The organism is Parapedobacter sp. 2B3 (genome assembly GCF_041925275.1).
GTDB classification, from domain to species: domain Bacteria; phylum Bacteroidota; class Bacteroidia; order Sphingobacteriales; family Sphingobacteriaceae; genus Parapedobacter; species Parapedobacter pyrenivorans_A.
Window position 1 is genome coordinate 1 of sequence record NZ_JBHEUZ010000009.1, and the last position, 57,671, is coordinate 57,671.

At 47.0% G+C, this 57,671-nt stretch carries 56 protein-coding genes (1 of these 56 running past the window's edge); 10 read left to right on the plus strand and 46 right to left on the minus strand.

Features of this window, described 5'->3' with window-relative positions:
• Window positions 1-42 precede the first annotated feature (42 nt).
• From ACEVG1_RS11255 to ACEVG1_RS11295, 9 genes are all read right to left on the minus strand, one after another.
• Window positions 43-516 (minus strand): type II toxin-antitoxin system HigA family antitoxin, encoded by a 474-nt coding sequence (locus ACEVG1_RS11255; RefSeq protein ID WP_374743776.1) that lies wholly within the window; start codon window positions 514-516, stop codon window positions 43-45.
• Window positions 517-528: 12 nt separating this feature from the next.
• Complete coding sequence (locus tag ACEVG1_RS11260) at window positions 529-861, minus strand: type II toxin-antitoxin system HigB family toxin (RefSeq protein WP_374743777.1); 333 nt, start codon at window positions 859-861, stop codon at window positions 529-531.
• A 62-nt stretch (window positions 862-923) separates the two neighbouring features.
• On the minus strand, window positions 924-1,256 hold the full coding sequence (gene cas2, locus ACEVG1_RS11265) for a CRISPR-associated endonuclease Cas2 (protein WP_374743778.1): 333 nt from the start codon (window positions 1,254-1,256) through the stop codon (window positions 924-926).
• Window positions 1,257-1,272: 16 nt separating this feature from the next.
• Entirely contained in the window at window positions 1,273-2,175 is a 903-nt protein-coding gene (gene cas1, locus ACEVG1_RS11270) for a type II CRISPR-associated endonuclease Cas1 (protein WP_374743779.1), read from the minus strand.
• Between the two features lie 111 nt (window positions 2,176-2,286).
• Complete coding sequence (locus tag ACEVG1_RS11275; protein WP_374743780.1) at window positions 2,287-3,111, minus strand: hypothetical protein; 825 nt, start codon at window positions 3,109-3,111, stop codon at window positions 2,287-2,289.
• Window positions 3,112-3,139: 28 nt separating this feature from the next.
• Entirely contained in the window at window positions 3,140-4,132 is a 993-nt protein-coding gene (locus tag ACEVG1_RS11280) for a virulence RhuM family protein (protein WP_374743781.1), read from the minus strand.
• A 3-nt stretch (window positions 4,133-4,135) separates the two neighbouring features.
• Window positions 4,136-7,696, minus strand: coding sequence for a type II CRISPR RNA-guided endonuclease Cas9 (cas9, locus tag ACEVG1_RS11285; RefSeq protein ID WP_374743782.1), 3,561 nt, complete (start codon window positions 7,694-7,696; stop codon window positions 4,136-4,138).
• Between the two features lie 223 nt (window positions 7,697-7,919).
• Window positions 7,920-8,117, minus strand: a complete 198-nt coding sequence (locus ACEVG1_RS11290; protein WP_374743783.1) for a hypothetical protein — start codon at window positions 8,115-8,117, stop codon at window positions 7,920-7,922.
• A gap of 910 nt (window positions 8,118-9,027) precedes the next feature.
• On the minus strand, window positions 9,028-9,435 hold the full coding sequence (locus ACEVG1_RS11295) for a hypothetical protein (RefSeq protein ID WP_374743784.1): 408 nt from the start codon (window positions 9,433-9,435) through the stop codon (window positions 9,028-9,030).
• On the opposite strand from ACEVG1_RS11295, the gene ACEVG1_RS11300 reads away from it, so the two are divergent.
• The gene (locus ACEVG1_RS11300; protein ID WP_374743785.1) at window positions 9,436-9,561 is read left to right on the plus strand and encodes a hypothetical protein; all 126 of its coding nucleotides are present in this window, start codon (window positions 9,436-9,438) and stop codon (window positions 9,559-9,561) included.
• Window positions 9,562-9,906: 345 nt separating this feature from the next.
• Here the strand turns inward: ACEVG1_RS11300 and ACEVG1_RS11305 are convergent, their stop codons facing one another.
• From ACEVG1_RS11305 to ACEVG1_RS11385, 17 genes are all read right to left on the minus strand, one after another.
• On the minus strand, window positions 9,907-10,518 hold the full coding sequence (locus tag ACEVG1_RS11305) for a thermonuclease family protein (RefSeq protein WP_374743786.1): 612 nt from the start codon (window positions 10,516-10,518) through the stop codon (window positions 9,907-9,909).
• Between the two features lie 92 nt (window positions 10,519-10,610).
• Window positions 10,611-11,630 carry a TerC family protein gene (locus ACEVG1_RS11310; protein WP_374743787.1) on the minus strand — a complete coding sequence of 340 codons (1,020 nt, stop codon included), beginning with the start codon at window positions 11,628-11,630 and terminating at the stop codon, window positions 10,611-10,613.
• Between the two features lie 13 nt (window positions 11,631-11,643).
• Window positions 11,644-13,155 (minus strand): helix-hairpin-helix domain-containing protein, encoded by a 1,512-nt coding sequence (locus tag ACEVG1_RS11315; protein ID WP_374743788.1) that lies wholly within the window; start codon window positions 13,153-13,155, stop codon window positions 11,644-11,646.
• 3 nt (window positions 13,156-13,158) lie between these two features.
• The gene (locus ACEVG1_RS11320; RefSeq protein ID WP_374743789.1) at window positions 13,159-14,583 is read right to left on the minus strand and encodes a PP2C family serine/threonine-protein phosphatase; all 1,425 of its coding nucleotides are present in this window, start codon (window positions 14,581-14,583) and stop codon (window positions 13,159-13,161) included.
• Between the two features lie 3 nt (window positions 14,584-14,586).
• A complete protein-coding gene (locus ACEVG1_RS11325; RefSeq protein ID WP_374743790.1) occupies window positions 14,587-15,630 on the minus strand; it encodes a TerY-C metal binding domain-containing protein in 1,044 nt (347 codons plus the stop codon).
• Between the two features lie 18 nt (window positions 15,631-15,648).
• Entirely contained in the window at window positions 15,649-15,879 is a 231-nt protein-coding gene (locus tag ACEVG1_RS11330) for a hypothetical protein (protein ID WP_374743791.1), read from the minus strand.
• Window positions 15,880-15,910: 31 nt separating this feature from the next.
• Window positions 15,911-16,549: a VWA domain-containing protein gene (locus ACEVG1_RS11335; protein WP_374743792.1), complete on the minus strand. Its 639-nt coding sequence runs from the start codon at window positions 16,547-16,549 to the stop codon at window positions 15,911-15,913.
• 210 nt (window positions 16,550-16,759) lie between these two features.
• Entirely contained in the window at window positions 16,760-17,398 is a 639-nt protein-coding gene (locus ACEVG1_RS11340; protein ID WP_374743793.1) for a VWA domain-containing protein, read from the minus strand.
• 3 nt (window positions 17,399-17,401) lie between these two features.
• The gene (locus tag ACEVG1_RS11345) at window positions 17,402-17,569 is read right to left on the minus strand and encodes a hypothetical protein (RefSeq protein WP_374743794.1); all 168 of its coding nucleotides are present in this window, start codon (window positions 17,567-17,569) and stop codon (window positions 17,402-17,404) included.
• A gap of 22 nt (window positions 17,570-17,591) precedes the next feature.
• Window positions 17,592-18,203, minus strand: a complete 612-nt coding sequence (locus ACEVG1_RS11350) for a TerD family protein (RefSeq protein WP_374743795.1) — start codon at window positions 18,201-18,203, stop codon at window positions 17,592-17,594.
• Window positions 18,204-18,209: 6 nt separating this feature from the next.
• Entirely contained in the window at window positions 18,210-18,764 is a 555-nt protein-coding gene (locus tag ACEVG1_RS11355; protein WP_374743796.1) for a TerD family protein, read from the minus strand.
• Window positions 18,698-19,570, minus strand: coding sequence for a phosphoribosyltransferase family protein (locus ACEVG1_RS11360; protein WP_374743797.1), 873 nt, complete (start codon window positions 19,568-19,570; stop codon window positions 18,698-18,700). Before ACEVG1_RS11360 ends, ACEVG1_RS11355 begins: the two co-directional genes overlap by 67 nt.
• A 4-nt stretch (window positions 19,571-19,574) precedes the next feature.
• Window positions 19,575-20,240 carry an HAD family hydrolase gene (locus tag ACEVG1_RS11365; protein WP_374743798.1) on the minus strand — a complete coding sequence of 222 codons (666 nt, stop codon included), beginning with the start codon at window positions 20,238-20,240 and terminating at the stop codon, window positions 19,575-19,577.
• Between the two features lie 9 nt (window positions 20,241-20,249).
• On the minus strand, window positions 20,250-20,900 hold the full coding sequence (locus ACEVG1_RS11370) for a stress protein (protein ID WP_374743799.1): 651 nt from the start codon (window positions 20,898-20,900) through the stop codon (window positions 20,250-20,252).
• A gap of 6 nt (window positions 20,901-20,906) precedes the next feature.
• Entirely contained in the window at window positions 20,907-21,482 is a 576-nt protein-coding gene (locus tag ACEVG1_RS11375) for a TerD family protein (protein WP_374743800.1), read from the minus strand.
• 663 nt (window positions 21,483-22,145) lie between these two features.
• Window positions 22,146-22,811: a response regulator gene (locus ACEVG1_RS11380; RefSeq protein WP_374743801.1), complete on the minus strand. Its 666-nt coding sequence runs from the start codon at window positions 22,809-22,811 to the stop codon at window positions 22,146-22,148.
• A 15-nt stretch (window positions 22,812-22,826) separates the two neighbouring features.
• Window positions 22,827-24,518, minus strand: a complete 1,692-nt coding sequence (locus ACEVG1_RS11385) for an ATP-binding protein (protein ID WP_374743802.1) — start codon at window positions 24,516-24,518, stop codon at window positions 22,827-22,829.
• A 729-nt stretch (window positions 24,519-25,247) separates the two neighbouring features.
• Between ACEVG1_RS11385 and ACEVG1_RS11390 the strand changes: the two genes are divergently transcribed.
• The gene (locus ACEVG1_RS11390; protein WP_374743803.1) at window positions 25,248-26,144 is read left to right on the plus strand and encodes a hypothetical protein; all 897 of its coding nucleotides are present in this window, start codon (window positions 25,248-25,250) and stop codon (window positions 26,142-26,144) included.
• A gap of 39 nt (window positions 26,145-26,183) precedes the next feature.
• Here the strand turns inward: ACEVG1_RS11390 and ACEVG1_RS11395 are convergent, their stop codons facing one another.
• Genes ACEVG1_RS11395 through ACEVG1_RS11425 form a run of 7 tightly spaced genes read right to left on the minus strand, consistent with a single transcriptional unit; the run spans window position 26,184 to window position 31,976 of the window.
• On the minus strand, window positions 26,184-27,137 hold the full coding sequence (locus ACEVG1_RS11395) for a hypothetical protein (RefSeq protein ID WP_374743804.1): 954 nt from the start codon (window positions 27,135-27,137) through the stop codon (window positions 26,184-26,186).
• Between the two features lie 7 nt (window positions 27,138-27,144).
• Window positions 27,145-27,903: a hypothetical protein gene (locus tag ACEVG1_RS11400; protein ID WP_374743805.1), complete on the minus strand. Its 759-nt coding sequence runs from the start codon at window positions 27,901-27,903 to the stop codon at window positions 27,145-27,147.
• Window positions 27,885-28,235, minus strand: coding sequence for a DUF4870 domain-containing protein (locus tag ACEVG1_RS11405; RefSeq protein WP_374743806.1), 351 nt, complete (start codon window positions 28,233-28,235; stop codon window positions 27,885-27,887). The genes ACEVG1_RS11400 and ACEVG1_RS11405 overlap by 19 nt, the downstream gene beginning before the upstream one ends.
• Window positions 28,236-28,259: 24 nt before the next feature.
• A complete protein-coding gene (locus ACEVG1_RS11410; protein ID WP_374743807.1) occupies window positions 28,260-29,051 on the minus strand; it encodes a hypothetical protein in 792 nt (263 codons plus the stop codon).
• A gap of 13 nt (window positions 29,052-29,064) precedes the next feature.
• On the minus strand, window positions 29,065-29,943 hold the full coding sequence (locus tag ACEVG1_RS11415) for a hypothetical protein (protein ID WP_374743808.1): 879 nt from the start codon (window positions 29,941-29,943) through the stop codon (window positions 29,065-29,067).
• 4 nt (window positions 29,944-29,947) lie between these two features.
• Window positions 29,948-30,631: a hypothetical protein gene (locus ACEVG1_RS11420; RefSeq protein WP_374743809.1), complete on the minus strand. Its 684-nt coding sequence runs from the start codon at window positions 30,629-30,631 to the stop codon at window positions 29,948-29,950.
• A 13-nt stretch (window positions 30,632-30,644) separates the two neighbouring features.
• Window positions 30,645-31,976 (minus strand): OmpA family protein, encoded by a 1,332-nt coding sequence (locus ACEVG1_RS11425; protein ID WP_374743810.1) that lies wholly within the window; start codon window positions 31,974-31,976, stop codon window positions 30,645-30,647.
• 105 nt (window positions 31,977-32,081) lie between these two features.
• Between ACEVG1_RS11425 and ACEVG1_RS11430 the strand changes: the two genes are divergently transcribed.
• Both ACEVG1_RS11430 and ACEVG1_RS11435 read left to right on the plus strand, forming a co-directional pair.
• Window positions 32,082-32,618 (plus strand): RNA polymerase sigma factor, encoded by a 537-nt coding sequence (locus ACEVG1_RS11430; protein WP_374743811.1) that lies wholly within the window; start codon window positions 32,082-32,084, stop codon window positions 32,616-32,618.
• A gap of 1 nt (window position 32,619) precedes the next feature.
• Window positions 32,620-33,324, plus strand: a complete 705-nt coding sequence (locus ACEVG1_RS11435) for a hypothetical protein (protein ID WP_374743812.1) — start codon at window positions 32,620-32,622, stop codon at window positions 33,322-33,324.
• On the opposite strand, the gene ACEVG1_RS11440 is transcribed toward ACEVG1_RS11435, so the two are convergent.
• From ACEVG1_RS11440 to ACEVG1_RS11470, 7 genes are all read right to left on the minus strand, one after another.
• Window positions 33,307-35,826 (minus strand): CHAT domain-containing protein, encoded by a 2,520-nt coding sequence (locus tag ACEVG1_RS11440; RefSeq protein WP_374743813.1) that lies wholly within the window; start codon window positions 35,824-35,826, stop codon window positions 33,307-33,309. The two genes, ACEVG1_RS11435 and ACEVG1_RS11440, sit on opposite strands and share 18 nt — an antisense overlap.
• A 294-nt stretch (window positions 35,827-36,120) precedes the next feature.
• Entirely contained in the window at window positions 36,121-36,357 is a 237-nt protein-coding gene (locus ACEVG1_RS11445) for a hypothetical protein (protein ID WP_374743814.1), read from the minus strand.
• A gap of 198 nt (window positions 36,358-36,555) precedes the next feature.
• A complete protein-coding gene (locus tag ACEVG1_RS11450) occupies window positions 36,556-37,926 on the minus strand; it encodes a sugar porter family MFS transporter (RefSeq protein ID WP_374743815.1) in 1,371 nt (456 codons plus the stop codon).
• Window positions 37,927-37,953: 27 nt separating this feature from the next.
• Window positions 37,954-39,291, minus strand: coding sequence for a sedoheptulokinase (locus ACEVG1_RS11455; protein ID WP_374743816.1), 1,338 nt, complete (start codon window positions 39,289-39,291; stop codon window positions 37,954-37,956).
• Between the two features lie 34 nt (window positions 39,292-39,325).
• Window positions 39,326-41,044 (minus strand): RagB/SusD family nutrient uptake outer membrane protein, encoded by a 1,719-nt coding sequence (locus ACEVG1_RS11460; protein ID WP_374743817.1) that lies wholly within the window; start codon window positions 41,042-41,044, stop codon window positions 39,326-39,328.
• A 126-nt stretch (window positions 41,045-41,170) separates the two neighbouring features.
• Window positions 41,171-44,374 (minus strand): SusC/RagA family TonB-linked outer membrane protein, encoded by a 3,204-nt coding sequence (locus tag ACEVG1_RS11465; RefSeq protein WP_374743818.1) that lies wholly within the window; start codon window positions 44,372-44,374, stop codon window positions 41,171-41,173.
• A complete protein-coding gene (locus tag ACEVG1_RS11470; RefSeq protein WP_374743819.1) occupies window positions 44,371-45,906 on the minus strand; it encodes a family 43 glycosylhydrolase in 1,536 nt (511 codons plus the stop codon). Before ACEVG1_RS11470 ends, ACEVG1_RS11465 begins: the two co-directional genes overlap by 4 nt.
• A 437-nt stretch (window positions 45,907-46,343) precedes the next feature.
• On the opposite strand from ACEVG1_RS11470, the gene ACEVG1_RS11475 reads away from it, so the two are divergent.
• The 6 genes from ACEVG1_RS11475 (at window position 46,344) to ACEVG1_RS11500 (ending at window position 51,753) form a co-directional block, all read left to right on the plus strand.
• Window positions 46,344-47,435 carry a GntR family transcriptional regulator gene (locus ACEVG1_RS11475; RefSeq protein WP_374743820.1) on the plus strand — a complete coding sequence of 364 codons (1,092 nt, stop codon included), beginning with the start codon at window positions 46,344-46,346 and terminating at the stop codon, window positions 47,433-47,435.
• Between the two features lie 15 nt (window positions 47,436-47,450).
• Window positions 47,451-49,517, plus strand: coding sequence for a hypothetical protein (locus ACEVG1_RS11480; protein ID WP_374743821.1), 2,067 nt, complete (start codon window positions 47,451-47,453; stop codon window positions 49,515-49,517).
• A 74-nt stretch (window positions 49,518-49,591) separates the two neighbouring features.
• Window positions 49,592-49,690: a hypothetical protein gene (locus ACEVG1_RS11485; RefSeq protein ID WP_374743955.1), complete on the plus strand. Its 99-nt coding sequence runs from the start codon at window positions 49,592-49,594 to the stop codon at window positions 49,688-49,690.
• Between the two features lie 112 nt (window positions 49,691-49,802).
• Window positions 49,803-50,381, plus strand: a complete 579-nt coding sequence (locus ACEVG1_RS11490; RefSeq protein ID WP_374743822.1) for a DJ-1/PfpI family protein — start codon at window positions 49,803-49,805, stop codon at window positions 50,379-50,381.
• Between the two features lie 110 nt (window positions 50,382-50,491).
• Window positions 50,492-51,097, plus strand: coding sequence for a DUF6624 domain-containing protein (locus tag ACEVG1_RS11495; RefSeq protein WP_374743823.1), 606 nt, complete (start codon window positions 50,492-50,494; stop codon window positions 51,095-51,097).
• Between the two features lie 122 nt (window positions 51,098-51,219).
• Window positions 51,220-51,753, plus strand: coding sequence for a YceI family protein (locus ACEVG1_RS11500; RefSeq protein WP_374743824.1), 534 nt, complete (start codon window positions 51,220-51,222; stop codon window positions 51,751-51,753).
• A gap of 1 nt (window position 51,754) precedes the next feature.
• Here ACEVG1_RS11500 and ACEVG1_RS11505 read toward each other — a convergent pair whose 3' ends face one another.
• The 6 genes from ACEVG1_RS11505 to ACEVG1_RS11530 all read right to left on the minus strand — a co-directional run.
• The gene (locus ACEVG1_RS11505; RefSeq protein WP_374743825.1) at window positions 51,755-52,135 is read right to left on the minus strand and encodes a YkvA family protein; all 381 of its coding nucleotides are present in this window, start codon (window positions 52,133-52,135) and stop codon (window positions 51,755-51,757) included.
• Between the two features lie 98 nt (window positions 52,136-52,233).
• Window positions 52,234-52,677, minus strand: a complete 444-nt coding sequence (locus tag ACEVG1_RS11510) for a VOC family protein (RefSeq protein WP_374743826.1) — start codon at window positions 52,675-52,677, stop codon at window positions 52,234-52,236.
• Window positions 52,678-52,807: 130 nt separating this feature from the next.
• Complete coding sequence (locus ACEVG1_RS11515) at window positions 52,808-55,405, minus strand: gliding motility-associated C-terminal domain-containing protein (RefSeq protein WP_374743827.1); 2,598 nt, start codon at window positions 55,403-55,405, stop codon at window positions 52,808-52,810.
• 45 nt (window positions 55,406-55,450) lie between these two features.
• On the minus strand, window positions 55,451-56,455 hold the full coding sequence (locus tag ACEVG1_RS11520; RefSeq protein ID WP_374743828.1) for a type IX secretion system membrane protein PorP/SprF: 1,005 nt from the start codon (window positions 56,453-56,455) through the stop codon (window positions 55,451-55,453).
• Window positions 56,456-56,692: 237 nt separating this feature from the next.
• A complete protein-coding gene (locus ACEVG1_RS11525) occupies window positions 56,693-57,331 on the minus strand; it encodes a Pr6Pr family membrane protein (RefSeq protein WP_374743829.1) in 639 nt (212 codons plus the stop codon).
• A gap of 19 nt (window positions 57,332-57,350) precedes the next feature.
• Window positions 57,351-57,671 carry the 3' portion of a DoxX family protein gene (locus tag ACEVG1_RS11530; RefSeq protein WP_374743830.1) on the minus strand. It continues 975 nt past the right edge of the window, so 321 of the gene's 1,296 nt are visible here — the last part of the coding sequence; its start codon lies beyond the right edge, outside the window; its stop codon occupies window positions 57,351-57,353.

A 57,671-nucleotide genomic window follows, 5' to 3' on the forward strand; every position in this document is an offset into this window, starting at 1 on the left:
TTCATATCAATAATATTTGGGCGTAAAGCTACAGCGGATCAATTACTCAGAAAATATGCAGTTGGTCGGGCGGATACATACCACCGGCTGAATATCTCTTGGCACATTCATTACATTGGCATTCTTGAAGTGTTTGTTTTCCGGCACGTGAAGTTTATACGGCCTATTAAAAGCCTCTTGAGATACATGGAAACGGCTGGCCAACTTGCGTATCACTTCTTTGGAAAGCCCTTTTTTATAATTCAACATATCAGAAACGTAGCCCTTGCTAATACCTAAATAACCGACCAGATCTTTAGATTTTAATCCATGGTCCTTCATGAACGATTTCAATAGTTCGATGGGATCCATTTCCACAAAGCTATTGTTTGCCGTATCATAGTGCTCGATCAACAAGGTAAGCAATTCCACTTCTTCGGTATTTGCAGGGTCTTTATCGAGAAATGTCTCCAATGCTTTGCAATAGGCATCATATTGTGCCTTATCTTTTATAACACTATATTTCAATGTCGCCATGTTCTTATCTATTCAGTAATCGTTTGTCGTATACTGTGCACCTAACGCACATAATTTGTCATATTCAGCATGCGTACCTATCCAGCATATAAACAAATGTATCTGCTTTGCCCCAAATACATACTTGCAAATCATCCGATAGTTATTACCACCAATATCAAATACCACCCTATTACTGCCGTTGCCAAGCAAATCTGCACTATTGAATGTCTGCTTAATATCCGTAGGCGATTCCCAATCTGCATATTTAATCTTTGCCAACCAATCCTGCAACGAAGTTCTACTCCTAGCGTGCAAAGTCACAAAATGCTCAACAGTTTGCTGCTTTACTAAATGTATACGCATACGGTACAAATACAAAGTTATAAATAAAAGTTCACAAAAAGAGAACTTTCTAATTGGATTTCTCAAAACAACTCCAATTGTTGCGGCGTATCCGGTCGTTTCCCAATCTCTTTTCCGATAAATAATTCGATATCACCGAATTGCTTATCCGTAATCGTCAATATTCCCACGTGCCCTTTCTCCGGCAATAGCCGCTTCACCCGCTTAATATGTACATCCGCATTTTCGCGGCTATTGCAATGCCGTAAGTAGATGGAAAACTGGAACATCATAAAACCGTCCTGCATGATGTCCTTGCGAAATCGTGCATGAGCCGCCCGTTCCTTTCTGGTTTCTGTGGGCAAATCAAAAAAGACTAAAATCCACAAAACACGGTATTGGTTTAAACGATTCAACGCACACAGTGATTAACTATAATGATGGGTAATTGATCTTACGGGATACTCCTTCAAAACACCGTGCTAATGATGCGGTCGTCCGGGACATACCCACCATTAATGGACTAGTAGTTTTGTCATCAAAACGCACGTCCACCTGAGGCAACTGCAATAACCGTGTCTTAAGCGTCGTATCCAATTCCTCAACAACGGCACCTTCGGTCACGATATCGTAAACAATACGGTCTACGAATGGCCGATATGGCTCCATAATATCATCTGCAAGGCAATAGGCGTTGTACTTATTGCGGTGGAATATGCCCAATGTTGGCAGCAATCCCGAAGACACGAGGCTACGCGCCACTATCGCTCGTAATATCGCATACCCATAATTCAGTAAATTATTGGGAGCTTCCCCTCCCCTGTTCCGATTAAAATCCATGTATCCGCTAAAAATGTTTTGCCAATAGTAGGCCGCAGCCCGTCCCTCGTAGTTATCCGGATCACCGGATTTAACGGACTTCGACCAGCGATACATATTCACTGTCTCTATTCCGATATCTTCTAGTACCCGTGCCTGGTTATATATTTTCTGTTGGATGGTTTGCTGCCAAAGCTGCTTTTTCAACGGCAAAGACGCTTCAATCTGATAACGAAACCGTTCGGCCTGCGTATTACCGCCATCCAATGGCAGAATCAACCCCGTGGGCATATGGCTGGCATCGCAGGAGATTAACGCCACATTATTCTGCACAAGTGCGGCAATGCAGCCGTGCGAAATAGTAATCTGCTGGTTTTCCAACACCACAACGCCAATATCCTCAATCGGCACCGTCCGGTCATCCTCCCTTCCCTTATCCGGAAAGGAAATGACCAATTGGCTGTTCTTATGGCTTAAGTAAGCTGGATTGGAGAACATGAGGGTACGCTTAATCATAGTTGGTCAGGTTAGCTCGCTTTCAAATCATTGATATTTGCTGAAAATGATTGTTTTACACTCCCTTGGATAAGCCGGACGGTTTGTTGCGATTCGAGACATATTACCATCTCACTCATCTTCTTCTTTAATCCGTTTGATTTCTTTCCGGACGTTCTCTGCCCATTGATAGTTTTCTTCAGCAAGTGCTTCCTGCAATTCCTCCTCCAACCATTCTAACTGAATGTTGGAAAATGGTATAAATTTAGCTTCATCATTTCCATCGGCTTCTTCAGTCTCTTCAATACTTTTTTCCAATTTTTCAAATTCCTCTTTCGTATGTTTTGGGTCACCATAAAAAGTGATTTCGTTAAACAAACAAGCGATGAGTTCTCTCAACGTAATGCCGTCTTCAAATTCAAAGAGCGTGTCATGCTGTTTAGTTTCAGCATTCCAAACGCTGATTTCACAATGTTTATCAAACGCAACGGGAACATCTCTTAGATTCTGTATATCTACAAAAGAAGTTGCGTACCTCTCCTCTCCGTTTTCCCTTTCTGCCGACTTTGCTATCGCAGAAAAACCCAAATACTTGGTAAAGCTATTATCGTATTTGCTGGTTTTCCTGTCAAAATATGTATGAGCATCTATGTGCCAGCCAAAACGGATTTCAAAGAATTTAACATCCTCTTTTGTTTTGTCCTTTTCAATTTCTTCAAACCAATCTTTCATTTTCCAGCCTCTTGTTTCCGCTAAAAAATGCTCTTCTAATTTATCAAGGTACGGTGCTAAATTTGAAAAAACATCCCCATAGGTAATGCCCTCATCGAGTATAAGCTCATGATTATAGTAATACCAGAAAGGTCTGTCTATCTTGACTAGTTCGGCTTTTTTCAGATTCTCATTGTATTCAGAGGTGTAAAAACCATTCTTTTTTAATTGGATAATGTCTGACATAGTTCATCATACTTTTAGAAGATTTCACCTAATTTGCCTGTTTCCCTTTCTTTTTCACCTGCTGTTCTATCTGTTTCAAACTGTCTAAGTATGCCTTTTCCACTTCGCTCAACGTTTTGTTCTGATACTTGCGAAATTCCGTTTTGGCTCTTTCTTCTGCTTGATTGTGGCTAATTTTTCCTGCGTCCTGCAATAATTTTCTACCTGCGGAATTTAAAATACGGTCGAGTTCGTTGATATAATCCTGCATTTTCATCGGTTTTTCTTCGATGGCATTGATTTCAGCCAAATCAAAATAAGCCGACACCAAATTGTTCAACACTTTCAGTTCCTCTACCTGCAAATAATTCTTGGCTATCAGCGCTTCGGCTTGTGTCGGTTGAGTTCCTTTGAAATTGGTCAACCCGGCAAACGGTTTGTCAGAATTCACTCTGAAATAAATCACTTCAGCAGCAGTTTGTCCGTGTGCCGCAAAGTGCAGCTTGTTTTGTACGATTTTAAAAAACAAAATACTTTCCGCCGCTTTCGGATTATAATCAATTGCTGTGGCATACAAATCCAGCACCTGGCGGTACATCACTTTTTCGCTGCTGCGAATATCGCGAATGGCGTCTAATAATTCTTTCCAGTAATTTCCACCTCCGAGATTTTTCAGGCGATTGCTGTCGATGGTGAAACCTTTAATCAAATATTCTTTTAAGCGTTGGGTTGCCCAAATGCGGAAAGAAGTAGCTACACTTGATTTGATACGATAACCAAGCGAAATAATCATATCCAGATTATAGTGTTCTACATTGTAATTTTTACCGTCCGAAGCAGTTGTTCGGAAACTCCGAACAACTGCTTCTCTGTTCAATTCTCCTTCTTCAAATATATGTTTGATATGCTCGCTCACATTGGCTTTACTAGTCTGATAAAGTTCGACCAACTGGGCTTGACTAAGCCATACCGTTTCATTCTCAAATTTTACATCTATTTGAGTTTGGTTGTCGGAAGTTTGGTAGATGATGATTTCGTTCATTGCCTATTCTCCGATTTTTATAATTTCTCCGAGATGATTTACCCTTATTTTCGTTATTCTTTCCAATAATTTATTAGACCTAATATTAATCCAACTTACTTCTTTAATATTCCTATTCACGCTTGTTTCTAAATGATGACGAAAATGTATATCAAATTCCCCGCTACTTTTCTTACTCATCTTCTGCACTCTAAACAATTTATCGCTTATCCGTTTTCTATTTTTATCGTCAAAGAAATCAACTTCATTTTCTTCCTGGGGGTTTTCAGCATGTTTTAAATCAAAGACAAACAAATCATTTATCTGCATAGAGAATTGGAAAACTCCCAATTCATCATTGTCATTTCGATTGATAATCGGATATGGATTTCCGTGTTCTTCCACATTTTGCAGACCAATGGCAACGGCTTCCCAAAAGGAAACGACCTTGTCATTGTATTTTCCGTTTTCATCTTTGTAGATTAAAGCATGATGATTTTTGCCTGTAATTGCATAACCATTCCTTATTTTTTCTACCTTGCTTTCATCGGAAACCGTTACAGTCTTTAAAATCATTCCGTTTTTTAATCGGATTGGATTTTCGGCTAAGTTTTTAAACGCTTCTTTGATTTTTCCGCCATTCAATCTTTCTTCTACCGCTCGTTTACTTTCAGCATCAATAATTTTTCCTATTTGGGCTTCTGTTATATTTTCATTTACATTAACACGTTTAGTGTTGATCCATTCATAAATAGTTACTTCTTTTAGTTCTTTTTCTTTGTAAAGAATAGGTTCTTTTTTCAAAGTTTTTGCATCAAAAGCAATTTTGGGATTGTGATCAAATTTCGCAAGATGCTGATGAAGTATTTCTTTGATTTCGGGATTTACAACCATTTCGATTTCTTTTACAAAAACTTTATCGCTTAGCTTCATTTTCTTTTCGGCAATGCGTTTTACACGTCCCATAATGGTATCTTCGTGCAGTCTTGCACGCGGAACCCAAGTTGCTTTCGGTTCTACATTTTTAGGGGTATTTACATTTTTCGTTAATACTTTGCTGTTTTCCTTTTTGAAAGAAATCAGAATATTTTCCAGATGTTTTTGTGCTTCCTTGCGGATATTCGGTATCGCACATGCTATGATATTTCCCTGATGGTCCGAAAATTCTTTTAGCGAGAATTTCCCTTCCAATGCTTTTTCAATATTTTCAATCTCTTCTTTGCTTAAAGCATCTCTTTCAAATTGATAAATCTTGTTGAGATTATTGAGCTTAAAGATGATTTTTTGGTCGGTCAAAGCACAAATCAAAGCATCAACTGCGTGATGCCTATGGTCATCTCGTTTACTCCAATCCGAGATAACTTCAAAGGTCTTTGTTTGTCCGTTATTTGTTTTTATGGTCTTTTCTTCAACCTGCCCGATAGCTTTGTATTTATCAAAAGTCAATTCCTGCAACAGATTTTTCAATTCCCATTCATCACGCAGAAAATCCGTTACCTGCCCTGTTGTGGTATAAACATTCGGACAAACGGTTTTCAGCATTTTTACGGCTTCTTTGGCAATGTATTGGGAATCTTTTTTCATTCTTTCCACAAAATCCGAAGGAATATCTTCGCCTTTGCAAAGCAAGCTTTCAAACTTCGCCTTTGAAATGCTTCCTTTTCCATCTTTGTACAGATCGTTTACTTTTTCGATGTATTCTTGTAATGTGGTTTCACCCTTAGATGCTATAAAATCGTAAGCGGTTCTTTGTCCTTTATCCGAATTACATTTTCTATGGGTGATGATATAGTTACTCAATGCATTATTGAAAGAACGGGATTTTGGCAGTATATGTTCGATGTCCGCATTGCCAGTAAGCATATCGGTGGCTTTGACGGGATTGCTACAATACAAACATCTCTGAGCAGTTTCTTCCCAAAGAATATAACGCGTTACATCTCTTCCATTCACGAATTTAAAACCATATTCTTCCAGAAGTTTTTTTCTTATAGTATCATTATTTTTTTTGTTTTTGGAGTTTGACAGCGAAATGTTTTTTCTGGTTTTAGCACTATTTCTCAGTTCACGCGCAAGCTCAACCCTTATCTCATCAATGTTTCCGTATTCTTCAATTACGAGATTTACAACATTTACGACCTGATTTAGAATTTGCTCCACAACGGGATTTCTTAGCGCATTCTTTTTCAGCTGTTTTAATTTTGGCTGAAGCTCAATTTCAGTTTTGTATCCACTGTGGTCATAACCGACTTCATCACAAGACTCGCTATACCCCTGACCCTTTCCCAAATACGGAAGCAATTTTCGAATAGCACGGGTGGATAAACTTCCGTAATCCGAAGAATAACCTACTTTTTTAGCAATAATTTCTGCTTGATTTTCAGAAAAACCAAAACGATTTCTCAAAGCATTGACGACTTCTTTTTCCGTTGGCAAAGAATAAGTGATGTGCCACAATTCAAACAATCCGCCTTTTTCATCATTCACATCTAGATTAAAAAAAAGATATTGTTCGAAATTTTTTATATCTGCCTCTTGCAAAGCCTTTTTCAAAACAGCATAAGTTCGGCTTCCATCCAATTCAGTAAAATTCAGATAGATTTTATCGCTTCTGCCATAACCCAGAATTTTCTTGATTTCGGTGATTGTCAACTTGTGTTTGGCATTTAGGTTTTCTCCGTTCCACAAGGCATCTTTCAATTTCTGTTTTTGTTCTTGAGTCGGTTTGAAAGTCTCTCCGTTTGGAGTTTTCCATGATAAATCGTTTATCTTTTGCAATATTCTGAACAATTCAAAATAAGGGGAACTTCTGGCAACGGCTTTATGGTGTCTTTCAAACGGACATTCGGAAATCAACCCTTTTTGGCTTTTTAATGGTCGTTGATAATAAATAGTTCTGTTACGAATCAAATCATATAATGTTGATTCATTATCGTCCTCATTTGAGCCACCCATTAAAACAGGATAATACTTTTTCTGTTCGTCCCATATCCTGTCAAATTCTTCTGTATAGGAATTTCGTTGGTAAGTGCGTTCCCGCAACAGGACTTCAAAAGTATTTTTACTTTCCTGCAATTCCGAATATAATTTTTGCCCGATAGTTCCGTGGCCCAACGCTTTTTCAAGTTCAGCAATCCGTTCTTTATATTCGGTTGAATTTTCTTCTTCTGAAACCGATTTCCTGTTGCTTAAAAATCCTCTCCGTTGATTCAAAAGAATTAGAACCCTGCCCAATTCCTGCAAAGAGATTTGTTCCGAAACAGCCTTTGCCCTTAATCCGTAAAGTTCAATTGCAGAAAGATTAAATAAGTCATCTGTCGGAAACATATTATTCTCTTTCAACGTTTGGTAAAGCTTGTCCCGCCTTGCTTTAAATCGTTGATTATTTTTTCTGATTCCTCTTTTTATGGATCTGTCGAGGTTCTTACTCGCAGTGTTACCCGAATAAAATTTTCCGTGAAAATCAGGGTCTTCTGGAACAATTCTTACAGATAATTTTTCAATTGATTTTTTTCCGTTTTCTTCTTTTATAATCGCTACTCCAACAGAAGAAACGCCTATATCCAGTCCTAATATTCTTTTCATAGCAAATTAGTTGTCAATTTAAATTCATCTAAAGTAAAAAATAAAAAAACTCAACTTTACGGTTTCCCATATTGTCCAAATCAATTTATATCTTATCTTTGTTCTTGAAAGCAAATCACAATAAGGATTATTCCGTTGTGAAAACATTTAAGGCGGGGCAACTCGCCTTTTTTATTTTAGCCGTTAGTCTTCTCCTCCCCCATTCGATACTCGCCACATACTTCTACCCTATGCAGCCGGTGATAATCTCTAAATGTGCATCCAGCCGTGAACCGACCTTGGAAAAATTCCACGCCTGCAAAACATCGCCGGTATTCTCCATTACGGACGACTGCATAAGTGGCACGTCGTTTAGGTGTAACGAAAGGTTCACAAACGGCAAAATCTCGACGTGGAGCTTTAAATCGGCTGTATGGCTCATAAGGTGTTGTTAAGTTGGATACGACAGTAGGTTACATGCTTTTCAGGTTTTATAGCGTCCAATATACGAATTATAGCTTAAAAACAAGGGTGTTACGAATTATATATTACTTTTTCTGTCCGCCCAATAATTCATTAGCTCCTATTACTCCAAAATTACGGTACCTCAGCACATTTTCCTTAGGGCAATCCGTAATGCCGGATGAACCAATACTGAATCGAGAAAGGCTGAGTGGATCGTTTGCGAAAATAAGGTAAAACTATTTGGCAACGGATCCAGGAAACGCCGTACCGGGTTCAGGAAACGCCGTCCCAAACCCAGTACGGTGCAACACGGTTCCATCCCCACGCTGCCCCAACCCGGGCGGCGGCCAATGGGATTCGGGAGACGTGGCCATGTGTTCATGTGCAAGCGCCATGATCGCATGGCTAACGAGCCCGGGTTGCGGCGATCACCGGAAGAATCCGGGCACGGCCCATTTGGGTTCGGGCCGAGTCGCCCCCAGTTCAGGTGAAGTGAACAGGAATCAAGCCGGAGCGCACGTGGATTCAATTGCGACGCACATGGGTTACATACGCGTCGTACCGGACTCATGTGGACCCACAAAGGTATGGGGTGCGCTGCATTCCAACCCTTGTGGATCGCTACCGGTTTCAGGGAGCGCCCAACTCAACTCGGTACGGCATGTCCCGGACCAAGGCCGGTGTAACATAAAGCCATGTCGGCATAAACTACGTCCAGTCCGGTGTAACACGGGCATAGTACCGTACAACATGATCCCTTGGCGGTACGACCCGAATCCATGCCAGTGTATCCTGAACCCAGTCCGGTGCAACATGAACCCGTGCCGATGCAACCCGGCCCCATCCCGGCACATCTTGGACCCGTGCCGACGTAAAAACGGACGCCATCAGCAGAAAAGACGCCGGGTGAGGAAGCCTGCGGCCACCACCAGCAATAGCACAAATGCTACCCAGCGCCAGGTAGCGCCGTGCCACTCGCGCTGCTCCACGGTACGGCTCTCCGTGGTTACTACGGTGCCGGAAACGGCTGCGGCGGTGCGGTGACGGTGTTGTACGCTATCAACGAAGATATGCTGCCACGTGCGGATGCCTTCGCGATGCAGCTCCACATGGGTGGCATAACCCCGGTAGCCCGAGTCAGGGTGGTAAGTGAACCGACCCAGCGGTATGATGGTTGCAATTTCGCGGTACATGAGCGCGTCAAGAAGGCTATCGCACGTTAGGCGATGGGCTTGGCTGTCGGTGGTCCGCGTTTCGGCATAGGGAGCACGGCAGCTAGAACGAGGCTTTATCAAATGGGAATTTCGGTGAATTGGAGCAAGATACAACCGATAATGGATGTCTATGGGTATGTTGATGGCAGTTGGCGACGTTTTGAGCGACAGGTAAATTACGAAGCATTTTTGGTGATACGCAAATAATCAAATATCTTCGTATGAATAGGAGGAGGTTTGATATGGAAAACCCGACGGATAAGAAATCATGAGCGATTGACTCGAAAACGGAGCATGTCCGCGATTACGGAAATGACCCCTATTTCGTAAAAAAAGCAAATAAGTCTAAGGCCTTTTTAGAAAAACACGGTTTCCCTAATGAGCTAGTCGGTAAAAAACGCTTTCAGGTATAGGCCCAAAGCTAATGTACCTCAGAGCATATTCCTTACGAGAATCCGTAAAAAGGAAGCCCTTAATCGTTTGCGCACCGAAACCAGCAAAATAATGAGCAATAAACCGCTGCCGAATACTTCCGATGCGTTTATCCCACGGTTACTCCATCCTCCACAACCCCAAGCCACCCATTTTAGCATCTCGTTGTAGCTTGACAAAAAGATCCACATATTTCACATTGGGTGGATGGGTATCCACTACGGCATAGCCATTTTCGACCAAATGGGCATTGAGGAACGTGCCATCTTCCAAATAAACATAGGCCAAGAACCGCTTATACCGATCACGTTCCTGTATGTCGGTTTCCAACCGCACCCACCGGTATTTCGTCAACGCCTTTACATAGGCGCTCGCTTCTTTGCCAAAATAACCCTTCTTTTTCTTCCCCGCATTCCTAGCTTCCGGGGCATCAATCCCGATGAAGCGTACCTTGACTTCTTTTTCACCGTCTTCGACCCAAAAGGTGTCGCCGTCGACCACTTTGGTGACGTACACGAAGCCTTGCTTAAATTTTTGCCGTTTCTCGCGAGTCGTTAATTGCACAGAATCGCTGAGGCGGGCGTACTCCGCAGCTACGATGGTATTCGAACTAACGCCGACTCCGCTACTGGATCCCGGATGGCACGCCGATACCGCCAAGGCAAATATGGCTAATAGACCAATGGAATATGGTAGCCATTGGTCGCTGTATAACTGCGATTTTCTATTCATTAAACATGCTTTTTATTCCCGTCGTGGTACCTCCAAATATTAAACTTGAATGTTTTCTAACAGTATAGATTACAAAGAATTACTTCCGATTCTTACAACGCAACTTCCTCTTTATCTGGAAAAACCAAGGAAGCTATTACGGAAATAATTAACACCCCCCCCACTATTCCGAGTGATATTGGCGAAGGAATATGAAACCAAGGAGAAATAATCATTTTAACCCCAATGAATGTCAAAATAATAGCCAATCCATACGGTAATTTGCTAAACATATGAATGAAATTGGATAATAAGAAATATAATGACCTTAACCCAAGTATCGCAAAAATATTAGAAGTATAAAGAATGAAAGGGTCTTTGGAAATAGCAAAAATAGCAGGAATGGAATCCACGGCAAATAATACATCCGTAAACTCGATTACAGCAACGACTACCATGAGTGGAGTAGCTACTTTTATTCCGTTCTGCATCGTAAAAAATTTATCTCCATCATAGTTATCACTTACTTTATATAATTTCTTGACCAATTTTGCTCCGGCAGAATTGGAGAAGTCTTGTTCTTCATCGTCATCTCCACCTCCCCAAGACTTAATTCCTGCATACACCAGAAATAATCCAAACAATGTTAAAACAACATTGATTTCGACAGCTTTTCCAGACAGCTCAAAAACCGGCAAATAGGTCACGTTAATAATCCCAACCCCTGCAAAAATGAAAATCGCTCTGAATACCAATGCACCTATAATTCCCCAAAACAGCACTTTGTGATGCAATTCGCGTGGTACCTTGAAATAGGAAAACACCAAAATAAAGACAAAAAGATTGTCAACAGATAATGCCTTTTCTATCCAGTATGCTGCTTGAAATTGGGTGAATTTTTCGATTGCCAAATTATGTCCGCCTGCATCCTGATTGAAGACATAATATACGACTCCTGAAAACACCATTGCCAACGAAATCCAGACAATTGTCCAGATAGTAGCTTCCTTGGAGGATACTACGTGACTTTTTTTATTGAAAACACCGAGGTCTAACAGTAGCATAATAACGACTGTAATCCCAAATCCCCACACCAAACCAGGGTGTAATGCCAAAATACTTTGTTGTTCCATTGTGATTGTTAAATTATTGATTTGTAATCGTGATGTATAAAAGTCTCCCTCCCTCTTCGTTGGAGAGTAATATTTTTTTACCATTGGTCAGCTCCACCATTGAATTGACCAGTATGGTCTTTTGATCGGTTAGGTCTCTCATTCCGTGCAAATCTTGGTTGACCAACACCCATTTACCTTGATAAAAAGTAAAATAGCCGACAGGCTTTTTATCCTCTGCAGTTAAGCTCTCATTGCGTATGATTTTCCGTGATACATGCCATTTAAACAAATACTGATTGTGGTAAACCATCAGGCGATGATTTTCGGGCTTCCAAACATCATCTTTGAACTTGAAATACAAGTCAGCAATGGGCAATGAACCTTTATGCGCTGTGCCACAGAACGGACATTTGGGTTTGGATGTATTATCAAACACATACCATTTTTCATCACAATTCGGATTGGCACAAGGTTGGATTAAATCTACTGTTCTCAGCAATGCCGTTTCCCATTCGTTAGCAATCGGTCTTACAATCGGGTTGTGCAAGCCGTTGATAAATGCTCGTTTGAATAAATCCGACAAATAAGGTCCTGTGACGGTATAAGGCAGCTTTTCTGGGTTACCCCAAAAATTGTCCCATTTTCGCAGTTGGTCAGTTTTTACACGGTTAGTTTTGTCAGTTGGATGTTCAGTAAACATCGCCTTTTCGCCCATTGCCAATAGTTCGTCTTTTTCGCTGTCTAAATCCCAAATTTTTCCACCACGCAATGGATGTCGTCTTAGCAAGTACATATAAATCAGCACTGCTAAAGCATGTAAATCGGTTTTTTGGTTGGGCAGAATACGGTTTGGGTCGTTGGTTTTCAAATGCTTTGTCTTTAAAACTTCGGGAGCGATAAAATCAGCTGTTCCAATAACTTCGGGTGGAAACAAACCGGGAACAACCAAACCATCCAAGTCGATGATATTGGCGGACTTACTTACAGGATCAACTAAAACATTATTATAAGACAGGTCCGAATGGGCTAAGCCCATTTGGTGCATTTTTTTGACACCTCGGCAGATGTTGATAGCAATCTGAAAATAACTTAACCAATCGCCCAGCTCTGATTTATCCAAAGAAAGTGGGTACTGCTTATTTCTGAACGAGGGAGAAGTAAACCATTTACCAACCTTTTCGCCTCCTTTTATGGTATCATTTGTTCCATATCCTTTCGAAAAGAAAAATTTAGAATTATAAATCGGCACAACTACGCCTGTTTTCCCGTTTTTCTCCACTGCATCGAAAGGCCATCTGTATATTTCATCCAGGAAATAATCAGAAGCATTGCCTTTTTTGATATTATCCAAATAGAGCGTTACAATCCGCTTTATCCTGTCCTTTTGATTAAAATCCAACCTTTCTCTGAAAAAAGCGACGACATATTTTCTATTTGGAGCAAAATATACATCTTTTACTCCGCCTTGTTTCGGATTGCCGTCATCTACGTACTCATACGTTTTTGAGGCATCGATGACAGAAGTTACCTTTATAATGCTCATAATTTAATAGACTATTGCCAATGTTCTGTCATCATGGTTGCCTTTGCTCCAAAAGTCCAACCATTGCAAAAGTTTCTTTTCTATTCCATCATTTTGTACAAAATCCACTTTTATCTTATCTTCATTTTCGCCGTCCAGGTCTTGTAAAAAGCCTGTCCAGATCGTGACATCTTCCAATTTATTTTCAGTGACAAACTTGGGGTCATAAATACCGTCCGTCATCAAAAACAGTTTATCAAAATCCTCGAATCTGTTTATCGAAAACCTACTCCCCATAGTAGGATTATTAAAAATTTCGGGCATCGTGATAAAACGTGTCCCTCCGCCAAATTCACCTACATCCAATGTGTTTAACAGCTTTACATCCTGATTGGCGTTCAATACAACATTTATCGGGCAGTCGCCTACTCCGAAAGTCAATGCCACATACCCGAAATCAAATTTCTTGCACAGCGCAAAAATCAATGTGGTATTCAAATCTTTGAGGTTAATTTCTTCCTGCTTCGCAAAATCAATCATTTGCGTGTGCAGATTGCGCACCTCTTTGTAGAGCGCATTGATAATGGAAGATTTATATTTCAGTTTTTCATCTTCGGGTTGGGTAGCTTCGGTTTCTGTCTGTAATACAGTTTCTTCCGTTGTTTCTTTTTCTGTAAAATAGGCAACAACATCAGCAGTAAGACTTTTCAAGATTTCTTCATTCGCAAAACTATCGGCCATCAATTCCGTTGCCAATTTTGAACCTTGCCTTGCATACTTGGCCGAACCTGCACCATCTGCAACCGCCACAATAGCCCATCCGTCCACTAATTGCCTGACACAAAAATCGTCATCTCTAAAACTGCCTTCGTGCGCGTGCGAACGTCCTCGTTTTGATGCTATTACAATCTTTTTATCTAAGAAATCACCGGCAAAAACAGCTTCATCTGGTTTGGTGTATCTTGCTCCCTGGTCACTCGCCTTGTTCAGCCACAAATCTTTCGGATCCGCATTGACGATAAACGGAATAATTTTGATGTCCTCACTTTTGTTTTCATCTATCTGGTTATAGAAAATAAGATGCAAATCGACCGTATTAGCAACTGTCGGTGTTCCAAATATGCGATTAGTTTCAGCATCAAACTGCAATCCGATAGTAGCGAGATTACGAATTTCTTTGATGGCGATATTCGGAAATTCCTGCAAGTCAATCGTATAATCATACTCCTTCTTTGCATTGGCATTCGCTATGGACAAATGCTTTTCCTTAAATTCTTCTTTTTCTCTATACATGTCGAAGATTTCAATGATTTGATTTTTAATACCCGAAACTGACTTCGCCAACTCCGCTATTTTGGCATTTTCAATCAATTTAGCAATCGTGTTATTGGCGATCTTATTCAGCTCGATGCTGTTTTCGGCTAATATTTGCTTTAGAAGTGCTTCCATTGGCTATCCAAGTGTTCTGTTAATATCAAATCCGCTCTCTCCACGTCCGTAATAACCTGTATTTCCGCACCATGGACAAGTCGCTTCGCCATCGCCCGAAATACAATGAATACCCCCGCAAATACAATGGGCTATGCCTATCTGATTACCGCAGCAAGGACAACTTGGATTTCCATACAATTCATCCGAGGAAATTTTAAGGGAATAATCTTTGTCGGTTGAATATTCTTTGTACAGCTTTTCATCGATTTTATACGCGCCCTCCAATCTGAAAACCCGTGTCTGAAAATCCGCAATGCCCGAATATTCCGAAGATTGCTTAAACTTTACCAAGTACAGTTTGTCTGTCTGTGAACATTTACCATTCAGCACCACAAAATTTTCATCGGGAATGGTATGTTTTTTCGATAAATCTATTTTCTCGACCACTTCCGAATTAACTTTGCTTAGATTGATACCGCCCAAATTTGTGCTGTTGATATTTTCGCTGGTCGCTTTGATAGAGGCCGTTACCCATTTGAAAAACTCCTTGTAAGAATTAGCATCAGTATTATTAAACCGCAATACATTGTCGGACAGTTTCCCCAACAAATTGTAATTGGTGTTTTCTCCAATGGAAATTGCCACCAGATTGGTTTTCCTCCGGTAATTGGCGTTCCAACGTTCGATTTCGTTATCGGTATTATCGGTAGGAATACCATCCGTAAACAGAAATACAATCGGTTTCCAGTCACCCTTCTGCTCATAAGTGGCTTTGGTTACTTCTTTGTCAATAGCATTCATCAATTCATTCATACCACTTGACAAGGATGTACCGCTACCAATCGGAATTTTCGCAGGATAAAACGTAATCACATCCTGCAAAGGTGTAATCACTTTACCCTTTCCCGCAAAACCGATAATAGAAACCCAAACAGTTTCCAAGGCGTATGGGTCGGTTTTCAGTTCTTTGATAATGGTTGCAATCCCATCCTGTACTTGTTCGATCGGTTCGCCAACCATTGATTCGGAAACGTCAATTAAAAAGTATATGGGTAATCTTCTCATTTATTAATATTTAAGATATTATGCTAAAAATCCTTTTATTGCTGCTCCAAGAAGTCCAAGTGTTATAAAGAATGCACTAATAGACCACCCAAGTTTTTTCATAAAAAGTTCATATCTGCTGTTAACATAATGATCTCTTCTTGAAAGAAAATAACCAGCATATTTCCAGCTAAAAAAGGCCATTAATGAGGAGATTGTGAAAATAACCCCTATTAGCAAAACCGCTAATATTTCATTTGGATGTGTCATATAAGTTTTTTTTAGTTCAATATTCAAACCTTTACACAACAATGTTTAATTCACTTGGCGGAGGTGGCAAAGTCATCGATTCGCCCGTACCTTGCGATTTACTACCCATTTCTATTGAAGAACTTACCCATTTAAAGAAGGTGGTCAGTGTATTCGAATCGGTGGTATCGAGTTTCACGACGTCATCCGTTAGCTCCTTCAAAAAACTGACTTCTGCTTTCGGCCCGGCTGCACAACCGACAATCATACCAAAATCCAGTCTCTTTACTTTCGGAATAAACACTCGGTATTTTTGCAAATCAGAGGGTTTTCCGTCCGTGAAAATGAATAGTAATGGCTTCCAATCGCCTTTGCGTTCGATAGTACCTTTTATCAGTTCTCTGTTGACCAAACTGCACATCATTTCCAATGCCTGTCCCGTATGCGTAGGTCCACTTTCAGGACATTGAATTTCCACAGGTTGAAAACTTGCCAAATCCGTCAACGGCACAATGTTTTGCACTTCTCTGTCAAAAGTAACCACGCTGATATGCAACGAATCCATCGCTTGCGGGTCGGTACGTAGCATATTAACCAAGCCATTAAAACCATTGTTTAGGGCTTGGATAGGCTCGCCACGCATCGAACCCGAAGTGTCCAATAGGAAATAGGCTAATAGTCTTCTGTTCATCAAGAGTTAATTAATTTCATTATCAGATTTGCCACAACGAGAATCAAAAAGAACAGCCCAATAACTTTCCAAACTGTTATTTTCTTTTTGAATATTTTAAGGATTAATAATGCTAATCCAATTATAAATGCTACTACAACGAGTATTAAAATGATTTCTGAAGCCCCAAGACTACTTAATATCAATCCGTTTTTCATATTATATTCTTATTTACGCTACAATTACTAATTCAGACGGTGGCGGAGGCAATTGGTCTAAGCCTGTTACTTCTTTTCCCGATTCTTCTACTTTGGTCGAAGATGTCGAGATAGAAGCCGTTACCCATTGGAAAAATTTAGAAATACTTTCCGAATCGGCATTATCCAATCGCACTACGGATTCTGTAATTTGTCTAAGTACCGCGTCATCAGCCCCACTTCCCGCTGCACAACCTACAATCAAACCTTTATTTACCGATTTCAACTTCTTTAATCCCGATTGCCAATCATCGGTCGGAATACCATCGGTCATAATAAAGGTCATAGGCTTCCAATCGCCTTTTTGCTCTAAAGTGGTTTTTGTGATCTCGGTTTGCAACTTGTCCGCCAACAAACTCAATGCTGAACCCAAAGCTGTTACCCCTTGAGCCTTAATATCCACCATTTGAAAAGAAGCCAAATCCGTCAACGGAACAACTTGTTTGGCATCGCTGTCAAATGTGATAATACTTACATACGCAGTTTCAATAGCTTGTGGGTTTTGCCGTAAAGAATGCATCATCATTTGTACGCCATTTTTTACGGCTTCAATAGGTTCTCCGGTCATGGAACCAGAAGTATCCAATAGTAGATATACGGGTAATCTTCTCATCGTTTATTTCTTTTTAAAAAGCATATCCAGAATCAGTTTTCCCATTTTTCTTTCAATCCCAGCCTTTGAGGTAGGGATGCCTGTTTTCTTCGCAAAACTTTGTTTTGTCGCAGTCACACCCAAAGCTAGTTTCCAGGAGAATGAAAAACCATATTTCTTTCTATTTGTCATTTAGATTATATTCGATTATTCTTTATAGATAATTCTGCTGTACAGTTCTGACTGTTTCTTCCAGTTTTCTGTCTTTGGTCGGTTCGCCAATAGCATTGAATTTCCACTCATTGCTTCTTTTGTAAAAAACACCCATTACCATAGAGACGTGCCCTGCAAAGCCTTCTCCTTTTGCAATATTATACGTTGCAAAAACGTCGTTTACCCTCGTAGGTGTTCCTTCGTAAATGCGTATGGAAGCAAATGGAATTGTTCCAAAATCGTGTCCCCGGAAACTATTCAGAACAAAAGCTACGTATTCCACAGATGAATGCAGTCTCGAAAAATCCAATGTGATGATTTCATTATCTAAGCCGTCATCGCCGTCCATATCACCTGTCAAATCATCGCCACTATGTTTTATAGCGCCATCTTTTGATTTTAAGTTTCCAAAATAAACGACATCTAACACATTTTTACCGGCATCTAATAATGCACAGCTTGCGTCCAAATCCACGGCTTCTTTTGATATACCGCCAAGCCATCCCTTTTTCTCTATTGCTCCCCAGTTTACGCCAACACATATATTTTGAAGAATAGCGCCGTTGTCCTTTTTAAGGTTAATTCTTTGACCTTTTTGTAGATTGATTGCCATAACTGATTAATTGTATTTATTTAAATAGTCTTCCAACCCACCTTTCATTCCTACACCAACAGCTTCAAATTTCCATTCTCCGTTTCTTCTATAAATTCTTCCGAATTCTACCGCAGTCTCAATAGAAAAATCTTCTTCTAACTCATATTTCAACAATTCCTGATTGGACGAAGCGTCTACAATGCGGATAAATGAATTACGTACCTGGCCAAAATTCTGACTTCTGACATCAGCTTCGTGAATGGTTATGACAATACAAATTTCAGTTGCATGATTTTCTATTTTTGACAGATCGACAATGATCTGTTCATCATCACCGTCACCATCCCCCGTTAGATTATCTCCGGTATGAATGACCGCATCATTCGGAGATTTTAAGTTATTGTAGAAAACAAAATGTTGGTCTGATAGCATCTTTTTGTTTTCACCAAGAATAAAAACCGAAGCGTCCAAATCGAATGCACTTCCGGTGGCGGAACTATTTGTGTCCCATCCTAATCCAACAATAAATTTTGGAGCATTGATATTTTCTCTCTGCCCTTTTTGTAAGTTGATTGCCATAGCTTATGATTTATTTTTGTTATGTTATATTGATATTCTTCAATGCGATGATAATTATTGCTGATAGCCAGATTTAAAAGTTTGGTCAGCTGTACCGATGAAATATGATGAAGCATCCTATCAAAATCTGCATTGTCCATCAGTAAAATGTATTTCACTATTCTTGTATTGAATTGGAAAAAGGCACCATTTAAAACCTCTATAAGTTTGTCCACGGTTTGTATAGCAAAGTAATTGTAATGGTTTTCGATATTCGGATGAATGTCAGAACTCATTAATTCCGCATAATAGATGAAGACAAACGTACCTGACACATCAAATTGCGCTAATATTTTATTCACTGTCTTTTCGTGACTCCCGGTAATTTTTATATCGTCAATAAACAGACAGAATTTACCATCGACAAAATGCTTGTCTATGTAGTAGGTATCATTGGCAATCAAATTCATCCGCTGTTCAAAATCCATATTTCCATAGTCCTGAACATAGGTTTGATTGCGATAAATCTTACTTTCGATACAGGCCTTTTTACCATTATTATATAAAAATCGATTCAGATTTTCTTTAAAATAGGAACACAAGAAGTTGGATGCAGTAGGAATAGCAGAATAAGGACTTGGGAACAATATGATTTCCGTTTGCTCCAGTAATAAACTACCATATTCCGTTATGAACTCCTGAAACAGTTCTTCAGCAAATTTTTTAGCATAAAATGTATCTCCAAATTTGAACCGGCTGTATTCCGATTTATTAAATGGACAATTTTCCTTTTGATATATTTTGTGTAAACTAAATCTATGTGCCATCAGGTCAATTGTTAATTAATACCGACTGAAAGCCAATATTTCTTGCCCCTGCCAAATCTGCTGTTTCGCTGTCCCCTATATGTACGATATCTCTCCTCGTTATTGTTTTAAAGGCGCTTATCTTTTTATACGTCAGCTCAAACATCTCCTTGTTCGGTTTTGAATACCCTGTTTCGTCTGAATACAATTGGAAAGAAAAGAATGGCGTTAATTCATAATGATCTAAGATTTGTCGTAATGTCTTACCATAAATAAATCCTGTGTTACTCATTATACTCATTGTTTTGCCATGAATGTTTATTTCTTTCATCGTATGATGGATTTCAGGATACACCAGCACCGGTTTATATTCAAAAAACAACTCCTCGCTTATTTGACAAAATTCCAAAACCTTGTCATTCCGAACATTCGCCATATCAACTCCCAACTGGTTCAAAATCAGCAGATAGATTGCATTTCTATCAAAATGCACACCTGTTGTTTCACCTATTTTATTGCTCAATACGTCATAATAGCGTACAACAGCCTGTACCTGTTCAAGACTTAGAGAGACCGAAAAAAAATCTTTCAATAATTCATCTCTTTTTCTCTTATACAATGGATTAGATCTAATGAGTGTAAGCCATAAATCAAAAGAAAAGTGTTGATATAGGGAGATATCGATTTTCATCTTATGGATTTATTTAGAGCCAGCAGTCCATCTCATTCCCCAATCGTACTTTTTATCACAATCGGCATGTGAATCATGAAAAGTGACCAGTTTTTTTACACCAATTGAACTGGGGGTAAAAAGGACTTCCGCTATAGCACAAAATTTATAATAGCTTCTTTGTTTTCCCATTTCTACTTCTATGTCAGGGTTTCCGGGAACTTTTACCGTCACGACAGCATTCGTTTCTTGCCATTTAGCTACCCCGTCATAGATGAAACAGTAGATAACCATTCTTTTTATATCCTTAATTCCTTGAGGATTAACGATAATATTTTCGCCCGAACCGCTACCTGCCCCCCTATCGTCCCCAGTATGCCAAATCCAAGGAATGGCTGTATATCTACCTTGCCGGGTCAATTTATTTTTAGGTCCCCCATGTCCTTTTGAAAATTGCAATCCGTCTATTACCGTTTTTTCACCATTATTTAATTCATAAAAGCACCCGAGGTCCAAGTCAATATCCTGATTAAATAAACTGGCGAGAAATCCCTTTTTACTTCCTTTAGACCAATTGAGGTTAATGATGATTTCCTGTGTAAAGCTTTCTTTTTTAGAAAGATCAATAAAATGTGTATCTCCCTGTTTTTCTAGCGTAATTTTCTGTAGATTTATTGCCATAATTGACTATTTTATAATTTGACCGTTATAATATTTTGATAAGAAGAAAGCCAAATCTTCTTTGTAACCGATTCCCGAAGCCTCGAATTTCCATTGTTGGTTTCTTTTGTAAAGCCTTCCAAATTCTACCGCAGTTTCGATAGAAAAATCTTCCCCTAATTCGTATTTTGCCACTTCCTGTCCGTTGCTGTCATCCACGATGCGTATGTAGGAATTACGAACCTGACCGTAGTTCTGCTTTCTTACTATGGCTTCATGGATAGTTACCACAAATAAGATTTCGTTGATACGAGCGTCAACTTTCGATAAATCCACTTCAATGCTTTCATCGTCTCCGTCTGCGCTGTTGCCTCCAGTTGGATCATCTCCTGTGTGATGTAATGCTCCATCCAGAGAATTGGTATTACCATAAAAAACAAAAAATGATTCATTCGGAATTTGCCGTCTTTCGTCGATCATAAATGCAGAGGCATCTAAATCGAAGTCATACCCTGTTCCTTCATTCGGATCCCACCCTAAACCAATGGTCATTTTGCTAAGACCAATGTTAATTTTCTGACCTTTTTGTAAGTTTATCGCCATTGTAGTTTTTAATTTTTATCAATATCCTCTATTATATACACGAAATTTAATCTCTTAAAACAGAGAGCTTTTCTTAGTCATTTTTATTTCTCACTAACCTTCTATTCTCATAGCTGGCAAGTTAAAGCACGCTATCATTGCGGTAATTAACACCCCAAAAATACCTTGCAGGAAAATCTTGCTTATACGGTTTCCCGTAATCCCTCCTAAAAACTTTGCAATACTTTTGTCTGGTAATAGGCCAAGGCAAGCTAAGGCTGATGAAGTTGACATTTGATCAATCGATTCCTATATGCCGCCGCGAAGCCCCTATACGGCGGGTAATACATGCAAAAAGCGTGGGACTTTAACCGATGTTCGCCTGGATGGTACCTGAGAAGACCCACACAACGAACAGGCTAAAGCCCACGCTTCCGCATGAGCAGTAACACTATCCGTTCCCTTGTGTTTGAAATTTCTCAGGTTTCTCCAGGGGGAACTTTTAGCTAACGCTTATTTATAACTTCGATTTTCCTTTTTTCCGATATTATCTGATGTTGGTCTATTGCAAACATAGCCAAATTCGACATTCTACACAATAATCGCCATACATTTTTACATGCTTCTCCCATTCAAACACCCAGCCGGTTATTCGCGCCCCATCCCAAGATAAAGCAAATTGGGCTAAATCAACCCGATATCCTTGCAATACGCAACCAACTGCTCGTTTTTGGAAAAATCGAATGCCTCTTTCATTGCATTGAGGCGCTTCTCCACACTGCTCAGGCTGGACGGCCGAATGTTCTTCTGCTGTAGATAGATGGGAATATCCTTTTGTAGCAGGCCTTGAGACAACAGTGAGATGATGGCTACATCAAACTCACTGAACTCGTATGCATTGGTTTCTCTAACAACCTGTTTTAAATCGGGAGATAAATACGTTCTATGCTGGTAAACCGCCTGCAGCGCTTCTTTCAAGTGCTGCGCATCACGCCGTGCCTTCCGCACATAACCGTCTATGGGCAGTGCTTTAAACAGCGCATCCACCACGGCCGACCGCCCTTCTGCCGAAAACACGATGATTTTGAGACCGGGTTGGATGGCTTTCACGGCCGGGATGAGCTCTTCCCCGCTCCGCAGCCGCTGGGCATAACTATCCTCCTCGAACGAGAGGTCAGTAATCAGCAGCTCATACGGCTGGCCATTCCGAACGGCGTTACTGATCCACGATAAGGCATCGTCGCAATAATACACATATCGGGCATCCGCAACGCCTAGTTCCTCCAGTGTTTTACGTACAGAGATATTGGTGCTCTCATGGTCTTCGGCAATCAATACTTTTTTAAACATCTGTCATCGATTTTCTTAAGCGATCGGGAGATTCACGTCTATTCTCAGTCCTTTTTCTCCCCCGCTCACAAAGGTAAGTTGCCCACCAAGACGCTCAATACGGGAACCCGTATTGACCAATCCGTTCCCCTTTTTAAAGGAATGCGGCAGCCCTACCCCATTATCACTATATAAGATGTACAGCTGGTCCGCCGTTTTTTGAAACCGCACTACCACGTCCGTGGCATCACTGTGCTTCCGCATATTGACCATCAATTCCTGCAAAACATGGCCAACCTCTGCCTGTACCTCCGTCCCGATGTCTTGCCACAACTCGGGCGTGTTACCGACTATGATGACTTTGGTGGACTCCGTAGCGAACGATTTGAGCAGGTCGGCGATCCACTCGTGCCCCCCGTGCAGCACACCGGCAGGTTCATCGGTTTCGTAAGAGATATCACGCGATTTTTCATACATCTCCTCTAACCGATCAAGTATACCCTCCCTGTCTACCTGCTCCTGATTCTCCACTTCGGCCATCACACGGTATATACCATTGGCAACAACATCATGTATTTTCTTGGAAGTTTTGAGCCGATGGGCATTAATGCGGTTTTGCGCTTCGAGTGCCAACCGTTGCGCCCGTTTCCGATGCCAGAAAATACCTCCTCCAGCCGCCAGCATCATCAACGCGATGGCCGCACCGATCCACATCCGTTGCCGCGTCATTTGGTATACTTTCTCGGCGTTTTCCTTTTGCAGCCTAAGGTTATCCGCCTTATTCTTTTCCACTTCGTAGCGGATAAGCGCAAATTGGTTTTTGGCAGCAGCACGGGCGAGCTGGATACTGTCAGTAAGAATTTTGTAGGTTTCAAAGTAGTGCTTTGCAGAATCAGACGAACTAAGGCGTATAAGCCGGTAGAGCGCACGAATTTGATCATCGGCATGTTTGGCAGCTATTGACGTAGCATGTAGTTTGCGCGCGTAGTATATTGCTGAATCGGGATACCGATCGACATAATAATCACTCAAATGCAGGTAACTTGACCCCAGTCCCGACAGGTCGCCATTTCTCTCGCGGATGTGCAACGCCGTTAAAAAATCGGGTGCCGCATCGTATTGGGGATCCTGACGCCAACGGGCAAGCGCTAAATTTGTCAACAGCCGGGCATAACTGCCGGATTGGCGATCGGCTCCTTCTTGTATGGATTCATAGATGGCTATTGCTTTGCCAAATTCTCCTTGGTTGTGTAATGCTCGGGCTTTATTAGTTAAATAGGTAAGCTCAGTAAGCGAGTCGCTGGCGTAGCGAAGGGCCAAATCATAAAAAGCGATGGCACGGTCATATGACTTTAAATAAAAGGTAGCGATACCGATATTGTTATAGATAGCAGATAGGTATTGGGCGTGAGACGGTGCAGCGATCTTGAAAAACGACAGTGCCTCTAGCGATGTTTCCTGAGCCCCATAATAGTCACCATGGTTGCTTTGCATGATGGCCATCTGCAAAAGGCAATAACCGGCACGAAGACTATCCCGATTATCGGCAAAAATTTCCTTGGCCTTGCCAAACGCAGCAAAAGCACTATCAACTTTGCCCTGCTCCGAAAACGCAAGTGCCTCGGCGTAAAAATCATTCTCAAGGTTGCCTTCCTCCATTGTCTTGTCGGGAACAGTACACGACAATAAAATGAAGAAGAGCATGTACTGTAAGGGTATGCTTTTCAATCAAGTCATAATTTTCGCCTAAAACTAATTAAAAAATAAGGAATAACCCACTCCGCTTATAGGAAAAGAGGCTGTCCTTTTCGAGAGACAGCCTCTTAAACTATACACCTTAAGCAGTTTCAAAATTAAGGTGCCGGAGTGGGCGGGGGCGGTGGAGGTGGAGGTACCGTCTGCCCAGTGTCGCCACTATGATCATCATCATGGCCATTGGTAGATTGTGCCGTTGGTTGGCCATTGCCCGCAGACGAACCCGACGGAGAACCCAGCCCAAGCAAAAGGGCTAAAATAATATACCACATGTTTCAAAAAATTTGAAGTCAAAAACTGGGTAGGCCAGGCGCACCGCGCGCATGGTTACTACCATGGTTTCAGAAGGCCTTCTGAATTTTTTGGGAAGTGGTGAGATTCCATTACGGGTGCTGGCAACTGCTTCCCAAACCGGCTACCGGCCACCGTAACTTCTTCTCGGTTTGAAATCGGTTTTGTATCTTTATCCCAGTAAGGGACCAATAGCTACTTGAACTGATTTCGGAAGCAAACATACAACACACAACATGTTATATATCAGATATTTCCGATGTTTCCAATCTTTCCTTCGTCCTTCCGGATTTTCCTACAGGTTTCCGGAATTTCCGATTGATTTCCGAGGCGTTTCCGGGGCAGTACCTGCTATTTCCCATTACGGTTTACCGTATTTCCGCGTGGGCCGGTTGACTTAATTTTGAAGCGATGTTTGAAGAATTTAAACAAGAAGTACTAGCAGCCTACCTCGCGATGCGGGATGGACACGTGTTACCCCTAGATTTGGAAAACCTGACGCGAAATGGCCTAAAACGCCATGCACAACGCATACTCGCCGACAGGTACGACCGGAAAGATGACGAGGTTATCCGGCAATTCTTCGATCCACAAAATGGGCGCGCAACCCACGAAGAGCGCATTGAACATTTCGAATTGGATGGGTTTAGGCCGCTGGTCCTATTTATGCAGGAGCGGACGAGAAATCCGCATGAACGGGTTGTAAAAATTCTCGCTTGGCTGATTGATTTCGAGCCGAGGCCATATGCAGAATGGCAAAGGATGAGGCATGGCGAACGCGAGGCGACGAATGACAGCGAAGTGGCCCCCGGAGGACATCAAACGGCAGGTACCGAAATCGGGGGCGATAAACTAAAACCCGAAGGGCCTACCCTGCCACCGGATCCAGAGCCCGGCACAACCAAAGTTCCACAAATCAAGCGCGTATGGTATTTCGTAGGTACCGCTATATTATTATTGTCCGGTATGACCGTCTATTTCGTGATATGCCGCCCCGAATGCCTGGATAAGCAATGTATGCATTGGTTCAACGACCGCTATGTGGCCGTTTGTTGCGGCAAGCAACTACCGGGAGTTACCGTGGTGGCCCTCAATCCACACGAACTGGAGCATTTCAGGAAAATAACCCGAACAGATACACTGACGGCCGCACATGCCAATAAAGTATGGTACTCCAAAATCGACAATAACGTTGAATTTTTCACAGCTCCGGCGGCCCATCACCCCGTATATCGAGATCGATCCCTAAAAGCCGCCACCGTAGGTATTATAGAGAAATATGCGGGGCGGCATCGGCGTAGTGATTGAGCGCGCAAAACTTCCGCTGGTTGCCAAAGTCGCTTCCGACTAAAAGCCGGGCACAGAAAACGGCGTGTACCCTGTCGGGTCAAAGCTATATTCGCCATCCTCGATGCCGGTAACTGCTATCGCAAATCCGCTACCGGTAAGTTTATACATCAGATAAGTCACTCCGTTTACCTGAATATACCCCACGTTAAAGAAGCCCACGCACGCAAACTCCTCGGGCGGCAGCAGTACGTCGGTAGCTGGCACGAGCCATATGTTCATTTGCGCGCCATCATCGTCCGTACCGGTATATTCCTCCGCGTACAGTGCTGTTTGCAGGAACCGTTCGCGTTTGCCCGTCTTCTTGAAATCGCGATGGAAACGCTCAAGGTTCTCCACATCTTCCGGCGATACGCCGTAGGTCATCCCGATGGGCATATCCATAACCCATTTCTTTCCCTCAGGATCGACCATGTAGGTTTTCATAACGCGGTGCTGCATGAATGCATCCACGCGCACAGCCCCTTCCAGCGGGGCCATCGCCTGGAAGGATTCGTTGGGCATAAACGCCTCGCCCTGCTTGATGTTCAGGAAAAAATAGCCGGTATAGGCCTCCCCGTCGGCATTGGCCGTAAAACTGATCCGCTTGGTGTTGTTCGGAAATGCAAAACACCCATGGTCAAGTACGTATTGCTTGAAATCAAAACCCTCGCCGAATTGCGCCGCTCCCGCACCGCTGTATTTCCGGTCAATGGATTCGAGCGACTGGCCCTCCTCGATCACTGGTGCGCAATCCACCAATACGAGCACTGCCCCGGTTTCAGCAGCCGCAAAGAAATTGTTCTTATTCAACAGCTGATCGATCTCAGCGCGCGTTAGGGCTACCGAGTAAAACGTGCAGCCCGCTTCAGCAACACATGTTGCCACCGTCTCGGTTTTGATGACCTCACTCTCTTTCGATTTGCAGCTAAGTGCCATCACCACGCAAACCATTAGTCCGGTTCTAACATGCATTATCGCTTTATTTATTGTCATAATCCTCTAAGTTTATTTCATAATAGTTATCTGAAATCGCGGTCAGCCGATGGCGTACACGGTGTGTCCCCGATTCGGTATCGGCGGCAACCTCGATTTTACCGGCCGGCACATGGGGCATGAAGTGCACCGGCAGTTTGGCGTCGGCGATCCGTCTATTGAAATAGACAAGTGCACGCATATCCACCGTGGTATCGGCCAGCCAAACCATGCTGCGCTCTTCCGTTTGCTGGTAATCCACCTGATAGGCTACGGCTTGCAGGGTAGGCCAGCCGTAGTCGTTTTCACCAAAAGCGCGCGTGTCCCCGACGGGTTGCAGCCACCCGGCGGGCCCGGCTTCGGGCTGGGGAAAATCGAGCGTATCACGCAGTAAGGTACGACGCCCCCCTTCATCGCGATAAGCGGTGATGTACTCGCCCGTAGGCAGCGCCAGCACCCAATCGGCCATTTCGTCTGTACCGCCGTATGTTTCAGCAGTAAGCAGCCAAGCGCCCGTGCTATCGTCCTGGTAAACCGTCATCTCGCCGGATCGGCCGTGTTCGCCTTCAGGTATCCACGTGTTTTCATAGTCCCAGTGCCACGAATGGTAAAACGTATATTTCCCTTGGATTGGTGGATGATCGGCCTCTACGGAAGCCACCGAGGCAGCTGGCGAGGCAAGCGCAGCGGCAGACTGCCGCGCTTCGGGCAAACTGCACGCGCTAGCAAGCAGCCCGAGCCCCATTACTAAACGGACTTGAACCATTCCTGATAATATTTTCCCATTACAGGTACCGCCTTTTCCTGCCCGTTGAGGGCGGCGATTAACCCCATCACCCAGCAAACGAACAGGAAGATTACCCCCACGATGCAGACAATCCACCCGAGGATAGGGATAATGTTAATCATGCCCAGGGCCAGGCCGGTGAGCATAATACCGAGGCTCTGCCGGATATGGTAGGCGGCAAACGGCTGTTTCTTTTCGTTGTTCATCACAAACGCTGCGATAAGCCCGATCAACGTAAGGTATGCGATGATGGCGATGGATTTGTCTGGTTGCTGCTCTCCGGCTACGGATTGCAATTGGTTGTTCTCCATGGTTTATTTCTATGTATGTTTTTCTTAGTTGCAGGCATCCAGTAGTCTTCGGGCCAGTTCAATGGCCACGGCCTTGTTTTCGTCGTCCGTGTCTTTGGCATCCACCTGCAGGTCGAATTTCACGCCGTTTTCCAGTACCACCAACTCCCGGGTCTCCACATTCCAAACAGCAGCATCGCCCAGTCCCTCCACCTTGCGGTAGCCCTCGGCCACTTTCTTAAAGGCATCACGAAGCACTCCCGTGGCTTGTTTGGCTGTTTTCTTGTCTACACCCTGCTTCTCCAGGTTGCCCAGCGCTTCCTGCGCATCCGGGTCGGCAACTTTCCCTTCGTGCATGTCTTCCAGCACCTCGTCAACCAAGGCATCCTCTTCCGTCGTCAACGCGCGATAGGAATCGTTGAACTGCTTCAGCGACATCGCTTTGATGCTACCCAGCTGCACATTATCCTTAAACGGAAGCGTATAGCCACCCCGCTCGCGCACACGTTGGTTGTCGAACGTGTAATTGACGCTGTGGTGTTCGGGTTTCATGATTTTCGTGTATTTCACGTCCATCTTGCTTTCGTCAAACCCCGTCAGCGCCAACACCATGTCTTTGGTGAGCAACTCGTCGTATTTTTCCTGGTAAGCTAGTAGGCATTTGTTCCCCCCGGACGCATCCGGGTCTGCCTCACGGCGTTTCTCGGCGGTTGCGATGGCATCGTTGATGTCAATGCCGCCGATTTTCCCACCGTCGCTCTTGTTGCTTCCTTCGCCGCAGGCGCTGACCGCCAAGCCCATGGCGACCATCGGAATCAGGAATGTGTTTTTGTTCATGGGTTTTCTATCGTTAGTTGTTTTTGGATTTCACAGGTAACAATTCATCCGGGTTGCCCTTGGATTTGACCGGGAGCAGGTCATCGTTCTGTCCCTTGGACTTCACGGGTAATAAATCATCCGCGGGGTCACCTTTCGACCGGACCGGAAGCAGGTCATCCTCCTCCGTTTCACCGAGTGGGTCCCCAGCCTCTTCACCGTCCGCCGCCATGCAGGCAAACGATACCGGCACGGTAACATGGCACGGATCATGCGCCGGAACGGTTACCGTGATCTCGAAAGCCCCCTCAATCAATTCATCGTTTACGATGGTTGCATTATACACCAACTTCATCGGGCTCGCCATCCCTCCACCGAAATCCATCACGCCCCGGAACCGGTTGGGCGCCACGGTTACCCAGCGCATATTGGCGTTGTCCAGCAAAAACTCAGGCCGGAAAGGCTTGGGAAACCTGATGGCACCCGCCTGCTGAATACCCTGTATACGGCTCACGTATGTCCCTACATCCACCACACAGGGCGACGCTACCGGCGTGCCGGTGCCCCCCTCCCATTTACCATCCCTGGGCTGCACCTGCGGATCGAACAGGTATATCATCGTATAGCCGTCGCCGCCATACAAGCGATCCAGCTCACTACGCGTCAGTTCGCGTTCAATGTAGGTCTTCCAATCGCCTCCCACCTTCGCATGCACCAGCAGGTCGTCATTGCCAATGGAAGAATACACGTTATCGGTGCCTAAAACCACGTCCATTTCTTCGCCCGTCACATCCAGCAACCGGAAGGTACACCCTTCTCCGGAGATGCACGTTGCCTGCAATACGTTGTCTTTTCCGTGAGCCGCGGCCATTGTTAAAAGTCCAACGGCCAACATTGTCGATAAAACCTTCATCTTTTTATTGATTATCAAAAACCAATTGAGCAAACGCAATCGCCTTCTTTTTATTTACTTCGGGATCATCCCCGAAGTTCGTGGTAACAGTAAACGCTACGCCATCTGCATACACATGAAGTACCTGCGTGGGCATTTCCCACACGGCGGCATCACCGACACCTTCGAGCGGCTGCAGCGATAGGCTTTTCGCCGTTTCGGCGAGATAGTTGGCCTGCGCAATCGCTACATCGGCATCTACCGACTCATCATTTACCAGTGCATCGATGGCTGCCTTGATACCTACCGACGTGCCGTACCGCTGGTTGAAGGTTTCCATATCCATGGCTTCGATGTTGGCCAAGCCGACCGAATGGTGCCTGAGTACGCTCACCGCCTCGCCCGAAAGCGTGGTAAAGGATATGGTGCCCGGTGCCTCCCAATGGAAAGCCATTTTTTTTAGCGCGGGGTCCTTGTCATAATCTTCCACATGCCGTGCAATGCGTTCCGCGGGGATACCGGCCCACTCAGCGATATCACCGACGGCAATTAGTTGATCGGGATGCCCAGCGGCAGCCAGCAACGCAGCACCGTCAAATGACGAAGGAACCTCTGCTTTGTTTGCATTTCCCGCACAAGAAATGGCCATGCTCCCGCCCAACAGTAAGGCCGCGAGCCACTGCGGTGTACGATTGAAAATTCGTTTCATGGCTAACCAGCGGTTACTGTTGAATAAATTCCACGCGCCTGTTCTGTGCCTTACCGGCAGCCGTCGCATTGGATTCCACGGGTTCCGTTTCACCCTTACCATCGCTGGTAAAGCGCGACGCATCCAGTCCGAACTCGTTGACCAGCGCATTTTTCACGGATGCCGCGCGGCGGATAGACAGCGCCAGATTGGCTTCTTCCGCACCATCACTGTCGGTGTGGCCCACAATGTGGAAGTTGCCGGGCATTTCGCCGATGGCGTTGGCGATTTCATTCAAGGTAGCCCATGATTCGGGCTTGATACGCGCTGAATTAACGTCGAAATAAATCGTGCGGGAAATAAATTTCTTCTCGGCGGCGATTTCCTTGTTCACTGCTTTGGCAGTTACCGCACCGCCGCCGCCCACACGGATGTTGGTGATATACGTGCCATCGCCCCACATATTGTTTGCAAAAACCAACCCGTATGGTCCCGGTTTGGGAAGTCCATTGGGCAGGTCGATGTATTGGGTCTCGTTTACGTACAGGGCAATGGCTTTACCCTTCCGGGCGATGGAAACACGGTTCACCTCCCCATTCAGCCACCCATCCCGGTAGGTGCTATCGTGCAGCGTCATTTCTTCTTGCGAAAGATTGCCATCGTATTCCATCTTTGCGCCAAGGTTCAGCGAGCCTCCTCCTCCCGATGGATGGATATCCAATATAAGTTGTGGATCGGCGCTAAACCACTGATCGTAGGCGGCTCGATCGGTCATCTTTTGGACAATCACGACTTTCAGCCCGCTCATCATTTCGCTCATCGTTTCCGGATCGGCATACATATCAAACTCAATGGTAAAATTATCCGGAAAATCATTGAATGCATTCGGGAAACTCAGCCCTTCCGTCGGTGTGCGGAGCCACCTGTCCGCACTGCCGGCAATGGTGGTAATCGCCGGTTCACCTTTCGCGCCGGTAACCGTCCATTGTGCAGGGCCGCTACCCAAGGAGGTGTTTGCAAAATCCTCGAAAAACAGCGTCTTTTCGCCCGGCACGAAATCAAAATCGCGGTAAGTGCTGAAATCGGTATCGTCACCATCCGATGCGCCACCACCTGACGACTGCTTCCCGGGCGATTTTTTCGTACCCGAGGCACCTCCCTCTTCGCTTTTCTCCTTTTTCTTCTTGAATATCGATCCATCGAAGATTTTATCCAACGTATTGTCTACCTTCTGATCGATCTTGTCCTCGGTTTTCCGGATCGTGGTTTCCTTGGTTCGGTTTACAACGCGCTCACCCACCGATTCCTGGGCCAAAACCAGCTGGGCAATCAGTAAGACGGGCAATGCAAGCAATTTTCCTTTCATGGCAAATACAATTATTTTTCCATTAGTGTGCCGCCCGATGAAAAGTAAACATGCTGCCTAAAAAAAATTGAAACTTTTGTTTACTTTGCCGCCGATCAACTACTAATGGAAAAAGACAGCGTTCTTCTTGATGGATTGAAAAATGGCTCGGATCGTACAGTTATCCGGATATATGACGCTTATAAAGCCGACTTTATCCGTTTTGCGGCAAGGTACCCGCTAGCGTCTGAAGAGGTAACGGATGTTTACCAAGATGCCGTGACCGTACTTTGGGAACACGCCCAGCGGGGCCGGCTGGATGCCCTGAAGAGCAGTATCAAAACCTACCTGTTTGGCGTAGGCAAATACATGCTGTTAAACCGGCTGAAAAAGACAGCGAAGCAGCAGACCCTCACGGACGATGTCGCAGAAATACCCGACCAGCTGTACGATGAATCCCTTCATCAGGAACGGGTGGAATCGCTTCGGGTGGGTTTTCAGCAGTTGGGCGAACAATGCCGTACCATTTTACGGCTATTTTATTACGAAGGAAAGAAACTGGACGAGATCCAGGCACAACTGGGTTATACCAACAAGGATGTATTGAAAAGCCAGAAATCACGCTGTCTCAAACAGCTGAAGGAACTAACAAAAGGGAAATGATATGAAGCACGAAGAGCTGATAACGGGATATTTCGAAGGCACACTCACGGCCGAACAGCAACGGGCGTTTGAGCAACTGTTGGTAACGGATGCCGCTTTTGCCCGGGAAGTCGAGTTCCAGCGGGAGGTACGGCAGGCCATCGTGCTAAACGAACGGGCACAATTGAAACAGTTGCTTCGCAACCATGAGCAAACGAAGCACAACGCCACCCCCCGTTTACGCTGGTGGCTCGGTGCGGCAGCTGCGGTTTTACTCGTAGTTGGCGGCACCTGGCTATGGCTGCGCACATCATCGGCACCCGTCCTCTACGCGGCATACTACCAAGCTTATCCCAATACGGTCTTACCAACGGTACGGGGTGGCGCATCCGAATCCACCGCACAAGCGGCCTTCCGCGCTTATGACCGGGCGGACTATGCCAACGCAGAGAAATCGTTCGAGACGCTGTACCGGGATACCGGCGAAGCCTATGCATTGCTCTATCGAGGGGTTTCCCTCCTCGAACTGGGTCGCTTTGCCGATGCCGATTCGGTGCTCGCGCAATACCCGGCACATCAACCCCTGCACGGCTATGCATGCTGGTACCGGGCACTGGCCTTGTTGCGGCTGGGCGAACGTGCGCAAGCGCACGAATTATTGCGAGAATTGGCCCAAGGTACCACCCCCCTCGGCCAGACCGCCCGCGAATTATTGTCGCGGTTGTAGCCGGCGGCGGCGATATACCAGCCAAAGGGCCACCAGCATAGCTAACGCCACCAGCACGCCGATGCCTATCCAAGCCACCCCCTGTCGGGGAGGCACGACCAGCGGCGAATCGTCACCATTGACCACGAAACCTGCCCAGAAAAACGGGTGCCGTTTCATCGGATTGCTTTTAATAAAGGTACGCTTCGCCCGGGCCATCGCCGATGACTTATCGAGCCCCCGGGCAATCCCCTCATAAAAAGACGTCATAATTTCGGCCGTTTCCTTATCCGGCGCCTGCCATAAGCTCACCACCGTGCTTGCCACGCCGGCATAGGCAAACGCGCGAGACAAGCTCATCACGCCCTCGCCCTTCACCAATTTGCCGTTCCCGGTATTGCAGGCGCTAAGCACCGCCATGCGGGCGGGGATATGGAGGGCATGCAATTCTGAAAAATACAGTTTTTCCGATCCATTGAACACCAGGCACGACTCACTGAAATCATCCTCATAAAAAAAAGAATGCATGGCAAAGTGCAGAACGTCATAGTCGGCACGTCGGTCAAGAAACGCGCGCTTGGTCGCCTCGCCAGCCATGAAACGGTCGCCACCGAAAATCGCAGCAACACGCCCGGCTTCCTCGCGGGCATGCCGTAGGTCGTTAACCTGATAATTCGGCGAAAAAACGCCCATCCGTACGGCTTCGAGCGTAGGGAACGAGGCCTGTCGGTGCAACAGCCAGACCGGGAGCGAATACGCGTAGCTTATGGCATGGGTTTCACCGACAAATTTCCCGTGGCGGGCATCATACAAACTCTCAAAGGGAATATAATTCAGGAAATTATCAGGAATCAGGGTCGTGATGTTACCCACGTGGTCGCCAAGAAGCACCCGGCGCAGCGAATCCGATAACTGCTCGTATCCCGCCGCCAGTCCGCGGAGCGCCGTGGCATATCTGAACACCGATGCCTTGAGCGAATCCACGCCGGCAATACGCAATACCGTGGCACCGTCCGCAGTAATCTGCGCCCGGTATACATACTCGCTGGCTACATGAAATTTCACCATCGATTCGTCCGGTTCCAGTGCGGCCAAAACCTCGCGCACGTCAAAGGCCCGAGCCGCATCCCGCCCCTGAGACTCCTTCCGCACCCGTAGTTTCTTTTCAAACTCCCTAATCAGGTGTTGCGAGGCATTTTGCTCAATCAGGCTGAGGTAATCCATTGCCGCGCCCGGCTCATCCATGCTCAAGGTAAGCAACCCTTCCATGATTTGGAGGTGCAGGTTGTCGATCAGGTCGGTATACTCGCCCTTCAAATAGTACCGATTGAACATCCCTGCCGACGCCTGGTATAAATTCGCTGCCTTGCGGAAGGTTTCCTCACGGCCATCACGGAGGTAACTGCCATACAGTATCCGTGAGCTCTCGGTAAGCACGCGGATAAAGGTATAAGAAGAAAGGTCGCCCAAATCGGCTGCCCTTAGTTCCAAAAGCGGGATGGGCCGGCCCGCTTGGTTTCGAATGATTTCCCCGATCGATACCTCTACCAACTGCCGGGCTTCCTCCCACCTACCCATCCCACTGAAGATCATCGCTTTGATGGTTTGCACTGCGTATTTGCTGGCCGAAAACGAATCGAATGCCATGTTTTCTTCTGCCCGGAGCACATAGGTCAATGCCTGTTCGTATTGCTCCATCCGATGGTATACCGAGGCGAGCTTTGCATAGCAAACCAGCCGGTAAAACGGGCTGTTATACGCGTCCGCTATGGGCAGCGCTTGTTGCGCAAACCTTATGGTAAGCGAATCATCGCCTTGCTCATAAGCATCATCAAACAGGATCTTATAGGCTGCCAGAACGATACCTAAATCGTCGATTTCCCGGTGCATGGTATCCACATAGGCATACGCCGTTTCCAAGTGCCCCTGGGCCGCCAGCACCCGTACGTTTCCGAGTAGGTGCATATTTCGCGATTTGCGATACAACGGATGCCGGGGCGAAGATTGTCCAACTCGGTAATAATGTCCATAAAATCGGCTATTCATCCGCCCCCTTATCGTGTCGGCAGCTTTCAAATCACCATAGCCGATCAGTTCGAACGTCAGGTTCTGGTAGCCCGAAATGAGGTTGTCCACGCCATGGTCGTCCAATTCGATGGATTCCCATACCTCCACGGCCCTGCGGAAATAATCCAGCGAATAATACGGAACATAGAGATTCCCATAGGAATAGGCCAGGTCATTGTACAACAATCCCAGCAGCTGGTCGGGATCGCCGGTGCTATCCCGATACAGCTTCAGCGCCTTTTCATAAAGCAACACAGCACTGGAATCATCGCCTTGGCCGCTGGCAGTCAATCCAGCTTGGTGCAGGGAGTCTGCTTGGGCCCTCCATCCGTAGCGCTTGTGGTCCAGGCCAGTATCGTTTGCCTGCCATAGCCAGCCAACGAGCACCATTACGATTACCCCCACTTTCAAGCCGCTTCCCTCCCCATGATCAACAACCTGAAAAGGGGACTCCATTCAACGGCATAGGTAACGAACGAATACATGGCAGCCAGCTTATTTACGTCTGCCAATTTACAAAAAGTTCAGGAAGGATTCTGCATTTCGAAACAACGTCAGCGAATCCATCGCAAGCACTGTTTCTCGTGGCAAACCAGATAAATGAGCTTCCAACCATCCAGGTTAATCGGGCTGCCGTAGCTCTATTTTACGCAGTTGCCGTTCGCTTTCCGCGTCCCAGTACGCACAGTCCAGTTCAATGAAGCCAAAATGCTCATGTGCTTCAACAGGCACATCCATATCAATCAGGCTTCAATCGGGGTTGGTCTTATCGTCATCCGCTAATGCTTCGAAGATATCGCGTGTGGATTGTTGCTTGATAATATCGCCTGTATGAATGGAATCCAATGAATCGGGCCGGGCTGACACCGGGGTTTGCATGGAATCGGGGGTTGGGCCTGCAGGTGCAGAAGTATGCACATAGTCCAGCACGAAAAACAGGCCGAATAACACAACTATGCCAATAGCTACTAAATAGGAAACTTTCATCGCTGGGTATTTCGGGCTAAAATACTTATAAAAAAGCGATGCCCTATTTACGGTAACGATTGAGCATGATGGTATAACTTTAGATGGTTTGCCACAAATTTGTGCGGCTCAGAGCCACCCTGTGCCGATAGCTAACAGCTAATATAGCGCTTTTCTTTTTTATCTCAATTTTCGTGACACTACTGCAATCCATGTGACTTACAACGACCGCGCCGACTTGCCCTGCCGCCAATGGTCCTCTATCTCTTCCAACGACTTTCCTTTGGTCTCCGGGATGTAAAAATAGCCCCACAATAATCCAATCACGCATACCAGCGCGTAGCTCCAAAACGTATAGGCTACGCCCAGCGTATTTACCAGCTTTAGGAATGTAAAGGCCACAATCGCATTAAATCCCCAATGGGCCAGCGAGCCCACGCTCATGCCCAGGCTTCTGGTACGGAGCGGAAAGATTTCGGAGATTAACAACCAACCGAGTGGTGCTAGGCTGATGGCGATGAAGATGATAAACGCAATGATGCTGCCGGCAGCGTAATAGGGCAGCATGTCGCCCAGCTGCTCGCCGAAATGGAAGCTTATGCCCAGCACCGCCAACGACGGGATCATCCCGCAGATACCAATCAGGAAGAGTTTACGCCGCCCCCAACGGTCGAGCATGATAACGGAAAACGCACATGCCGCTACGTTGGCCGCGCCGATGATAATAGCCGGTATGATGGAGGCCGTATTGCTCACAATACCTGCCATTTTGAAAATCGTGGGCGAATAGTAGATGATCGTATTCACACCGGAAAATTGCTGGAAAAAGAAAATCATCACGGTGATGGATAGTGGTATCCGGAGCCACGGTTTAAACAGCTCCTTCACACCCGCGTTATTCCGCGACACTGTGAGATCGTATTGCACGTCTTGTATAATTTGCTGCGCTTGGTCTTTGCTTTCGATTTGCTCCAGAATGGCGCGCCCTTTTTCCAGCTTATTTTTGGAAATCAGCCACCGGGGTGATTCGGGAAGGAAAAACATCCCGATCAGCAGGGCAATGGCGGGATATATCCCCACCATAAACATGGCCCGCCAAGATTCGAGATCCTGGTCGTTAGACAGCCAGTAGTCGGTAATGTAAGACGCTAAAATGCCGATGGTAATCATGAGCTGATTGAGCGTTACCAATCCGCCCCGGTATTTCTTCGGCGAGATTTCGGCGATATACATCGGCACGACATAGGAGGTAATGCCAATGGCAATACCAATGACCATCCGCATGATAATCAGTTCGGTAATGCTGGAAGCGTACGCACATCCCAAAGACGCGCCGAAGAAAATGATGGCGTTGACGATGATCATTTTCTTTCTTCCCAGTATTTCGGTGACACCACCGCTCGCAATTGCACCAATGATAGCGCCAAGCAGTACCGAGGTGGTCAGCCATTCCAACTGACTATCGGTGAGCGTCCAATGTTCCTGCAAAAACGGCAACGCACCGGAAATGACGCCGGTATCAAATCCGAATAGCAGACCACCGATGGCCGCTACCGTAGCGATAAACAATACAATCCGGGGAATTTTCATAATAGGAACAATTGAATAAGTTGGAAATTAAGCGTTTTGAATGATTTGATTACGATCGAAACCGGATAGGGCATTCAGGCAAGCGCCGAATGCGGCTTCTTCATCATATGGCGAAAAAATAAGGGCGGTTTTAAATTGCTCTTCGAAAGCACGGCATAACAACGGATTCCGTTTGAGCGCATTGCCCGAACCTACGAGTACCGACTTGGCATTGCGCACCTCGTCAGGAAGCGCCTGGTAGAATTGGTAGAGTTCGCGGCATATGCCTTTCAAAAGCCCGATAATCAGGTTATCGGGTGTGAAGTTGTGGGTAGAAATGTTTTCGATATACCCCCGCTTGTCCGGCGCGGAGCGCGTACCGTCAAAAAGTGTTTCCACAATGGGCAGATCAACGGAATCGTCCTTGTAGTTAACGGACGTCATAATCTGATAAAAATCAAGCCCTTCCGGCGGATATCCGATAAATTTCGCTACCGTGTCTTCAAAAAACGTACGCAACATGGCGAAGGCTTGCCCTCCGCACAATGCCGCCCCCACCAGCATATACCCACCGCCCGGAAACGGACGGGTCTCAATACCGGGTATCTTCAGGTAGCTGTCCGAAAAGACGGAAACTTGGCTACTGGTCCCTACGGTCACATGGATGGCCTGGCTTAAGTTGCTTACCGAACCTAGAAATGCCGCCTGATTATCTCCAATCGCCATATAAACGGGTGTACCCCGGTAGAGACCACAGGAAACCGTCGATTCTGCCAGCTGCGGAAGTAACGCGCTATCGATACCTACTTTGGCCAATCCGGCATGGTCGAAGCTCAAGTGCTCCACATCAAACAACCCAAGACCGGCACCGTTGGAATAATCGGTAACGGGCGTTGTCCGATCCACCAGCTTCATCACCACAAAATCCATGATGGTACAGATTTTACTAACCCCGTCGGGCACCAGGTCGTTGCGGCAGTTGTAAAAATGAGTGGCTAGCCCGAAACCGGAGGGCACGGCATGGCCCGTTGATTCGGAAAGAAACGCGGAATACGTCATGCCGGTTTTATAGCGCAAATTCGCACGGCCATCCTGCCATGTATATAGCGGGCTGATGGCATCGCCTTCCCGATCTACATAGAGTATACCGTGCATCTGGCCTGTAATGCCGATTCCCCGAATCGTCGCATACCGCACCGAAAAATCATCAATGATCTTGCGAACAATTTCCAGGATCCGCATCGGGTCTTGCGCCCGCTCCCAACGTTTCACCGAGTAGATGCCGGCATCATTGGGTATGGTTACGGATTCTATTTCACGGCTTTCGGCCGCATAAACAACACCACTGACCGAGCTGGTACCGATATCTATTCCAATAAAGTGCATAAATGCTATTTCTGTTCACTATCTTTTCGTGTACCTACCAACCTGCATTTTGTTTGTACAGTCCCTTGACGTAGCTAATCTGCACCTCCGGAATCGGAAAGTACTCATCACGGTTTTTAGTGAAGTTAGCATCTCTCAGGTACGACCGCCTGGTCTTCTCGACCGCAAAATACGCATTAAGCTGCTCGGCCGCAATACCCCAGCGCACTAAATCGAAGAACCATTTGCCTTCCGTTGCAAACTCCAGGTGACGCTCCCAGCGGAGTGCCTGCAGCGCAAATTCCTTGGTCCATGCCGGGCAATTCACGCCCGGCCGATAGGGCTGCACGTCAAACCTGCCTGTGGGGGTTCCATCGGCAAATTTCAACCGGCCGGTACTGTTGGCCGCACGTTCCCTGATCTCGTTGATCAGCCGAAGGGCTTCGTCCATCTCCTGTTCGAGCTGGATCAATGCCTCGGCACGCCACAGCATCACCTCGTCGAGCCGCAGCACATCCCAATTCAGGCCCGCCCCCATAAAGGGGTTCGTCTTTTTAAAACAGTCGGACGTCGGCGAAACCAGTAGCTTCTGGCTCATGGAATAGCCGTACACTTCAGGCGTACGCACCCAATTTTCGCCCATGATATAGGAAGGCGCATATTTCCAGGGCATGCCGGGTACAGCCGCCGTGTGCATCAGCCGCGGATCCATCGGGGTGGCAGCGAAAGCGTCTTTGTTGTCCAGTAGGATACCTGTATTGAAATTTTCGAAATCCGGCACGCCATTTACCGTTTTATAGCGGTTCATCATATTGACAGAAGGCTGCAGGAAGCCGCAGCAGCCATAGTCCGAATTTACCGGCGACACGAGCCACGAATTCAGGCGGCCCGTCTGCGTATCCGTGGTATACTGGATGGCCCAGATGGACTCCGTACCATTTTCATACTCACACAGGAAATTCTCGGCAAAATCCGGCGCCAAGCGCTTTCCCGAATTGTCGATAATATCCTTGCACAACGCCGCCACTTCAGTTAGTTTTTCGCGGTTGATGTTGATGACGTTATGGTTGTCGTCCTGCTCATATGCCGCGAAAATCAGTGTCTTCGCCAGGTACGCTTTAGCCGCAAAACCCGTAGGCCTGCCCACTTCAGCTTGCACATCCGGCAACACACCCGCCGCAAAGCGGAAATCCTCGATTAATTTCCCCCACAGCTCTTGGTCAGACAATGCATCATTACTCACCTTGTCGTACATATCCTGTGGCGTATCCTCATCGATATAGGGGAAAAATTTGAAACACTGTTTCATGTACATGTAGATGTGACCACGTAGGAACCGCAGCTCGGCGATGCGCTGTTCCCGAAGCGGATATTGCTCGGCCGTCAGGTTTTTCACCCTTCGCAATGCATCGTGGACACGCCCAACGGCCACATAGTGCACCCACCACAGGTTATCCAGGTCGCCGACGTTGGTGGGCTGCATATAGGTGAAGGTTTCCCAACGGTTGCGCTCGGCATTGTCGTTGGTGCCCGATCCGCCCTTATACGCTTCGCCGCCGCGTACCGAGCCTTCCTCGTAAGGCATCCCCATCTGTTTGTTGAAGTGATTCTGCCCCACGAATGAGTAAGCGGCATTGATCATTTTTTCGACCTGCTCCGGCTCATTCAGATCCTCGTCTGCAACAACCCCTTGGGGCTTGGTATCCAACATGGACTCGCACGCACCGGATAGCAACAGGATGAGACCGAGACCGAATATGTTTAATGCTTTCATCTGTTTATTTTTTTGTTTTTAGTTATCAGATGGAACCTTTGATGATTAAAATACTCATTACCCTGTGGGTTTTAATGACTATTTTAATCATGTCGGGTTCATGATTCTTAATCTTAAAATTTACGGTTAGAAAGAAACGTTTATCGCAAACGTCATGGAAAATGGCAACGGGTATCCATTTCCCGGCGTTTCCGGATCCAAGCCGGTATACGGGTTGTCGCCCCACGTCTTCTTGATCAGCAATACGTTGTCGGCACGCAAAGCCAGGCGTACCCGTTTCATGCGCACCTGATCCAGCAATGCAGTAGGAAGGGTGTACCCCAGCTCCATGTTCCGGATTTTCATGTACGAACCGGTTTCCACGTAGTAGGTCGAAAACCGACCTTCGTCGTTGTAATTATTGATGGATATCGCCGGGATGGTCGTATTAGTGTTGGTTGGTGTCCACGCGTCCAACAGGCGGGTTCCGTAGTTTTCGCCAGACGTACTCAACGCATAGATATCGGTCCAGGATTTCCAACCCTGTACATTGAGTTTCTTGCCCGCCAGCCCGTTGAAGAATACGGCGAAGTCGAAGTTTTTCCACGTGACACCCACGTTTACCCCATACTCCGCGCTCGGATCTTGATTGCCCAGCCACGCGCGGTCTTCCTGATCGATCTTACCGTCACCGTTTACATCCTGAAAACGGATACGCCCCGGCGCTGCCCCCACCTGCGTGGCGTGTGCATCCACCTCGGCCTGCGATTGGAACAGGCCGTCGGCAATATAGCCGTACATGGATGAACGAGAGCGTCCCAAGATGTTCTGATCGGTTCCGTTCCCTGCAAAATTATTGATGACCTCGTCGGGCACCTTCAGGATCCGCTGCTTGTTGTGCGAAACCACGCCGCTGATATTCAACCCCACATCGCCGAAATTATCGGCGTAGTTCAGGGTCAATTCGATGCCCTTGTTATCGATATCCGCGCCGTTTAGCCACATTTGGGCACCTTCACCGAGTGTCGCCACCGTACCCGGTTTCATCAAGATATCGGTTGTCTTTTTGAGGTAATAGTCGAGCGAGCCGCCAAACTTGCCGGCAAAAAGCGCGAAATCCACCCCGAAGTTATGTTGGGTGGTCGTTTCCCACCGCAGGTCCGGATTGTTGCGCTGGGTACGGCGGAAGCCGGAAGGCAGGTTGCTTCCGCCCTCCCCGGTAAAATCATAGGCCGTACCCCAGTTCCAATCCCACACCGAATTGGGGTCATAAAGCGGACTGTACATCAAGTAGGCCGCATAGTCATCGATCTGCGAGTTGCCGTTTTGCCCCCATCCGTAGCGGAGTTTCAGTTGGGAAAACCCAGCAAGCGCGTCTTGCAGAAACGGCTCGTTATTCAGCACCCATCCAAAAGACACCGCGGGGAATGTCGCCCACCGGTTGTTCGCCCCGAATACCGAGGATGCATCCCGGCGAAGGGTACCGGAAGCCAGGTAACGATCGCCAAAGTTATAATTGAATTTTCCAAACCACGAAATCAGCGTGTTGTTGCTGGACCCGCCGCCATTCTCGCGGTCTTCTTCGCCCGCATCCAACTGCATATAATCCGGCGTTTCCAGGGCAAACACCCGTCGGCTTCCCCAATGGGACTGATACGAATGATCAACTGTCTCCTGCCCGACCATCACATCGAAATTATGCTGATCTACATCGAATACATACTGCAAAATGTTGCTGTTATTCCAATCGTAGTTATAGTTGGAAGTCTGGTATACCCCATTTCGCGCCTCGCTCAAAAAGCCCGATTCATACGTCAAATCCATGGTCCGCCGCCAGTAGCCCACAAAATCAACCCCAAAAGAAGAACGGAAATTCAGGCCTTTCAACAGCTCGATGTTTAGGTATGTATTCCCAAACAAGCGCAGGTTATCCTGATGATTCTGCTTGTTGTCCGCGATCAGGCGTACCGGGTTCTGGCGATCGCTCATCCCACCGATTGGCCCGCCCCAGCCTACGCCGTCTACCGTATGTACCGGCACGATAGACATGAGCGATTTCGTGCTCCCCAGGTTTCCATCCCCCACATTCGAGCTAGAGCGCCACTGCGACACCGTGAAGTTCTCACCGATTTTTACCTTTCCGTCCAGCCAGCTGTAATCGGTATTGATCCGCGCATTGAAGCGCCGGAAGAAACTGCCGTCGATGGTTCCCTTGTTATCGTAGTAATCTGCCGCAAAGAGCGCATTCCCGTTGTCCGTACCCGAAGACACGGTAACGTTGTACTGCTGAATCATGCCGGTACGTAGAATCTCCCGCTGCCAATCGGTATCGGCCGAGCGCATCGTTTGTTCGATCGGATCGAGGTATTCGCGCCAAGTCACCCTGTCGAGCATCCAATTTCCGTTGGCATCCTGATGGTCTTCATACTGGTACAGACCACCGAAATCACGCACAAAACCAATCCCGACCAGGTTGGGGTCGGCCGTCGGATTATCGTTCTTAATCGCCCAGTATTGGGCGATGCCGCGCTGCTCCGTATTCATCAATTCGAAGGGCTTTACACTGCTGGTGAGGGTATTAGAGGCGGTGAAATCGACGGTCGTTCCTTTCTTGCCACGCCGCGTGGTAATGATAATCACACCGTTTGCCGCACGCGAGCCATAAATGGAGGCCGACGATGCATCTTTCAGCACCTGGATGGATTCGATATCCATGGTTGCCAGCTCCGCCATGGAACGGGTGGTCGGCGTGCCATCGATAATATACAGCGGATTGTTGTTGTTCAACGTACCCTCACCGCGGATGCGTACTGCCGCTGACGGGTCAGGCGAGCCGTTTACGGTAACTGCCATCCCGGCCACCCGGCCCTGGGCAGCCCGCATGGCACTGCCCGTTGTGCTGGAGCGGAGCTGGTTTACGTTGATCACGGACACCGCCCCGGTCAAATCCGCTTTGCGCTGGGTGGTGTAGCCGGTCACGACCACCTCGTCGAGGTTCAAGGCATCTTCAACCAGCCGTATCGTCAACTCCTGCACGGTAGACGCGGCCAATTCCGTGGTCTTATAGCCAACGTAGCTAAATATTAGGGTGCTGGTACTACCTACGCGCAAGGTAAAGCGGCCATCGGCATCGGTACTCGTGCTGTTGCCTCCCGCCCCCTTTTCGATAATGGAGACATTGGACAATGGCGCCCCGTTCTTGTCCAACACCGTACCGGACACCAAGATCTGCTCTTGGTTGATCATCAGGGAACTAGCGCCAGCCACCCCCTGCCCGGCAAACATGCAAAATAAAAACAGGAGTGCTAACTGGCCCACCGTTTTCTTCGTTTCAATTATTTTTCGTTTCATAAATTAGGGTTATTAAGATTAGCTATCTTTTCGATTTTTACATCCCGGATGGCAGCATTACCGTTCTTGACATAGAAGAAGAGGTTATTTCCCTTTTGTTCAGGCAACCGATTCACCACGGTCCGTTTGTTATTCACCGATACATCAAAAAAATCTTCATATACGATTACGTCCAGCAGTATCGGCTCATTTAGGCCTTTTACCGCATCAATCAAGGTGTTATGCATGAGCACCGTTTCGTGATTCGGGTTCAGCGCCAACCGATAGCCGCTCGCGCGCTTATCCGTGGCCCGCAAAAACAACCCCAGCTCCTCATAATTGCCATCCGGTTCAATGCGCATGGAGATCCGGTAATTATCGGGCAGGTCATTCACTTCCGCCACCCCCACTTCACCAGCCGCCTTTATTTCCACGCGCCCATCCATGACGGCGACGACCGACGGAGCCGAAGTCTTGATTTGGGGCATAGCCATCGGTAACGACGCCGGCAGCACCTCGGGCAGGAATTTGGTGGCCAACGTTCCATCCGGCTCCTGGTAAACTTCCCGGAAAAGTATCGTGCCGCCCCAAATTCGGTCGCCATCATCCCGATCATCGGCACGGTAGGGCGAGTAGGCGACCGCAATACGGCGCCCGTCCTCAAACCCGGCCGTTTTGTAGACGCACTCGAAATGTGCAATCAAGGCTTGCGACTCGGGATAGATCCATGGGCCGTAAGGTTCTTTGGCCATCACGTAATGGGTATGCCCCGCTATGCTATACAACAGGTAATACCAATCGTTCCATTTGAAATAGTCCGCGCATTCGGGCGTGCCCTGTTGCCCACGCAAGGGCGATTCCACTTCCTCCCAGTTTTTCAGATCCGTTGAAACCAAGTGCACCAGGTAGCCACCGAAGCCGCTGATTGCCGGCTCCTTGAGGTTGCCCGAAACAAAAAGATGGAACTGACCGTCCTCCCCCTTAAAGACTTTCGGATCCCTAAAATCCCGACTGATGCATTCCTCCGGGGCCAGGTAAAAGGGATTGGGCATTTGCTTCTCGTAGGTGTAGCCCCCATCATTGCTGATCGCATAGCTCAGCTGCTCGTGTACACCATTGTCGTCCTTTACACGCGTGGCATAAAACGCATAAAATTGACCGTTATGCTCGATTACGGATCCCGTGCAAATTGACTTTTCCCACGCTTCATTTTCGATGCCTAATGCTACCGGATGATGCTCCCAATGAACAAGGTCCGTGGTGGTACTCAGTGCCCATTGATGCCCACCCAAGCCATCCAAACCGGCATGATGCCCTTCATCCAACAGCCAATACAAGTAAAATGTACCATTGTGGTAATAAGGCATTCCGTCGCCCGAAAACAAATGCGGTTCGATGGGTTTGAAATATTGCAGTTGCGTGGTCCGTTGGATCGAAGGACTATAATCTTTGACCACTTGCGCGGATGATAACGCTGCAACCAACAGCAGCAATACAGAGACACCGCTGAATTTGTAATAGCTAGGCAAACACTTAAATCGATTACTAGACATGGTTATAAACGTTACATGAAACAAGGCATAATTGGCACTAATTCGTTGCCAAATATAGCGGCGATATTTACAAAAGCAAAACTATTTTATCACAATTTATTATCATAATGTTTACATATAAAATACATAAGACAGCCTAATTTTTGAAAAACACTCATCAAATTCGTAATCATTCAATCAGAAATTTACATAATCAACTTATAATAAGTAATATATAAAACAAAACCTGTTTATATCAGACCATACGTTAAGTATGGTTACATACATAAAATGTAAACATTTAAGTGGTAAATATTTTTTATACAGCTAATAATAACTGGAAAAATTCAGAGAAAAGGAAAGAAAAAAGCCAAAATAAATCGCAACTTATCTACAATAATGTAAATTATTTGACAAATAATATTACATTTGACACCACAATGTAAATACCTTTAATTATGTCTGCTAAAACAAGCTACAAGACGATCTACGACACGCTCAAGGACCAGATCATTAAGGAAGGGTTTCTGCCGGGTGCCATGCTACCGACCGAACAGACGCTGGCCAAACGATACGACGTGTCCCGGCCTACCATCGCCAAAGTATATAACCAGCTGCAGGAGGAAGGCCTTGTAAAGAAAACCAAAGGCTTCGGAACGGTGGTCACGTATCACTATTCGAACACCCCCTACACCTTTGGCCTATTGCTTCCCGGATCCGGAGAATCCGAGATCTTCTCTATCATCAACGATCAATTGCTGCGACAATCCGAATCGGGGATGTTTAATTGCTTTTGGGAAGGCGCTACCGCAAGCAGTGCCGAAATCCGGAAATCGCTTATTGAATCCTGTCTCGAAAGCTACATCCAGAAAAAGGTGGATGGCATTTTTTTTTCCCCCCTTGAACGCGTACCAGACGCTTATGAACTAAATCTCAAAATCTGCCAGACCATCCGGGAGGCAAATATCCCACTGGTACTGATCGACCGGGATATCCTCGCCGCCCCAGACCGCAGCGAATTCGATGTGGTATGCATCGATAATTTCAGCGCCGGTTGCGTCATGGCCCAGCATCTCATCGATCGCGGCTGCGAAAAATTACATTTTTTCTACCGGCCGGGGTCCGCCAGCTCGGTAGATCTGCGCCTTTCTGGGGTGCGTGATACGGCGCTCAAGCACGGCTATGCGTTTACGGAAAGCAATGTGTTCTGCGGCAGTCCCGAGGATTTGGAGTTGGTAAAGGGCATGGAAGTGATTGCCGGCAAAACGGGAATCATCTGCGCCAACGATTCGACGGCAGCCGTATTGATGTCTTCATTGGACGACCTCGGAATCGAGATATCGAAAGACATCCTGATCTGCGGATACGACGACATGAAATACTCCAAACACCTGAAGCATTCGTTGACGTCATTCCGCCAGCCTTGCGAGGAGATTGCCAACCTCAGCATCGAGCTGCTGATGCGCAGGTTGAAGGAAAACAACCGCATCCCGATTACCGTAAACCTCAAAGGAGATATCGTCATCCGTGAATCCAGTCAATTTCGTTAACTAATTCAAAGAAAAATGAGACCAATTTATCCCTTCCTTATGCTGATCAGCTGCAGCCTGCTTTTTATCGGTTGCGTTGAAAAGAAAAAAGCCGTTCAAATCGAGCTCAACGCGGCCCCTTGGGTATTTTCCCAGGGCGTCGCACCGGCCAGCACGCTATCGCCGAAGTCGGCCCAGGGCACCTTTGATGCACCGGCAGACAGCAGCAGCTTTACAATCAAGCTAACCGCCACGCTGGGTCAGCACCTATCCAGCGAGCAGCTGCTGTATATTCCCGGTGTGCTGGAGGTTACGACGTTCAAGCACGATCCCTCCGACCGCAAAGCCCAAAATTATCCGGCCTATCCAATGGCGGATGGTTCGGTTCCCGTATTTCAAGCGGCATTGCGGCTGCACCCGCTTCCAAACAGTACCGAAAAGGAGGTACGGGATATGATTATCGGCATTCCATTGGGGATTTTGACCGAATCCACGGGCCAACATGAAATCGTCCTCCATTTTTCGGGTGTACGGTGGTCACTGTATGTAGACGGCGAACTGCTAGACAATGATTTCGCATTGGGCTATCCCCAATGGCCTGCCCAGCACAGCTGGGAGATTGACCCCAACCTGGTTTCCAAAGCCGAACTCTTCGTCCCCGGCCTGGAGCCTGAAAAAACGGTATTGAAAACTCCCCGAATCGCGAAGGATATCCAATACTGGACCCCTGCCGGCCACAACACCTGGGTGGGCGACGTTGCCACCTTCTACCATGAGGGGCGGTATCACGTATTTTACCTGTTTGACCGGCGGGGTCACGCCAGCAAATTTGGCCGCGGTGGGCATTATTTCGAACACTTATCAACGAGCGACTTCGTCACCTGGACCGAACACGAAGCCGCCACTCCCATCGAAAGCCAATGGGAGACGCTGGGCACGGGCACGCCATTCATCAGCGACGGCAAACTTTGCATCAGTTATGGCCTGCACACCACCCGTATCTATCCCAGAGAAGCAACCACTCTGCCGCTGCTAATGGATTATTACAACCAACACGGCACCACGGGATCGTTCGGGTACGATACCCTATCGGGATATCCCGCCGGATCCACCTACTCCATCAGCGCCGATGGCATCAGCAATTTCAAAAAGACACACACGCTATTCCACCATTGCGAAAACCCCAGTGTCTATACCGATCCCGAAGGCCGCCTGCGCATGCTGGCGAACTACGGCGCAAAGGGAACCTGGGAATCAAAATCGATCGAAGGCGGTTGGAAATCCATTAATCCGGGGTTTCCTCCAGGTGGTGATTGCACGTTTTTCTTCCGTTGGGGGAATTACGACTACGTGATCGGTGGCTTTACCGGCCTCTGGTCAAAGCCAGCTAGCGCACCGGAAGACGGGTATACGGACGTTGTCAAGCAGGGGCTTGATTTCTATAATGGCATGTGCGTACCCGCGGTTACGGAAATCAACGACGGCCGGTTCCTGATGGCCGGTTGGATTCCGATGGCCAACTGGGGTGGCACGTTAAACATCCATGAAATGCTCCAGTTTCCGGACGGACGGATCGGCACCAAATGGATGGAAGAGCTCGTCCCTGTAACCCAAAAGCAACGCGCACTGGCCGATGAAATCGAGGAGAACTCCACGTTCGAGGTCGATGCCCCCTCCTTCCTGCTGACGTTTGATGTAAAACCTGGTGAGGACCTATCCGGAAAACTTGGCGCCCTGTTCTTAGGCGAAGACGGAGCCGAGCACGCCTGCGAATTCCAGTTGAGTCCGCACGGGAAAAGGGCGCAATACGGTCAAGGATTTCTTCAGCAGTTCTCCGACCAGGAAAAGACCCTGCGCGAAGGCGGTTTTCCGAACCACGCCCGCCACTATGGCATCGAAAACCTCTTCGATACGGACGGGCCGTTCACCGTCCGCATGTTCGTCAAATACGACACCAAGTATGGCGGATCACAGATCGATACTGAAATCGCCGGCAAACGCACCATGATCACGTTCTGCCCCGGTTTGAAAGTCGAAAAACTGCTTTTCAGATCGGATGATACCGGCATTCGAAACGTTAAACTGGCAGCATACAATCATTAAATATCCCCCCTCAAAAGAACCAGAACCGCTCGCTCCCTTACAGGGACGAGCGGTATTGTTTCGTCAGGCCTTCTATCTTACTTAATCTATATCCCATTTTACTTCAGCGGTTTAACCGACCCCGACTCGAACGGACCATCCAAATCAGTCGTTCACGTTATGGCCAATGGTAAACGCAAGGGGTGCATCGGTAATGTAGCGTATTATTTAACATTAAACCAACACTACAACCAATAGATTGTTGTAAATTGGGTGTTTTATTAGATTCACTAAAAGCACAGTATTATGGCAAAGAAAGTTTTGTTAGTCGTTGGAGACTACGTGGAAGATTACGAAGCAATGGTTCCGTTTCAGGCAATGGGATCCATTGGCATCGAGGTTGATGCCATTGCGCCCGACCGCAAAAGTGGTGAGGTAGTACCCACCGCGGTACACGATTTCACCGGCGACCAAACCTACAAGGAGCTTCGTGGCCACAATTTCGCCATCAACAAGAATTTTGACGATGTAGATCCCGCCGAATATGACGGTCTGTATATCGCAGGCGGCCGGTCGGCAGAGTACATCCGGCTCAACAAGCGGGTATTGGAAATCACGAAGCACTTCTTCGATGCCGACAAACCAGTGGCGGCAATCTGTCACGGCATCCAGGTATTAACCGCCGCAAAAGTACTGACCGGCAGAACACTGACTGCCTATGTAGCTGTGGGGCCCGATATCGAACTTGCCGGCGGAACGTGGAAAAACATTCCCGCAGACCAAGCCGTGGTAGATGGCAACCTGGTTACATCTCCAGCGTGGCCAGGACACCAGGCTATCTTAAAGGAATTCTACAAGCTTCTTGGCATGGTGATATCGTCGTGAAATAGACGCGATTACCGTGCTTGCCCCTTAGCGGAGCAGGCGACATTCGTCAACCCTTAAAGATAGCCAAAAAGGCTTTTGCTCATTAAGGGTAACCTATCGATAACGGAATGAACTACCATCATATTGCCCAGCAAATCATCGGCATGAAAAAGGCGGACCTGGAGCTCCGGTCCCGGCTTGCCCAAAGCGGACAGCTGTCGCAAGGCTATCACAAGGCGATGGAGCGTGTCCACAACGAACATGCGCAGCGGCTGAAAGACATCATCGACACGATCGGCTATCCGACCATCGGTAAGGTGGGGGCACCAGCCAGCGAGGCCGCCTGGCTGCTCATCCAACATGCCATCGGGCAGCCCGACTTCATGAGGAAATGCCGGAAGCTACTGGAACAAGCCGTGCAGGAAAAACAGGCCGACCCAAAAAACCTGGCCTACCTGACAGACCGGATCGCCGTGCTCGAGGGGAGCCCGCAACTTTACGGCACCCAGTTTGACTGGGACGAAAGCGGGGAATTGAAACCCAACCGTTTCGACGACCTAGATCGGGTCAATCGGCGCCGGGCCGTCATTGGACTTAACTCCCTCGAGGAGCAGATAGCGGTTATGGCGCGCCGCGCGGGAAACGATAACGAATCTCCACCCACGGATTTGAAGAAAAGGAACCGGGAAATGGACGAATGGCGGAAATCGGCGGGATGGATTATCCCCGCATGAGAGCGTGCCGATTACGCGCCTCGTTGAGCCGTATACCGAGGACGGGAAGAATTGGAGGCCGTATAAAGCTATAAGGAAATGTAGCTATAAATATTTACATTTGGGTCTACAATCGCACTGTCATGAAAGGAGCCTACTATGCATCCGGGATTATACTTATTGTTTTGCTTTCGGCGTTCGCTGCTGCTTACGTTTCCAATTGGCGGGTAAAGGAAGACGAATATGCCATTAAATTCCGCACAAAAGGTGCCTCAGGCACACTATCGGGCCTTCAGGGTGTCATCGATTTCGACACGGCCGATCTAAAAAGCTCCCACTTCGATGTGACCGTAGCCGTAAACACGATTAAAACCGGTATTTGGCTCAAAAACCGGCACGCGAAAGCAGCAGATTTCCTGGATGCGGAACGGTATCCGACCATCCGATTTGCCTCATCCGCAATTACTCCATCTAAAAATGGCTTTGTTGCTGATGGTGCGCTCACCATCAAGGATGTATCCAAAAATGTGTCGATTCCATTCACCTTCGACCATACGGGCAACGAAGGTGTATTCCGGGGCAATTTTGAACTGGACCGGAAGGATTACAACCTGGAAAAGAACCGTGTGGGCGAGACGATCCAGATCGAACTGGTTGTGCCGGTTAGAAAGCGGTAACCTACGCTGCGCTGGCTTGTATAAATGCCTTATATTTATTGATTTCGTCCGTGAGTTTAGAAACGGCATAGGCAACGATTGTCGCGTCATCCACCCATCCCATCAACGGGATCACATCAGGCACCGCATCAAGCGGAGAAATCACATAAGCAATCGTAGCGGCGATGATAGATAGGTTCCACTTATCCATGCGGTAACGCCCCGCAAACACATCCTTGCCCATTGCAATCAAAAGCCGGAATTCATCAACTTTCTCATCCAGGTATGCTGATTTGCTTGCTGCCTTCGCGAAGTCATCACCATGGATGCGATGCTTACGGAACAATTCGAATAAAAGGATTGCTTTATTGAAATAGCTTTTCTTCATACGTCTATCATTCATGCTACTTACAAAGTTAAGTAATTTTGAGATGTAACGTAGCATGGCGGATAGCCGGAAAGACTATCTTCCATCCAGCGGAATGTCCGGATGTGGTTCATTCATAGCTGTTCTGCTAACCCGATTAAGAGCCCTTCTGTTCCCCGAATGTAGCAAAGACGATACGAATCTTCATACTGAACCACCTCGCCAACAAGCTCAGCGCCATTTTCTTTGAGCCGACCCACCAACTCGTCCAGGTGTTCGACCCTAAACATGATGCGCAAATAACCGAGGGAATTAACGGGGGCTTTTCGGTGGTCCGAGACGATTGCCGGAGCAATAAACTTTGAAATCTCCAACCGGCTATGCCCATCGGGCGTAACCATCATGGCAACCTCTACATGCTGGTCGCCAAGCCCGGTAACACGACCGGCCCACTCGCCTGCTATGGTAGCACGCCCTTCGAGCTTCAATCCGATTTCCGTGAAAAAAGCGATCGCGTTATCGAGGTTTTCTACAACGATACCGACATTGTTCATTTCAAGCAATTTACTCCTTTCCATAGTTTGCTTTTTTTAACACAGCTAAATCGGCATGTGACGCCCAGCCGTTACTTACAAAAGTATGCCAATAGCCCCAAAAATAACTGGGGAAAAACGAAGCTGTAAACCAACAATTTCAACAAAGTTACCATTAATACAGTATGTTCAGCGCACCTTTATAATCGCTACCCCCCGAAATGGCGATATGGTAGTAATAGGCCCCCACGGGCACCAACCTTCCTTTGTACAGGCCGTCCCACGGAACGCCATAGCCGCGGGACTGGAATACAACCTGTCCATTGCGATCAAAAACGGATACCACGGCAGCCATGTCTTCCAAGCCTCCGATCATCCATGTATCGTTGAAACCATCCCCGTTGGGTGAAAAAGTGTTCGGAATAAGGATGTCCTCACAATAAGGGGCTACCTCAAATGTCGTCGTGGCTGTGCAGCCTTTCTCGTCTTGCACTTCCAGTGAATAAATACCCGGTACGGAAACATCAAAATAACGCCCGCCGCTGGCTCCGCCATTCCATCGGTAAGCCGAATACCCGATGGGGGCTTCCATACGGATCACCTCGTTCGCAGCACCACAGAGCACCGTATCGCGGATATGCGGCACCGGTACAGGATCGTAAACAAGCAGTTCGAAGGCCGCGGTGTCAGCACAACCTGCGGCGTTGGTCAGTACAAGCGTGTACACACCCGCGGTATTCACTTGGATGCTGCGGGTGGTTTCTCCGGTTGACCACCGATACGTATAGGTTTCGTTGGCCGCATGAACGGCTGTGAGGGTTGTGGATGTTCCATCGCACAACGGCTCTTCGGTGGCCGCCTTGATTTGCGTTACTGGCAGCGCCACGAAGCGGACAATCAACGGGTCGGACATGACCGAGCAGGGCCCGAGTGCGAGCTCTACGGAGTATGCACCGGGTTGTGTCACCACCAATGCGGTGTCAGATTCGCCCGTTAATAGTACGTCATCCCGGTACCAACGCTTGATGGTCTCCGGAGGATAACCGGTTACCCGGATCGTCCGCGGCTCGCCTTCGCATATCAGAATACCCCTATCGGATGTAATCGGCTTTTCCAAGCGGTGCAAACGGACCGTTATCGAATCTGAGAAAACAAAATGATCGCCACAGGCATTCACGCCCACATGGTACATACCTTCCTTCGTCACGGTATATGACGGCAAGGTTTCGCCATCGATTGGCGCACCATCGCGAAACCATTGATAGCGGTATCCGGGCTGGGTGTCCGTTACCTCCAATGGAAACGTATCCCCTTCGCAAATATCCACTGTATCCGGATAATCAAACGTAAACTTAGGCACATCGTCAATCGAGACGGTGACTTCTTGAGAATAGATTTCGATATTTTCGCAACCGAACCACATGACAGCTCGATATACACCTGGCTCCGTGAGGTAAACAAAATTGGTATCGGCACCGATGATATCTTGACCATTACGTTGCCATTGGATGAAGTTATCCACGTCTTCATAAAAACCTAGCGTTAATACATCGTCCCCGCTTCCGCATACCTGGATTGTTTGCTCACTTAAATGACCGCCGTTGAAGTACAGAGTGCTCCCTACGTGTTCATAGGATGCCGCCCCAATCGAATAGGTCATTTTGAATAGCCCATCGTTGGTAGCCACATACATGTATTGCTCACAAATCGGAAAGGAAGCATAGGCATGCATATTGTACACTTCAATGGGTACCCCGTCACTTATGGTCTCCATATCGTACACCTCGCGACCGCCTAATACGGAGTGATGGTATTGTGTGCTAAATCGCTGTTTTTGACTCTCGTTAGAAACAAAAAGCCCTTGATCGGTTCCAATCAGCATATAGGACAAATAATCCTCCGCCAATGCACCTAGAAGATGTAGCTCATTGATAGCATTCACCCGCTTGTCACCAAAAAAGGTAATAGCGGTAGAACGGGCAAAACAATTCCGTGTATTGAGCAGATAATTCAGGCCCGTATTCCCGGCCCAGAATATGGAAAAGTCATCGGTAAAGGGAAGGTCGTGTGTTCTGGTTGATACATAGATGGCGCGAATAGCATCGGCAGATGACGCATGTAAGTCTATCGGCACCTCTCGCAACGTACTTCCCCCGTCGTGATGGACATACAAGTTAATGTTGCTGACTTCCGTGCCGATACAGGCTCCGCCCATGCCGGTTTCACCGTAGAAATGCGTATAGGTGAGTAATTTCCGGTCATTTTGTCTGATTAACATTCGGTTTGCATAAAAATCGTTATCCGAAGGGGCTAGTACCAGATCGTTATCTACGCCATAAGAATAATTGGGTGCCGTTATAGTTAAAGGTCTCTCATGCCATTGTGGAGAATCATGACGATATTGGATATGGTATTGCTTATGGATAGCAACCGAAGTAATTGTGGATTCATGCAATCCGGCCTCAGCGCCATAATGGCGCACTTGTGCTCCCGTAAGCAAAAATGCATAATCTCCATCGGTACCTAACAGCAACGTATCCGCCGAACGTGAACTAATATCCGTAAACGGCTTGGTGGAATAGCCCGAAAAAAAAGCCGTTAAGTCTTCCACTTGATTATCCGGTGATATCCGAGCAATGAAATTATTGGCGCCCAGTACCCACACGTAATTATCCCACGTGGTCTCCACCTTATAGATTTCCTTGCCCTCAAAAAAATGCTTGTCGATGTGCAGGCTAAGTTGCGCAACCACGGGTTGGCAAACAAATGCCATGAGAAGTATAGGCCATACGATATAAAGCGGTTTCATTTCATTCGTCTAAAACATGACCTGTGGGCAATACACCTTATACCGGTTGTTGAGCAGGAAGCCTAGTACCACTTCGTGGCTGCCGTGAGCCAGCGTGCGCACCGGGCCGGTACTGAAATCGTATGAATAACTGAGGTTCAGCAATGAGCTGATATGGATGCCCGCCATCGCCGACAAGGACTCGTGGTTGCGGTAGCCGCCACCTACCCATAGGCGATCGCGGAAAGCCAGCTTAAGGTTATAGTCGCCCACAAACGGCATCCGCGCCATTTGTTTGAACAACACGGAGGGCACAACTGCCATATCACTGCCCAGGTGCAGCTTATACCCGGCCGTGAAAAAAAACTGCTGGTAGCCACCGAGGCGCCGGGCGTTGTCTGAAAACGCCAGCGGATTGCCCAATAGCTGCTGGGCGGAAATGCCTGCAAAAAAGCGCGCGCCATACAGCCAGAGCCCCAGCCCCAGCTCCGGAGCCAAACGACTGTCGGCATAGTTGGTCAATATAGGATCGTCCGGCGTACCGATGCCCGCCACATCCAACCGCACCTGCGAGAAGCCCGCATTCATGCCTGCCGAAAGGTTGACCGTCTCGGCCACACGTAGATGGTAGGCATAGGCTACCAATGCATCGGTACGGATAAACTGCGCCGCACGGTCGTGCTGCACAATAATGCCTGCTCCATGGTGGGGCTCCGAAGCGCGGTACCGGTGGCTGAAACCGCGGCTGTACGGATTATACCCACCCTCTCCGAAAGAGGTGGCCCCATCCTGAATATGCCGGGCGCCAATAGGCAGATGCGCCGACAGGTACGCCGTCTGCGGTGCCCCTTCCAAACCATGCCATTGGCTACGCCCGCCCAACTTCACATCCACATAGCGCTCAATGCCCGCCACAGCGGGATTCATCAAGAATCCATTGAAGATGTATTGCGTATACTGCGGCCGCTGCTGTGCCCACAGCAGGGATGACAAACTAAGGAAAAGGACAAAGATACCGGTTGATCTGGCGTACATACAGTTTCATTGGATCAATAACGTTTACGCATGGCGGATCGACAGGTATGACGTTGATGACAGTTACTTGTTCTCGTTTTGTATCGTGATTTTCAGTTTATAAAAGTCATTGTGAAGTGCAAGGTAAAACATCGATTTGAATTTTGCAAGTGTATTTTATCACGAGATACGCGAATGTCATGAAGGGATTTCCGGTGAGCCGAAGGGGAAAGCAAGCCATGGAATTGTATAAGACTATTAGAGCCGCTTGAACCGCGAAATACCTATAACGACCAATGACACGACAACGAAGGCCACCGTAATGCCGGCACTGTTTAGGAGCACCGTACCCCACCCCAGCTCGGTGACGTTTATGAAGGGGTACGGGTAGAACCCGGAAAGGGCGCCGCGGACGAGTATACATAAAAAATAGATCAGCGGATAGAGCAGCCAAGGAAAGACATGCTTCCACGTAAGCATTGTTTTCGGTATAAAGGCCACCCAAAACACAAGGTAATACAACGGGGTTACGGAATGCAGTAACTCGTCTACCACCAGCTGCAAGCCCTGCGGTGCCCACTGGTGGCGCAATATGATGTTGTAAACGGCGCCAACAACCGTAATGTAAACGGCCGTGGCGGCCAGCATCCGCGGGTCGGCAAGAAATCTTGGTTTCGCCTCGACCGGCTTACAAGCCAGCGCCGTAAAGCAACAGGCCACGAGCAAGTTGGTGAGGATGGTATAATAGCTGAAAAAGCGGACAAGTGTTTCCGGAATGGGGAATGCCCGGTTTTGTAGCATCAGGACGAACTGTAAAATAACGGCTATCCAGGCGAGCAGGGCGCCAACGATTGCCATCGGCAATTGGGTTCTGTGGTTATGATTTACAGGAGCCATGGCTTGCAGCTTTCATGCATCATCGATTAAATGGATACTCCTGTACCCAACGGAACTTATTGTTGAGCAATCGAAAGCTCTGCAGATCACGCTCCGTTAAGTGGATGACTGCAGATTCGTTATGGAGCACCCCTTCCAATACCAACCCGGCGGTATCCGTTTGCTGGTAGGTAAGCATCGCCACCGTCTTATCCACCCCGTTTTGCGTGCCTTTGATGGTGAGCTTGTGCGATGCCTCATCCCACGAGGCAGGGTAGTAGACAAGAGAATCGTTCATCAGTTTGACATGCACATAGCCTGGCGACTGCAGGACCAATTGTTTCCACCTGCGGGTGTCTGT

Coding starts and splice junctions, on each gene's coding strand:
- ACEVG1_RS11255 (WP_374743776.1), bottom strand. CDS start 516: ATGGCGACATTGAAATATAGTGTTATAAAAGATAAGGCACAATATGAT.
- ACEVG1_RS11260 (WP_374743777.1), bottom strand. CDS start 861: ATGCGTATACATTTAGTAAAGCAGCAAACTGTTGAGCATTTTGTGACT.
- cas1 (WP_374743779.1), bottom strand. CDS start 2,175: ATGATTAAGCGTACCCTCATGTTCTCCAATCCAGCTTACTTAAGCCAT.
- ACEVG1_RS11275 (WP_374743780.1), bottom strand. CDS start 3,111: ATGTCAGACATTATCCAATTAAAAAAGAATGGTTTTTACACCTCTGAA.
- ACEVG1_RS11280 (WP_374743781.1), bottom strand. CDS start 4,132: ATGAACGAAATCATCATCTACCAAACTTCCGACAACCAAACTCAAATA.
- cas9 (WP_374743782.1), bottom strand. CDS start 7,696: ATGAAAAGAATATTAGGACTGGATATAGGCGTTTCTTCTGTTGGAGTA.
- ACEVG1_RS11290 (WP_374743783.1), bottom strand. CDS start 8,117: ATGAGCCATACAGCCGATTTAAAGCTCCACGTCGAGATTTTGCCGTTT.
- ACEVG1_RS11300 (WP_374743785.1), top strand. CDS start 9,436: ATGGGAATTTCGGTGAATTGGAGCAAGATACAACCGATAATGGATGTC.
- ACEVG1_RS11305 (WP_374743786.1), bottom strand. CDS start 10,518: ATGAATAGAAAATCGCAGTTATACAGCGACCAATGGCTACCATATTCC.
- ACEVG1_RS11310 (WP_374743787.1), bottom strand. CDS start 11,630: ATGGAACAACAAAGTATTTTGGCATTACACCCTGGTTTGGTGTGGGGA.
- ACEVG1_RS11315 (WP_374743788.1), bottom strand. CDS start 13,155: ATGAGCATTATAAAGGTAACTTCTGTCATCGATGCCTCAAAAACGTAT.
- ACEVG1_RS11320 (WP_374743789.1), bottom strand. CDS start 14,583: ATGGAAGCACTTCTAAAGCAAATATTAGCCGAAAACAGCATCGAGCTG.
- ACEVG1_RS11325 (WP_374743790.1), bottom strand. CDS start 15,630: ATGAGAAGATTACCCATATACTTTTTAATTGACGTTTCCGAATCAATG.
- ACEVG1_RS11330 (WP_374743791.1), bottom strand. CDS start 15,879: ATGACACATCCAAATGAAATATTAGCGGTTTTGCTAATAGGGGTTATT.
- ACEVG1_RS11335 (WP_374743792.1), bottom strand. CDS start 16,549: ATGAACAGAAGACTATTAGCCTATTTCCTATTGGACACTTCGGGTTCG.
- ACEVG1_RS11340 (WP_374743793.1), bottom strand. CDS start 17,398: ATGAGAAGATTACCCGTATATCTACTATTGGATACTTCTGGTTCCATG.
- ACEVG1_RS11345 (WP_374743794.1), bottom strand. CDS start 17,569: ATGACAAATAGAAAGAAATATGGTTTTTCATTCTCCTGGAAACTAGCT.
- ACEVG1_RS11350 (WP_374743795.1), bottom strand. CDS start 18,203: ATGGCAATCAATCTACAAAAAGGTCAAAGAATTAACCTTAAAAAGGAC.
- ACEVG1_RS11355 (WP_374743796.1), bottom strand. CDS start 18,764: ATGGCAATCAACTTACAAAAAGGGCAGAGAGAAAATATCAATGCTCCA.
- ACEVG1_RS11360 (WP_374743797.1), bottom strand. CDS start 19,570: ATGGCACATAGATTTAGTTTACACAAAATATATCAAAAGGAAAATTGT.
- ACEVG1_RS11365 (WP_374743798.1), bottom strand. CDS start 20,240: ATGAAAATCGATATCTCCCTATATCAACACTTTTCTTTTGATTTATGG.
- ACEVG1_RS11370 (WP_374743799.1), bottom strand. CDS start 20,900: ATGGCAATAAATCTACAGAAAATTACGCTAGAAAAACAGGGAGATACA.
- ACEVG1_RS11375 (WP_374743800.1), bottom strand. CDS start 21,482: ATGGCGATAAACTTACAAAAAGGTCAGAAAATTAACATTGGTCTTAGC.
- ACEVG1_RS11380 (WP_374743801.1), bottom strand. CDS start 22,811: ATGTTTAAAAAAGTATTGATTGCCGAAGACCATGAGAGCACCAATATC.
- ACEVG1_RS11390 (WP_374743803.1), top strand. CDS start 25,248: ATGTTTGAAGAATTTAAACAAGAAGTACTAGCAGCCTACCTCGCGATG.
- ACEVG1_RS11395 (WP_374743804.1), bottom strand. CDS start 27,137: ATGCATGTTAGAACCGGACTAATGGTTTGCGTGGTGATGGCACTTAGC.
- ACEVG1_RS11400 (WP_374743805.1), bottom strand. CDS start 27,903: ATGGTTCAAGTCCGTTTAGTAATGGGGCTCGGGCTGCTTGCTAGCGCG.
- ACEVG1_RS11405 (WP_374743806.1), bottom strand. CDS start 28,235: ATGGAGAACAACCAATTGCAATCCGTAGCCGGAGAGCAGCAACCAGAC.
- ACEVG1_RS11410 (WP_374743807.1), bottom strand. CDS start 29,051: ATGAACAAAAACACATTCCTGATTCCGATGGTCGCCATGGGCTTGGCG.
- ACEVG1_RS11415 (WP_374743808.1), bottom strand. CDS start 29,943: ATGAAGGTTTTATCGACAATGTTGGCCGTTGGACTTTTAACAATGGCC.
- ACEVG1_RS11420 (WP_374743809.1), bottom strand. CDS start 30,631: ATGAAACGAATTTTCAATCGTACACCGCAGTGGCTCGCGGCCTTACTG.
- ACEVG1_RS11425 (WP_374743810.1), bottom strand. CDS start 31,976: ATGAAAGGAAAATTGCTTGCATTGCCCGTCTTACTGATTGCCCAGCTG.
- ACEVG1_RS11430 (WP_374743811.1), top strand. CDS start 32,082: ATGGAAAAAGACAGCGTTCTTCTTGATGGATTGAAAAATGGCTCGGAT.
- ACEVG1_RS11435 (WP_374743812.1), top strand. CDS start 32,620: ATGAAGCACGAAGAGCTGATAACGGGATATTTCGAAGGCACACTCACG.
- ACEVG1_RS11440 (WP_374743813.1), bottom strand. CDS start 35,826: ATGGAGTCCCCTTTTCAGGTTGTTGATCATGGGGAGGGAAGCGGCTTG.
- ACEVG1_RS11445 (WP_374743814.1), bottom strand. CDS start 36,357: ATGAAAGTTTCCTATTTAGTAGCTATTGGCATAGTTGTGTTATTCGGC.
- ACEVG1_RS11450 (WP_374743815.1), bottom strand. CDS start 37,926: ATGAAAATTCCCCGGATTGTATTGTTTATCGCTACGGTAGCGGCCATC.
- ACEVG1_RS11455 (WP_374743816.1), bottom strand. CDS start 39,291: ATGCACTTTATTGGAATAGATATCGGTACCAGCTCGGTCAGTGGTGTT.
- ACEVG1_RS11460 (WP_374743817.1), bottom strand. CDS start 41,044: ATGAAAGCATTAAACATATTCGGTCTCGGTCTCATCCTGTTGCTATCC.
- ACEVG1_RS11465 (WP_374743818.1), bottom strand. CDS start 44,374: ATGAAACGAAAAATAATTGAAACGAAGAAAACGGTGGGCCAGTTAGCA.
- ACEVG1_RS11470 (WP_374743819.1), bottom strand. CDS start 45,906: ATGTCTAGTAATCGATTTAAGTGTTTGCCTAGCTATTACAAATTCAGC.
- ACEVG1_RS11475 (WP_374743820.1), top strand. CDS start 46,344: ATGTCTGCTAAAACAAGCTACAAGACGATCTACGACACGCTCAAGGAC.
- ACEVG1_RS11480 (WP_374743821.1), top strand. CDS start 47,451: ATGAGACCAATTTATCCCTTCCTTATGCTGATCAGCTGCAGCCTGCTT.
- ACEVG1_RS11490 (WP_374743822.1), top strand. CDS start 49,803: ATGGCAAAGAAAGTTTTGTTAGTCGTTGGAGACTACGTGGAAGATTAC.
- ACEVG1_RS11495 (WP_374743823.1), top strand. CDS start 50,492: ATGAACTACCATCATATTGCCCAGCAAATCATCGGCATGAAAAAGGCG.
- ACEVG1_RS11500 (WP_374743824.1), top strand. CDS start 51,220: ATGAAAGGAGCCTACTATGCATCCGGGATTATACTTATTGTTTTGCTT.
- ACEVG1_RS11505 (WP_374743825.1), bottom strand. CDS start 52,135: ATGAATGATAGACGTATGAAGAAAAGCTATTTCAATAAAGCAATCCTT.
- ACEVG1_RS11510 (WP_374743826.1), bottom strand. CDS start 52,677: ATGGAAAGGAGTAAATTGCTTGAAATGAACAATGTCGGTATCGTTGTA.
- ACEVG1_RS11515 (WP_374743827.1), bottom strand. CDS start 55,405: ATGGCATTTGTTTGCCAACCCGTGGTTGCGCAACTTAGCCTGCACATC.
- ACEVG1_RS11520 (WP_374743828.1), bottom strand. CDS start 56,455: ATGTACGCCAGATCAACCGGTATCTTTGTCCTTTTCCTTAGTTTGTCA.
- ACEVG1_RS11525 (WP_374743829.1), bottom strand. CDS start 57,331: ATGGCTCCTGTAAATCATAACCACAGAACCCAATTGCCGATGGCAATC.